We start from the raw sequence: 57,671 nt of genomic DNA, 5'->3' as shown, positions 1-57,671 counted from the left end.
AGGATCTTCGAGAGGAAGTCCTTGGCGCGCTCGGAGCGCGGCGCGGTGAAGAACGCGTCCGGGGTGTTCTGCTCGACGATCTTCCCGTCGGCCATGAACAGGACCCGGTTGGCGGCGGAGCGGGCGAAGCCCATCTCGTGGGTGACCACGACCATCGTCATGCCGTCCGCGGCGAGCTGGCGCATGACCTCCAGCACCTCGTTGACCATCTCCGGGTCCAGCGCCGAGGTGGGCTCGTCGAAGAGCATCACCTTGGGCTTCATCGCCAGCGCGCGGGCGATCGCCACGCGCTGCTGCTGGCCGCCGGAGAGCTGGGCCGGGAACTTGTCCGCCTGCGCGCCGACGCCGACCCGCTCCAGCAGCTCCCGGGCGGTCTTCTCGGCCTGCGGGCGGGGCACCTTGCGCACCTTCACCTGGCCGATGACCACGTTCTCCAGCACGGTCTTGTGCGCGAACAGGTTGAAGCTCTGGAACACCATGCCGACCTCGGCGCGCAGCCGGGCCAGTTCCTTGCCCTCGTCGGGCAGCGGCCGGCCGTCGATCGTGATCGCGCCGGAGTCGATCGTCTCCAGCCGGTTGATCGTCCGGCAGAGCGTCGACTTGCCCGAGCCGGACGGGCCGATCAGCACGACCACCTCGCCCTGGGCGATCCGGAGGTCGATGTCCTGCAGGACGTGCAGCGCGCCGTAGTGCTTGTTGACGTTGCTCAGCACGACCAGTGGGGCGGCTGCGGGGGTGGAGTCCTCGACCGGGCTCTCGGTCATCGCGCCTGCTCCCTCTGTCGTCGAATCACGCCTGTCCGAGAAGTCTCAACTCCCTTGACAGGCAATGGTGGTACGGATCCGGGGGCCGAGGCCGGCGGAGCCGCGGCCCCCGGTGGGCCGACCTTAGGAGCCATGACCGCGCGCCGTCAGCCGATCTGAGCGGAACTTGAGGATCACGAAACGGCCACACGGCGCTCGCACGCTGTTCGCGCGGGCGCCGACGGGGCATGTCACAGCGGGAATCCGCTCCGGTGCTCCCCGTTCCCCCCGGGCCCGGTGCGCGGTCGAACCTGGCGCCGGGCCGTTCGCTGGCCCATACTGCGCAGGACCGGGACCTGAACGATCGGCCCGGTGATCATCGGTGATCACGTGGGGGAAGGAGGAGGACAGGATGCGACTGCTGCTCGTCGAGGACGACGAACGCGTGGCCGCCGCGCTGGTCGCGGTGCTGGGCCGGCACGGCTTCCAGGTCCGGCACGCCCGCAGCGGGCACGAGGCGCTGGACGCCCTGGTGCCGGACGGCAACGAGCCGTACCGCGTGGTGCTGCTCGACCTCGGACTGCCCGACCGCGACGGCTTCGAGGTGTGCAGCCGGATCAGGGCCGGCAGCGGCGTGCCGGTGATCATGGTCACCGCCCGCGCCGACGTCCGCTCCCGGATCCACGGCCTCAACCTGGGCGCCGACGACTACGTCACCAAGCCGTACGACATGGGCGAGCTGCTCGCCCGCATCCACGCCGTGGCCCGCCGCGGCGCCGCCCCCGCCGCGGTGGCGGTGTCCGCGCCCGACACCGTGCCGCAGCAGCGCGGCCCGCTGGAGTCCCGCGGCATCCGGATCGACCGGGAGCGCCGCCGGGTCAGCGTGGACGGCCGCGACGTGCCGCTCACCCGCAAGGAGTTCGACCTGCTCGCACTGCTCGCGCAGAGCCCCGGCGTCGTCTACCGGCGCGAGCAGATCTTCAGCGAGGTCTGGCGCAGCGGCTGGGAGGGCAACGGGCGCACCCTGGAGGTGCACATCGGCTCGCTGCGCAACAAGCTGGCGCTGCCCGGCCTGGTCGAGGCCGTGCGCGGGGTCGGCTACCGGCTGATCCCCGACTGCCCCACGCCCGCCGCGGCCGAACCGGCCCCGAGCGCCCCCGCGGAGCACTGACCGCACGTGCGCACCCGCCTGCTCGGCATCCTGATCGCCCTCATGCTCTGCGTCCTGGCCGCCCTGGGGCTGCCGCTCGCGGCGGCGGTCGCGGCGGCCGAACAGACCAAGGTGGTCGTCGACCGGCTCGACGACGCCGCCCGCCTCGCCCAGGACCTGCCCACCTCCGGCGCCGCCGACTCCGCCCGCAAGGGCGACCCGGAACCCGCCCCGGGCGACGGCAGCCGGCAGCGCGCGATCGAGGCCGAGGTCCGCCGCTACCACGACCTGTACGGCGTGCGCCTGGGCATCTTCCAGCGCGACGGCATTCCGCTCGCCGTCGCCCCGGACGACTGGCGGGTGCCCTCCGGGGGCTGGGGCGCCCAGGCCTTCCAGGAGGCGCTGGACGGGCGGCGCAGCCACAACCCGCCGCAGGTCTGGCCGTGGACGCCGGACCGGACGATCACCGTCGCCGCCCCCGTGGTGCGCGACGGCGACGTGGTCGCGGTGGTGCTCAGCGAATCCCCGGCCGAGGCGCTGCGCACCCGGGTGGTGCACAAGTGGCTGGTGATCGGCACGGGCGAGGCCGCCGCGATGATCGTCGCCGTGCTGCTCGCCGTCCGGCTCACCGAGTGGGTGCTGCGCCCGGTGCGCACCCTGGACCGGGCCACCCACGACATCGCCACCGGCCGGATGGCCGCCCGGGTCGCCCCGGGCGGCGGACCGCCCGAACTCCAGCGGCTGGCCCGCTCGTTCAACGAGATGGCGGACCACGTGGTGCTCGCCATGGACCAGCAGAAGGCCTTCGTCGCGGACGCCTCCCACCAGCTGCGCAACCCGCTGTCGGCGCTGCTGCTGCGGGTCGAGCTGCTCGGCCTGGAACTGCCCGAGGGCCACGAGGAGGAGCTCAGCGGCGTACGGGAGGAAGGCGCCCGGCTGGCCAGGGTGCTGGACGACCTGCTCGGCCTGGCCACCGCCGAGCACGCCCGCCCCGAACCGGAGCGCACCGACCTCGCCGAGCTCACCCTGTCCCGGGTGGACGCCTGGCGGCCGGTGGCCGAGCAGCGCGGGATCGGGCTGCGCTGGGACGGCCCGGCGCTGGCGATCGGGATGGCTGACCCGATCGGCTTCGGCTCGGCCCTGGACGCCGTGGTGGACAACGCGCTCAAGTTCAGCCCGGCCGGCAGCGAGGTGCGGCTGCGGGTGGCGGTGCGGCGGGACGAGGTCGCGGTGACCGTCACCGACGCCGGGCCCGGTCTCACCGAGGACGAGCTGTCCCGGGCCGGGGACCGGTTCTGGCGCAGCACGCGGCACCAGAACGTGGACGGTTCGGGGCTCGGGCTGTCCATCGCCCGCACCCTGCTGGCGGCCGGCGGCGGCACGCTCGGCTTCGCGCCGGTCAGGCCGACCGGGCTCGCGGTGACGCTGGCGGTGCCCCGGCCGGAGAAGTAGCCGGGGCAGGCCCTGCGCCCTACGGCTTCACCGGGCGGCGGCCGCGCCCCGCGGCGTCAGCGGTCGGTGGTCGCGCCCTACGGCTTCACCGAGCGGTAGTAGCGGGCCGCGCCGGTGTGCAGCGGGAGCGGGTCGGTGTAGACGGCGGTGCGCAGGTCGACCAGCTGGGCCGCGTGCACCTGGGCGCCGATCTGGTCCCGGCTGTCGATCACCGCGCGGGTCATGCCCTCGACCAGGCGCGGGTCCGCGTCGTCCAGGGTGATCAGCAGGTTCGGCACGGCCACCGTGGCGACGGCGTCCTTGGGCTCGGCGTTCGGGTACGTCCCCTTGGGCATGGTGGCCGCCCGGTAGGCGTCGGTGCCGCCGCCCTCGGCCTTGTGCAGGGCCTCGGCGAGGTCGCTCAGCGGCACGACACGGATCGGGAAGTGGTCGGAGAGGTCGGTGAGCGCGCTGGTGGGCAGGCCGCCGGACCAGAAGAAGGCGTCCAGCCGGCCCGCGCGCAGGTCGTCGGCGGCCTCGCCGATCCCCTTCGGCACCGGGACGATGTCGTGGTCCGGGTCCAGGCCGGCCGCGCCCAGCAGCCGCTTGGTCACCAGGTTCACCCCGGACTGCGGCAGGCCGACGCCGACCCGCAGGCCCTTGAGGTCGGCGGTGCGGCGCACCGGGGAGGAGGCCGGGACGATCAGCTGCAGGTAGTCGTCGTACAGCCGGGCGATGGCCCGCAGCTTCTCCTTGCCCTGGCCCTGGTAGTCGGCGACCGCGTCGGCGGTGGCTATCGCGAAGGCGTCCCGGCCTCTGATCACCCGGGTGAGGTTGTCGATCGAGCCCTCGGAGTTGTCCAGGGCCAGCCGCACCCCGGGCATGGTCCGGGAGACGTGGGCCTGGAGCAGCTGCCCGTACCGGTCGTAGACGCCGCGCTGCACCCCGGTGGCGAAGCGGACCTCGCCGCGCGGGTACCCGGGCGAGCGGCCCGCCGACAGCCACCAGCCGCCGAACCCGGCCACCAGCAGTACCACCACCAGCACCGTGCGCCACAGCGGGCTCCGGGCCGCGGTGCGGACGGCGGCGCCGAGACGGGACGCAGTGGTGGGGGTCATGCAGGGATACTGCCAGGCGCTCAGGCCGAACGGGAGTGGAACGGGTGGTGGAAGCTCAGGGAAAAGCCCTTCGCCGCTGCCCGTACCCTGGTCTGGTGAGCGGTGAGAGCGGATTGAAGAGCTACAAGGTCGTCACGCACGGCTGTCAGATGAACGTCCACGACTCCGAGCGGCTGTCCGGCCTGCTGGAGGACGCGGGGTACGTCAAGGCCGGGCCCGAGGGCGACCCGGACCTGGTGGTGTTCAACACCTGCGCGGTGCGCGAGAACGCCGACAACAAGCTGTACGGCAACCTCGGCCAGCTCGCGCCGGTCAAGACCCGTCACAAGGGCATGCAGATCGCCGTCGGCGGCTGCCTGGCCCAGAAGGACCGCGAGAGCATCGTCAAGCGCGCCCCGTGGGTCGACGTGGTCTTCGGCACCCACAACATCGGCCACCTGCCGGCGCTGCTGGAGCGGGCCGCGGTCGAGCGCAGGGCCCAGGTCGAGATCCTGGAGTCGCTGGAGACCTTCCCCTCCACCCTGCCGACCCGCCGCGAGTCCGCGTACGCCGCCTGGGTCGCCATCTCGGTCGGCTGCAACAACACCTGCACCTTCTGCATCGTCCCCGCGCTGCGCGGCAAGGAGGAGGACCGCCGCCCCGGCGACGTCCTCGCCGAGATCGAGGCGCTGGTGGACGAGGGCGTCATCGAGGTGACCCTGCTCGGCCAGAACGTCAACGCCTACGGCTCCGACCTGGGCGACCGCGAGGCCTTCTCCAAGCTGCTGCGCGCCGCCGGGCAGATCGAGGGCCTGGAGCGGATCCGCTTCACCTCGCCGCACCCCCGCGACTTCACCGACGACGTGATCGCCGCGATGGCCGAGACCCCGAGCGTGATGCACCAGCTGCACATGCCGCTGCAGTCCGGCTCGGACCGCGTCCTCAAGGCGATGCGCCGCTCCTACCGGCAGGACCGTTTCCTCGGGATCATCCGCAAGGTCCGCGAGGCGATGCCGGACGCGGCCATCTCCACCGACATCATCGTGGGCTTCCCCGGCGAGACCGAGGAGGACTTCGAGGAGACGATGCACACCGTCCGCGAGGCCCGCTTCACCAACGCCTTCACCTTCCAGTACTCCAAGCGCCCCGGCACCCCCGCCGCGGACATGGCGGACCAGGTGCCGAAGGAGGTCGTCCAGGCCCGCTACGACCGGCTGATCGCCCTCCAGGAGGAGATCTCCTGGGAGGAGAACAAGAAGCAGGTCGGCCGCACCCTGGACGTCCTGGTCGCCGAGGGCGAGGGCAAGAAGGACGATCAGACCCGGCGGCTCTCCGGCCGCGCCCCCGACAACCGGCTGGTGCACTTCAACCCGAGGCTCCGAGGGGTGGACGACGAGCACAGCACGAAGCCGGACGAGCCGGTGCGCCCCGGCGACGTGGTGACCGTCGAGATCACCTACGCCGCCCCGCACCACCTGCTCGCCGAGGGCCCGGCGCTCGCGGTGCGCCGCACCCGCGCCGGCGACGCCTGGGAGAAGCGCCGGGCCGCGCCCGCCGCCAAGCCGGCCGGAGTGATGCTCGGCCTGCCGAAGATCGGCGCCCCGGCCGAGCTGCCGCTGGCCGCGCCGGCGGGCGGGGCCTGCTGCGGCGACTGACCCGCGGGTGTTCCGGGCGGCCCGGCGGGAGCTTCGGCTCCGGCCGGGCCGCCCGGCTTCTTGGCTAGAGTGATCCACATGCTGGTAGCCGCCGCCGTGTGCCCCTGTCCGCCGCTGCTCGTCCCCGAGGTCGCCGCCGGGGCCGCGCCCGAGCTGGACGCCCTGCGCACGGCCTGCGACGAGGCGCTGGCGGCGCTGGTCGCGGCCGGGCCGCAGCTGGTCGTGGTGGTCGGCACCGGGCCGACGGCCGAGGTCTGGACCGAGGGCGGAGCCGGCTCCTTCCGCCGCTACGGGGTGCCGCTGGTCGCCAAGCTGCCCGGCGACCGGGTCGAGGGGCCGGAGCTGGCCCCCTCGCTGACCGTCGGCGCCTGGCTGCTGGAGCGCGCCGGGGTGACCCTGCCGACGCACGCGTGCGCGGTGCCCGCCGACGCCCCCGCCGACCGGATGCTCGGCCTCGGCCAGGGCCTGGCCGGCCTGGCCGAGCGGGTCGGCCTGCTGGTGCTCGGCGACGGCAGCGCCTGCCGCTCGTTGAAGGCGCCCGGGTACCTGGACGAGCGGGCCGAGGGCTTCGACGCCGCCCTGGCCGCCGCCCTGGGCTCGGCCGACCTGCCCGCCCTGGCCGCGCTGGACCCGCTTCTGGCCGCCGAGCTCAAGGCCGACGGCCGGGCGCCCTGGCAGGTGCTGGCCGGCGCCGCGGAGGGCGCCGGCCTCACCGGGCGGCTGGGCCACCAGGAGGCGCCGTACGGGGTCGGGTACTTCGTGGCGTCCTGGTCCTAGCCGGTCGGGGCCGCCGGACCGGGGCTCCCGGCCGTCGGGGCTCCCGGTCGGGACCGCCGGACCGGCCGGGACCGGGACCGGGACCGCGGGGTCAGGACCGCGGGGGCTGCCCCTCGTCGCCCGGCTTCGGCTTCTGGGCGAAGTCGCCGACCGCGTCCTTGGCCTTCTCGGCGCCGTGCTCGATCTTGTCGCTGTACTTGCCCTTGGTCGCCTTGTCGATGGCCCCGCCGGCCTTGTCCACGGCCTTCTCGATCTGGTCGCTGTGCTTGCCCGCGAACTCGCCGGCCTTGCCCTTGAGCTCCTCGGCCTTGCCCTTGAGGTTGTCCATCAGGCCCATGACGATCTCCTTCATCCGCTGTTCCCCGCACAACGAGCGGGCCGGGCAAAGCGTTCGCAAAGCGGGCCCAACCGGGGAAACGGCCGGAAAATGTCCGGGAAACAGTCATATCGTCGCGCAGTGGCGGGCGGGCGGCAGCCCGGTCCCCGGTGGCCCGGCGGTTTTGGGAGACTGGAACGGTGAGCAGCTCCCGTACCCCGCATGTCGCCCCTCCCCGTGTGGTCTGCGTCGTCGGCGCGACCGCCGCCGGCAAGTCCGACCTGGCCGTCGCCATCGCCCGCAGCCTCGACGGCGAGGTGATCAACACCGACTCGATGCAGCTGTACCGGGGCATGGACATCGGCACCGCCAAGCTCACCACGGCCGAGCGCGGGGGAGTGCCGCACCACCTGCTGGACGTCTGGGACGTCACCGAGGCCGCCAGCGTCGCCGAGTACCAGCGGCTGGCCCGGGCCGAGATCGACCGGCTGCTCGCCGCCGGCCGCACGCCCGTCCTGGTCGGCGGCTCCGGGCTGTACGTCCGGGCGGCGATCGACGAGATGGAGTTCCCGGGCACCGACCCGGAGGTGCGGGCCCGGCTGGAGGCCGAGCTGGAGCTGGTCGGCCCGTACGCGCTGCACGGGCGGCTGGCCGAGCTGGACCCGGCGGCCGCCGAGGCGATCCTCGTCAGCAACGGCCGGCGGATCGTCCGCGCCCTGGAGGTCATCGAGATCACCGGGCAGCCGTTCACCGCCAACCTGCCGAGCAACACCGCCGTGTACGAGGCGGTGCAGATCGGCGTCGCCGTGCCGCGCCCGGAGCTGGACGAGCGGATCGCGCTGCGGGTCGACCGGATGTGGGAGGACGGACTGCTGGACGAGGTGCGGGAGCTGGAGAGGGCCGGGCTGCGCGCGGGCAGGACCGCCTCCCGGGCGCTCGGCTACCAGCAGGTGCTCGACCACTTCGCCGGGGAGTGCACCGAGGACGAGGCCCGGGCCGAGACCGTCCGGGCGACCAAGCGCTTCGCCCGGCGTCAGGAGTCCTGGTTCCGCCGCGACGACCGCATCGAATGGCTCTCCCGGCCGGCCGGAACCGACCCCGTCGAGCTGCTGGAACGATCCCTCGAACTGATCGGCCGTCAGGCGGTTCCGGCCGTACAGGACGGGTTTTTGGCCAATCCGGCGGTGCACCTGCGCGCGCAGGCGACCGTGCAGGACGAACCGGCGGTCACGGCCCGATCACGTGATGGCCACGGATCACCCGTCGACCCCGGTCAGGCCCGGAACGCCTCTCTGGACATGCCATCATCGATGCCGTAGGGGTCGGCCGGACGGGCCGACCGTGCCCGGCCGCGAGTCCGCTCGTGTCGAACTGTCAGGGGAGGCCGTGTGTCGACGGGTACCGGCCCCGAATCCGGCCAGGGCGGAAGTGTCACCGCGCCGGCCGAGGAGTTCGACGAGTCGACGATGGGTGACCTCCCCGTGCTGACCGGACTGGAGGCGCCGACCTCCTACGCGGCCGCGGTGCCCGCCCTGGACACCCGCACGCCGCCCGACGCCGCGGTGCACGAACGGGAGATCCGTCCGCTGCGCCGGCTGCGCTGGTGGCAGACGCTGCCGATCGCCCTGCTGGGCACCCTCGGCTCGCTGATGTTCGCCTTCCCGCTCGCCTTCGGCTCGGCCGGGGCGCGCGCCACCATGGTCGGGATGCTCGGGCTGCTGTTCACCGCCGCCTCGATGGGCTGGGGCGCGATGGCCGCCCGGCACGCCGGCTACAAGTGGCCGGGGCTGCCGAGGCGGGGCTCCGGGCAGCGGGCCGGCTGGAAGGCGATCGTGGTCTACACCCTGATCGCGCTGGCCGCCTGCGCGCTCGCGGTCTGGCGGGTCGCCTACCTGCGCTGAGCGCCGCCCGCCCGGAGCACCTCCGCCCCGGGCGCCTCCCGCTCCGGGGGCCTCCCACCCCGGGCGCCTCCCGCCCCGAGCGGGCGGGTCGCCGCTCAGTACCATCGGAGGGGTGAGCGCATCCTCTCCCCAGCAGGGCGGCATCCCCTTCTTCAAGGGGCACGGCACCCAGAACGACTTCGTCATCGTCCCGGACCCGGACGGCGCGCTGGAGATCGGTCCCGAGACCGTCGCCGCGCTGTGCGACCGGCGGGCCGGCCTCGGCGGGGACGGGCTGCTGCGCGTGGTGCGCGCCGCCGCCGACCCGGCGGCCGCGGCGATGGCCGACCGGGCCGAGTGGTTCATGGACTACCGCAACTCGGACGGCAGCGTCGCCGAGATGTGCGGCAACGGCCTGCGGGTCTTCGCCCGCTTCCTGGTGGAGGCCGGCCTGGCCGAGCCGGGCGAGCTGGCCGTCGCCACCCGCTCCGGGGTGCTCACCGCGAAGGTCGCCGAGGCCGCCGAGGACGGCACGCCCGGCGACGTCACCATCGACATGGGCCGGGCCCGGCTGCCCGGGCCGGACGGCATCGAGGTCGCGGTCGGCGAGCGGCGCTGGCCGGCCCTGAACGTCAACATGGGCAACCCGCACGCGGTGGCCTTCGTGGAGAGCCTGGACCACGCCGGCGACCTGTTCGCCGCGCCGCTCACCAGCCCCGCGAGCGCCTACCCGGAGGGCGTCAACGTCGAGTTCGTGGTGGACCGCGGGCCGCGGCACGTCGCGATGCGGGTGCACGAGCGCGGCTCGGGCGAGACCCGCTCCTGCGGCACCGGCGCCTGCGCGGTGGCGGTGGCGGCCATCCGCCGGGACGGCGCCGACCCGGGCGTCACCGGCGAGTCGGTCGCGTACACCGTGGACGTGCTGGGCGGGCGACTGGTCATCACCGAGCACCCGGACGGCCGGGTGGAGATGACCGGGCCGGCGGTGATCGTGGCCGAGGGGCGGCTGGACGGGCGCTGGTGGGAGTCGGTGCGCTGAGGCCTGCGGCCCGGTTTGCCCAATTCGTGTGGTGACGAATCCCCCCGATCGGGTGATACCGGTCGCGGACGGGAATCAGGGCGTCGCGGAACGTGCTCTGCTCGGTAGCATGGACCACCGGGTCGATCACCCCATGGGGAGGGGTGTCGAGATCACCCCCTCGGACGGGGCGGCGCCCGGCGACCGTTGCCGGAGGTGCCGATGACCATCGAAGCCGGGCAGTCCCTGACGGGACAGCCGACGACCGTACGGCAGGCCGGGGCCAGGCGGCCCCTCGGAGAGCTCGGCCGGGCCGCTCTCGGCCGGGCCGGGCGGGCCGCGTTACTGGCCACCGGCCGGCCGCCGGTGCCGGACGCCCTGGAGCCGCTCGTCCAGGTCCACCGCCGGCACCACCCGCAGGTCGACCTCGGCCTGCTCGCCCGGGCGTACCGGCTCGCCGAGGCCAGCCACCGCGGCCAGAAGCGCAAGAGCGGCGAGCCGTACATCACCCACCCGCTGGCCGTGACCATGATCCTGGCCCAACTCGGCGCCGGGACGACGACCCTGGTCGCCTCGCTGCTCCACGACACGGTCGAGGACACCGAGTTGACGCTGGACCAGGTGGGCGCCGGGTTCGGGCCCGAAGTCGCCTACCTGGTCGACGGGGTGACGAAGCTGGAGAAGGTCGACTTCGGTGCCGCCGCCGAGGCCGAGACCTTCCGCAAGATGCTGGTCGCCACCGGGGACGACGTCCGGGTGATGGTGATCAAGCTGGCCGACCGGCTGCACAACATGCGCACCATCCGGCACATGAAGCCGGCCAGCCAGGTGCGGATCGCCAAGGTCACCCGGGACGTGCTGATCCCGCTGGCCGAGCGGCTCGGCATCCAGGTGCTCAAGGCGGAGCTGGAGGACATCGTCTTCGCCACCCTGCACCCCGAGGAACACGCCCGCACCCGCGCCCTGATGACCGGTCACGAGGCCGAGCCGGACGCCCTGCTGGAGCCCTTCGCCCGGCAGCTGGCCCGCCAACTGGCCGAGGCCGGGGTGACCGCCGAGGTGACCGTCCGCCCCCGGCACTGCGTCTCGCTGCACCGGGTGCTGCTCCGCCGGGCCGCCGTGCCCGGGCCGGACGGCCGGCCGCAGGGGCCGCGGCCGGCCGACTTCGGGCGGCTGCTGGTGGTGGTCGAGGAGAACGCCGACTGCTACGCCGTGCTCGGCGAGCTGCACACCTGCTGGACGCCGCTGCCCGGGGAGTTCAAGGACTTCGTGGCCGCGCCCAAGTTCAACCTCTACCAGTCGCTGCACACCGCCGTGGCGCTCAGCGGCGGCGCGGTGGTCGAGGTGCTGGTCCGCACCCGGCGGATGCACGAGGTGGCCGAGACCGGGGTGGTCGCGCTCGGGGACCCGTCCCCGGCCGGCGCCGTGCAGGACGCCGACGAGCTGGACCGCACCGACCCGGCCCGCCCGGGCTGGCTCAGCCGGCTGCTGGAGTGGCAGCAGGAGACGCCCGATCCGGACGCCTTCTGGTCCGCGCTCACCGCCGACCTGGCCGGCGACCGCGAGATCACCGTGGTGACGGAGAGCGGCGAAACGCTTCAGCTGAGGGCCGGCGCCACCTGCGTGGACGCGGCCTACCTGCTCGGCGAGGAGACCGGCCACCGATGTATCGGGGTGCGGGTCAACGGGCGGCTCACCGCCCTGTCCACCGTGCTGGAGGACGGCGACCAGATCGCGGTGCTCACCGAATCCCTCCCGGCCGGCGGCGGCCAGCCCTCCGGCCCCGCCCCCGAGTGGCTGGCGCACGCCCGCACCCCGGGCGCCCGGCTGGCCATCGAGCGCTGGCTGGCCGACCACCCGGCCCGCCAGCCGGTGGTCCGCACCGGCCCGACCGGAGGCCAGCCCGCCCCGCCCGGGCGCCCGACCGCCGAGCGGCGGGCCGCCCCGGTCGCGGTGGCCGGACGGCCCGGGGCGCCGGTCCGGCTGGCGCGCTGCTGCACCCCGGTGCCGCCGGACGAGGTGGCCGGCTACCCGATCCGCGGCGGCGCGGTCGCGGTGCACCGCACCGGCTGCCCGGCGGGGGAGCGGATGCGCGCGGACGGGCGGGCCGAGCTGGAGGTCCGCTGGCGGCCGGAGGACGCCCCGGCGACCGGGCACCGGGTCACCCTGCGGGCCGAGGCGCTGAACCGGCCCCGGCTGCTCGCCGACCTCACCGCCGCGATCTCCGGAGCCGGCGCCGGCGTCGGCATCGTCTCGGCCGAGGTCGAGCCGCCGCAGGAGTCCCGGGTCCGGCACACCTACACCGTCGAACTGCCCGAGCCGGCCGCCCTGCCGCGGCTGATGCGGGCGATGCTCAAGGTCTCCGGGGTGTACGACGTGAGCCGCCCGCAGGCCCCGGACGGCGGCCGGGAGCCGGGGGAGCGGCCGCTCGGCCCGGCGGCCCGCGGGAAATGAGGATGTCCGGCCCGCGGAAATGGGGATGACCGGCCCGCGCCGGGCGTGCGACCATCATGGGGAATTCACGGCCGGTCCACGGTGTTGTCCGGGCACAGGAGCCCGGGCCTCGTCCGAGGACCCGAGGGGCAGCTCACCCCCGCCCGGACGGTAACCGGGGCGGCAGCTGGGCAGACTCCTTACGGGACCGCGGCAGCGGTCCCCGAAGGCCACCCGTACCAGCGAGCCAAAGGACAGAATGACCTCCACGTTCGACACCCGCGACCACGCCGACGCTCCGCGCCGCCTCGACGGTCTGCGGGCGGAAGCCCTCATGGACGAGGACCTCGCGGCCATCGACGAGGACCTCGGCCACCACTACGACGGCGACCAGTACGACCGCAGCGAGCGAGCCGCCCTGCGCCGTGTCGCCGGCCTCTCCACCGAACTCGAAGACGTCACCGAGGTCGAGTACCGCCAGCTCCGCCTGGAGCGCGTGGTGCTCGTCGGCGTCTGGACGGACGGCACGCTGGAGGAGGCGGAGAACTCGATGGCCGAGCTCGCCGCGCTCGCCGAGACGGCCGGCTCCCAGGTGCTGGACGGCGTCATCCAGCGCCGCGACAAGCCCGACGCGGCCACCTACATCGGCTCCGGCAAGGCGAGGGAACTGCGCGACATCGTCGCCGCCAGCGGCGCCGACACCGTCGTCTGCGACGGTGAGCTCACCCCCGGCCAGCTGATCCACCTGGAGGACGTGGTCAAGGTCAAGGTCGTCGACCGGACGGCCCTGATCCTGGACATCTTCGCCCAGCACGCCAAGTCCCGGGAGGGCAAGGCTCAGGTCTCGCTCGCGCAGATGCAGTACATGCTGCCGCGCCTGCGCGGCTGGGGCCAGTCGCTGTCCCGGCAGATGGGTGGCGGTGGCTCCGGCACCTCGGGCGGCGGCATGGCCACCCGTGGCCCCGGTGAGACCAAGATCGAGACCGACCGGCGCCGGATCCGCGAGAAGATGGCGAAGCTCCGCAAGGAGATCGCCGACATGAAGAAGGGCCGCGACACCAAGCGCCAGGAGCGCAAGCGCCACCAGGTGCCGTCCGTGGCCATCGCCGGGTACACCAACGCCGGCAAGTCGTCGCTGCTCAACCGGCTCACCGGCGCGGGCGTCCTGGTGGAGAACTCGCTGTTCGCCACCCTCGACCCGACCGTGCGCCGGGCCGAGACCCCGAGCGGGCGGCTCTACACCCTGGCGGACACCGTCGGCTTCGTCCGGCACCTGCCGCACCACCTGGTCGAGGCCTTCCGCTCGACCATGGAGGAGGTCGCCGACGCCGACCTCATCCTGCACGTGGTGGACGGCTCGCACCCCGAGCCGGAGACGCAGCTGGCCGCCGTCCGCGAGGTCATCGTCTCGGTCGACGCGCAGAACGTGCCGGAGATCGTGGTGATCAACAAGGCGGACGCCGCCGATCCGCACGTGCTCCAGCGCCTGCTGCGCCGCGAGCCGCACGCCATCGTGGTGTCGGCCCGCAGCGGCGCGGGGATCGAGGAGCTGCTGCAGCTCATCGACGACGAGCTGCCGCGTCCGGCGGTCGAGGTGCGGGCCCTGGTGCCCTACACCCAGGGCGCGCTGGTCTCCCGGGTGCACGCCGAGGGGGAGCTGCTCTCCACCGAGCACACCGGCGAGGGCACCCTGCTGCACGCCAAGGTGCAGGCCGAGCTGGCCGCCGAGCTGGAGTACTTCGCGGTGGCCCTGCAGGGCTGAGGCCGGAGCCGACGGAGGGCCCCGGGACGGTACGCCGTCCCGGGGCCCTTCCCGTGCCCCCGCAGGGGCTACCGGACGTTCTTGGCGAAGTAGTCGAAGGCCTGCTTCGCCTGGTCGTGCAGGGAGGGCCCGGCCTGGTAGCCGGCCGGGTTGCGGTTGCCGACCGCGCCGACGCTGATCAGGTTGGGCTTGCCGTCCCTGATGACGAACCAGCCGCCGCCGGAGGCGCCGGCCGTCATGGAGCAGCCGATCACGTACATCGGCGGGCGGCTCCGGTCGAAGGAGAGCCGCCCGGGCGCGGCCGGGGAGTCGCAGTGTTCGAGCTCCAGGCCGTCGAACGGCCGCTCGGCCGGGTAGCCGTAGGCGGCGGCCGCGGTGATCTGCTCGCGCGGGGCGTTGAACCAGATCGGCACCGAGCCGCCGACCGTCTCCTCCAGGGACCTGCCGGAGCCGTCCTCGCCGCGCACCCGCAGCACGCCGTAGTCGTACTGGTTGCGGGCACCGACGCCGCTCTCCTGGCGCCAGGTCGGCGAGACCAGCGCGCGCACCGCCGTCCACCGGCCGTACGGGGCGGCCTGCTGGTCCGGGTTCGGCTTGCCGTGGACCACCCGGCCGTCCCGGTTGAAGGCGGGGACGAAGACCAGGTTCTTCAGCCAGCCGCCGCCCTTGCCGTCGTGCAGGCAGTGCGCGGCGGTGTAGACGAGGTTGCTGCGGCCGGGGTTGACCGGGTCGGAGACCACGGTGGCGGAGCAGGCCGCGTCGCCCTGCGGCGTGGTCATGAAGAGCCGGCCGACCACCGCGCCGGCCTGGGCGTACGGGTGCGGCAGCGGCTGGGCCGGGACGGCGGCCGGCGGGGCGTCCTGTTCGACACCGGCCGCCGCGGGGGCTGCCAGGGAGTACTCCGGGGTGGGCCGGGGCTTGGCGGTGTCCATCCGGGCGGCCGTCCAGGAGCCGGGCGCCGCGTCGCCGGCGAAGGCGCTGTCGGCGACGTAGCGGTCCCAGTCCTCCACCTTCCAGCCGGTCAGGTCGCCCAGGCTGGTGGGCGCGGAGCGGGGCAGGGCGAGGGGCGCGGTGGCGGGCCGGGCCGGGCCGTCCGGGCCGCACCCGGCGGCGCCCAGCGCGAGCGCGGCGAGCAGCGCGGCGCCGGCCGTCGCGGCCCGGCGCCGCCGGCTGGTGGTTGTCGGCATGCTGGCTCGTCCCCCGTGCTGTGCTGGTGGTCCCGTACCGCCCCCCCGCCGGCGGCTGCTTCCCTCGTACGGCTGCTACTTCTTGGAGATCCAGTCCAGTGCCTGCCGGGCGACCGCCTCCAGGTAGGGGCCGCTCAGCGAGGTGTGCTCCTGGGTGCCGATCGAGGTGTTGCTGACCAGGGCGGTCCTGCCGTCGGGCATGGTGGCGAACCAGCCGCCGCCACTGGCGCCCTGGGTCATGGTGCAGCCGATGGTCAGCATCGTCGGGCGCTTGGCGTCGAAGGAGAGCCGGGTCGGCTTGCCGCCGTCGCACTTGTACAGCTCCTGGCCGTCGAACGGCTTGACGAGCGGGTAGCCGACGGCCGAGACCTTGAGCTGGTCGCGCGGCGCGTCGAACCAGACCGGAACGGCCGAACCGACCGTCTCCTCCAGGGACTTGCCGGTGTCGTTCTGGTTGCGCACGCGCATCACCGCGAAGTCGTACTGGTTGGCGGCGTCGCCGCTGCCGCCGCCCTCGACCATCCACTGCGGCGAGGCGGTGACCTGGTCGGCCCACCAGGTGCCCAGCGGGGCCAGCTCGGACAGCGGGGCCCGCTTGCCGCCGCTGGAGGCGCCCGAGTTGTTGTAGGCGGGCACGAAGACCAGGTCCTTGAAGAAGTTCCCGCCCTTGCCCTCGTGCACGCAGTGGCCGGCCGTCCAGACCAGGTTGCTCTTTCCCGGGTGCTGCGGGTCGGTGATCACCGTCGCCGAGCAGTTTCCGCGGCCGCCCTGGGCGGAGAAGAACACCTTTCCGGAGGGCTGCTTCGTGTACGGGCGGGGCACCGCCAGGGCCTTGACCACCGGGGGCTCGGGGTCGGTCACGCCGTCGTCGGTGGACGGCGCGGGGGTGGCGGGGGCGGGCTTGGCGGTGGGCGGGGCCGGCTCGGCGGGCTTGGAGTCGCCCATCTTGTCCGGGTCCCAGAAGTCCTTCACCACCGGGTTGTTGAAGACGTGCTTGGACGCCCACTTGTCCCAGTCCTCGAACTTCCACTTCTTCAGGTCGTCCCAGCTCCTGGGCAGTCCCTCCAGCAGGCTGGTCGGCAGCCCGGACGGGAGGGTGATGCCGCCGATCGCCCCGCCCGCGCCCGCGGCCTGGGCCGCCGCGGAGGAGGGCGGCGGCGCGGGGCTGGTCCCGCCGCCCGCCGGGCCGTCGGGCCCGCAGGCGCTCACGGCGAGCAGGGTGCCCGCGGCCAGGGCGGCGGCCAGGGCTGACCGGTGGATCGTTGGCATCTGTGCGCTTCCCCCTGTGCTCGGGCGGTGGGTGCTGGGCGGTGCCGGGTCGCCGGGTGGTCCCGGCTCGCCGGACGGTGCCGCGGCGGGCGGCCGCACACCGGGGCGCTGGGTGCCCGGCCGGTTCGCGGTGCGGCGGTCCGCCGTCCTGGAGTCTTCCATCGCCAAGGAGGACGGCGGTGCCCACCCCCCGGGTTGCGGTGCCGGCCGGAGGTCACCGATCCGTGATCCGGGCCCGGCCGGTGCACCGGCCCAGCAGGGCATCCGGCCCCGGATGTGCACAATCGCCGATTCTCACCCGGACGAGTGAGCGCTCCTTGTGATCACCCGTCATGGATAGGTAACCCTTACCTGACGCGACGGTGCGAGTGCCCGCCGATCCCCTCCACCACAGTGCGCGTCCGCACCCCCACGCGCCCCAAGGAGCAGCCTTGAGCACCGCCCTCACCGGAGCCCCGCCCGTACCGCCGCCCACCGCGGCACGGGCCTTCGGACACGACCTGCTGCTGCACCCCGACCCGGCCGTCGCCGCCGAACAGGCCGGACTGGAAGCCCTGTTGCGCTGCTGGACGCGGGAGACCGGAGCCCGGCCCGGCCCGGACGGCCGACTGCGGATCGCCGTCCTCGGCGGGGCCGCCCGGCTCACCGCCCCGGTCCGCTACTGGTCGCCCGGCGGCTGGCACCGCTTCGGCCCCGCCACCCTCGCGGCCGGCGAGGGCGGCGCCGAGGCCCCGGTGGACGCCGTCACCGCCGCCGCGCTGCTCGCCGCCGCGGCCGCCGAACGGCCCGACCCCGGGCAGGTCGCCGACCTGGCCGGCCGGGTCGCCGACTCGGTCGTGCGCACCGCCGAGATCCTCGCCCACCGCCGCACCGCCGCCGTGCCCGGCGGGCCGGAGCGCTCGCACTTCCTCGCCGCCGAACAGTCCCTGCTGCTCGGCCACCCGCTGCACCCCACGCCCAAGAGCCGCGACGGCCTCGGCCCCGCCCAGAGCGCCGCCTACTCGCCCGAACTGCACGGCTCCTTCCAACTGCACTGGTACGCGGTGGACCGCGAACTGCTCGCGGCCGGCTCCGCCGTCGCCGAGAGCGCCGAGCAGCTCACCGCAGGACTGCTCGACGGCGGCCCGGCGCTGCCGCCCGGCACCGCCGCCGTCCCGCTGCACCCCTGGCAGGCCCGCGAACTCGCCCACCGCCCGGCCGTCGCCGCACTCCTCGCCGACGGGCTGCTGCACGACCTCGGCCCGGCCGGCGAGCCCTGGTACCCCACCTCCTCGGTGCGCACCGTCTACCGGCCCGGCACCCCGTGGATGCTCAAGCTCTCGCTCGGCCTGCGGATCACCAACTCCCGCCGGGAGAACCTGCGCAAGGAACTGCACCGCGGCCTGGAGATGCACCGGCTGCTGGAGAGCGGGCTGGCCGCCGAGTGGCGGGCCGCCCACCCCGGCTTCGACATCGTCCGCGACCCTGCCTGGATCGGCGTCGACCACCCCGACCTCGGCGACCCCAACGGCCTGGACACCGTGCTGCGCGCCCAGCCCTTCGCACCCACCGACCGCGCGCTGTGCGTCGCCGGGCTGGTCGCCGAACAACCGCTCGGCGGCGGCGACACCGTGCCCTCCCGGCTCGGCGACCTCCTGCGGGCGCTGGCCCTGCGCTGCGCCCGCCCGCTGCGGACGGTGGCCGCCGAATGGTTCCTGCGCTACCTGGACGCGGTCGTGCTGCCCATCCTCTGGCTGGACGGCCGGGGCGGCATCGCCCTGGAGGCGCACCAGCAGAACAGCCTCGTGCTGCTGGACGCCGAGGGCTGGCCGTGCGGCGGCCGCTACCGCGACAACCAGGGCTACTACTACCGGGAGAGCGCCGCCGGCGCGCTCGCCGCCCGGCTGCCCGGGCTCGGCACGGACAGCGACACCTTCCTGCCGGACGAGGTGATCGACCACCACTTCGCCTACTACCTCGGCATCAACCACGTGCTCGGCCTGATCGGCGCCTTCGGCTCCCAGCGGCTCGCCGACGAAACGGTGCTGCTGGCGGCGCTGCGCCGGTTCCTGGCCGGTCCGCGGGCCGCCGCCACCGGCTCGGCGCTGCCCGCCCTGCTGCTGGACGCGCCCACGCTGCCCTGCAAGGCCAACCTGCTCACCCGGATCAACGGCATGGACGAGCTGGTCGGCCCGGTCGCCAGCCAGTCCGTGTACGTGGACATCCCCAACCCGGTGGCGGGCGCCTGATGCCGCACGAGCTGCCCGGGCGGGCACCGGTGCCCGCCCCGGCGGGTGAGTTCCGGCTCGGTCCGGTGCCCACCGCGGCGGGCGAGTTCCGGCTCGGCCCGGTCCTGCTGCCCGCCGACCTGGCGCTGCTCACCGGCTGGATGAACGACCCGGAGGTCGACGCCTTCTGGGAGCTCGCCGGGCCGCCGGAGGTCACCGAACGGCACGTCCGGGCCCAGCAGGACGGCGACGGCCGGAGCCTGCCCTGCCTCGGCCTGCTCGACGGCGAGCCGATGAGCTACTGGGAGGTCTACCGCGCCGACCTCGACCCGCTCGCCGCGCACTACCCCGCCCGGCCGTACGACACCGGCGTGCACCTGCTGCTCGGCCCCGCCGCCAGCCGCGGCCGAGGGCTGGGCGCCGTCCTCCTCGCCGCCCTCGCAGAATTGATTCTTCGCGGGAATCCGCGCTGCGAACGGGTGGTGGCCGAGCCGGACGTCCGCAACCGGCGGTCCGTCCGGGCCTTCGAACGGGCCGGATTCCGAGCCGCCGCCGAACTCGACCTGCCCGGCAAGCGCGCCGCCCTGATGGTCCGCGACCGGGCCGACGGGCCCGCCGCGCAGGCCCAACTCCCCGCCTAGGAAACCCCTGTGGACACCTCGACACCCCCCGCGTACGACCTGCTCGGCGTCGGCATCGGCCCGTTCAACCTCTCGCTCGCCGCGCTCGCCGAGCCCGTCCCCGGCCTGCGCACCCTCTTCTGCGACCAGCGCCCGGAGTTCCGCTGGCACCACGGGATGCTGGTGGACGGGGCCCGGATGCAGGTGCCGTTCCTCGCCGACCTGGTCTCCCTGGTCGACCCGACCAGCCCGTGGTCCTTCCTCAACTACCTGCGCGACCAGGACCGGCTCTTCCCGTTCTACTTCGCCGAGCGCTTCCAGCTGCCGCGCCGCGAGTACGACCACTACTGCCGCTGGGCCGCCGAACGGCTGGCCGGCTGCCGCTTCGGCACCGAGGTCACCGCCCTGCACTGGGACGCGCCCTGGTACCGCGCCGAGCTGACCGACACCGCGACCGGCCGGCGCTCCGAGGTCAGGGCCCGCAACCTCGCCCTCGGCGTCGGCACCCGGCCGGTCCTCCCCGAGGCCTTCGCCGCGCTGGCCGGACACCCGCGCGCCTTCCACTCCGCCGAGTACCTGGACCGCCGCGCCGACCTGGCCGGCGCCCGGGACATCACCGTGATCGGCAGCGGACAGTCCGGCGCCGAGGTCTTCCTCGACCTGCTCCGGCGCCACGAGGGCGACGGCGTCCGGCTGCGCTGGCTCACCCGCACCAGGGCGCTCGCCCCCATGGAGTACTCCAAGCTCGGCCTGGAGCACTTCACCCCCGACTACACCCGCTACTTCCACGGCCTGCCCGCCCCCGTCCGGGACGCGCTGGTCGCCGCCCAGTGGCAGCTGCACAAGGCCGCCAGCACCGAGACCCTCGCCGAGATCCACGACCACCTCTACGAGCGCACCATCGGCCGCCCGATCGACACCGCCCCGGTCGAGATCACGCCCGGCACCGCCGTCACCGCCGCCCGACCGGGCCCCTGCGGCGGCCTGGAACTGCACTGCCGGCACACCGACTCCGGCGCCGAGCACCTGCTGCGCACCGACGCCCTGGTGCTCGCCACCGGCTACCGGGCGGCCCGCCCGGCCGCCCTCGAACCGCTCGCCGAGCTGATCGACTGGGACGAGGCCGGGCGCTACCGGGTCGACCTGGACCACCGGGTCGCCACCCGCCCCGAACTCACCGGCGGGCTGTACGTCCAGAACGCCGAACTGCACACCCACGGCGTCGGCACCCCCGACCTCGGACTCGGCGCCCACCGGGCCGCCGTGATCCTCAACGCCGTCACCGGGCGCACCGTCCACCGGCTGCCCGACCGCACCGCCTGGACCGGCTTCGCACCGCCCGTACCCGCCCCCGACCCCGCGTCCCACCACCGGACCCCCGTCGTCCCCCGCCCCCAGGAGTTGACCCGTGCCGCAACCGTCGGCCGCTGAACCGCCGCTCCACCTGCCCCCGCACCTCACCGCCGGGCACTGGCAGCGGGCCGGCCGCGCCCTGCTGGCCAAGATGCTGGGCGAGTTCGCCTACGAGGACCTGCTCCGGCCCGTCCCCGGCGAGGCGCCCGGCGAATACCGGCTGGAGCTGCCCGAGGCCGAGTACCGCTTCACCGCCCGGCGCGGCGCCTACGACAGCTGGCAGGTCGACCCCGAGTCCGTCCGCTGCACCCGCCCGGACGGCCTGGACCCGCTGCGCTTCCTCCCGTACGCCCGGCAGACCCTCGGCATGCGCGGCGAGACCACTGGCCACCTGATCCGCGAGCTCTGCGCCACCCTGACCGCCGACGCCCGCCAGCTCGCCACCGCGCTGACCGCCGCCGAACTCGCCGACCTCGACCACGCCGCCCTGGAGGGCCGGCAGACCGGCCACCCCTGGATCGTGCCCAACAAGGGCCGGATCGGCTTCTCCGGCACCGACGCCGCCCGCTGGGCCCCGGAGGCCCGCAGCCCCCGCCCGCTGCCCTGGATCGCCGTCCACCGCCGGCTCGCCGAGTACCGCGGGGTGCCCGGCCTGGAACGGCCCGAGCAGCTGTACGCCCGCGAGCTGGACGACGTCGACGCGCTGCGCGCCGCGCTCGGCCCGGACGCCGGGGACTACCTGCTGCTGCCCGTCCACCCCTGGCAGTGGGACGAGACGATCCTGCCGCTGTTCGCCCCCTGGATCGCCTCCGGCGAGATCGTCCCGCTGCCCTCGGACGGCGACCCACGGCTGCCCCAGCAGTCCATCCGCTCCTTCTTCAACACCGCCCACCCCGAGCGCTGCACCGTCAAGCTGCCGCTGTCCGTCCTGAACACCCTGGTCTGGCGCGGCCTGCCGGTCGAGCGCACGCTGGCCGCGCCCGCCGTCACCGCCTGGCTGCTCGGGCTGCGCGACGCCGACCCGTACCTGCGCGACGAGTGCCGGGTGATCCTGCTCGGCGAGATCGCCTCCGTCACCGTCGACCACCCGCTCTACCGCGAGCTGCCCGAGGCGCCGTACCAGTACAAGGAGCTGCTCGGCGCGATCTGGCGCCAGCCGCTCGGCCCCTTCCTGGACGGCGGCGAGCGGGCCCGCACCCTGGCCGCGCTGCTGCAGACCGGCTCCGACGGGCGGGCGCTCGCCGCCGAGCTGATCGACCGCTCCGGCCTGCTCCCCGGCGACTGGACCGCCCGGCTGTTCGCCGCGACGATGCCGCCGCTGCTGCACTTCCTCTACCGCTACGGGCTGGTCTTCTCCCCGCACGGCGAGAACGCCATCGTGGTCTTCGACCCCTCCGACGTGCCGGTCCGGCTCGCGGTCAAGGACTTCGTGGACGACGTCAACCTCAGCGCGCAGAGCCTGCCCGAACTGCACGCGCTGCCCGCCGAGGTCGCCGAGGTGCTGCTGCGGGAGAGCCCGCAGGGACTCTGCCAGTTCATCCACTCCGGGCTCTTCATCGGGGTCTTCCGCTACCTCGCCCCGCTGCTGGAGGCGCAGACCGGACTGCCCGAGACCGAGTTCTGGGCGCTGCTGCGCGCCGAGGTGCTGCGCTACCAGGACCGCTTCCCCGAGCTGGGCGAGCGCTTCGAGCTGTTCGACCTGTTCCGCCCCCGGATCGACCGGCTCTGCCTCAACCGCAACCGGCTGCTGCTGGACGGCTACCAGGACCGCCCGCACCGCCCGCACGCCGCCCGGCACGGGACCGTGCCGAACGCGCTGGTCGCGGTGGACGTGCGACTGCCCGGGCAACGGGACCGGATTGTCACCCCCGCCCCGTAGGGTGGGAGGGTCATGACGAACGACTCCGAATCCCAGCCCGCGACGGCCCTCGGCGACGAGGCCGAGGAAGCCGTCGCCGTCCCGCGCTCGCGGATCCCCGAACTGCTGCACGCCGCGGTGGCGGCCGTCGGCGGCGCGGAGCGCCCCGGTCAGGTCCGGATGGCCGAGGCCGTCGCCGACGCCGTCGACCACGGCGAGCACCTGCTCGTCCAGGCCGGCACCGGCACCGGGAAGTCCCTGGCCTACCTGGTGCCCGCGCTCGCCCACGGCGACCGCGTGGTCGTCGCCACGGCCACCCTGGCGCTGCAACGCCAGCTGGTGGAACGGGACTTGCCGCGCACCGTCGAGGCGCTGCACCCCGTGCTGCGCCGCCGGCCGCTGTTCGCGATGCTCAAGGGCCGCTCCAACTACCTGTGCCTGCACCGGGCCAACGAGGGCACCCCGAGCGAAGAGGGCGAGGGCCTGTTCGACCCGGTGGACGCGCTCGGCGGGCCCACCGGGAAGCTCGGCAAGGACGTGCTGCGGCTGCGCGAATGGGCCGACGAGACGGACACCGGGGACCGCGACGACCTCAGCCCCGGCGTCTCCGACAAGGCCTGGGCCCAGCTGTCGGTCACCTCCAAGGAGTGCCTCGGCGCCACCCGCTGCCCGTACGGGCAGGAGTGCTTCGCGGAGAAGGCGCGGGAGCGGGCCAAGCTGGCGGACGTCGTGGTCACCAACCACGCGATGCTCGCGATCGACGCGATCGAGGGCGCGCCGGTGCTGCCCGAGCACGGGCTGCTGATCGTGGACGAGGCGCACGAGCTGGTCAACCGGGTCACCGGCGCGGCCACCGCCGAGCTGACCGTCGGCGCGGTCAACCGGGCGGTCAAGCGGGCCGCGCGGCTGGCCAACGAGAAGGCGGTCGACGCGCTCCAGGCCGCCGCCGAGAACTACCACGGCCTGATGGAGACCGCCCAGCCCGGCCGGGTCGAGGAACTGCCCGAGTACCTGGCGTACGCGGTCACCGCGATCCGGGACGCCTCCCGCCAGGTGATCACCTCGCTGGGCGAGACCAGGGACAAGGGGCTCAGCGACGAGGACGCCGTCCGCAAGCAGGCGATGGCCTCGGCCGAGGCGCTGCACGAGACGGCCGAGCGGCTGCTGGAGGACTCCGAGTACGACGTGGTCTGGATCGAGCGCAGCGACCGCTACGGGCTGGGCACCGCCTCGCTGCGGGTCGCCCCGCTGAGCGTCTCCGGGCTGCTGCGCGAGGGGCTGTACAAGGAGCGCTCGGTCGTCCTCACCTCGGCCACGCTCAAGCTCGGCGGGGACTTCAACGGCGTCGCCGCCTCCGTCGGCCTGCCCTCCGAGACGCGGCTGCCGGACGTCCGCACCGCCGGGGACAACCCGGAGTCCGGTCCGGCCTTCGGCGAGGACGCGGTGCCGCACTGGCGCGGGATCGACGTCGGCTCGCCGTTCAAGTACCCCAAGCAGGGCATCCTGTACGTCGCCAAGCACCTCGCCGACCCCGGGCGCGACCCCGAACGGCCGGACATGCTGGACGAGTTGGCCGAGCTGATCGGTGCGGCCGGCGGGCGGACGCTGGGGCTGTTCTCCTCGATGCGGGGCGCCCAGACGGCCGCCGAGGCGATGCGCGAGCGGCTGGACCAGCGCGTCCTGCTGCAGGGCGAGGACACCCTGGGCGAGCTGATCCGGGAGTTCGCCTCGGACGCCACCACCTGCCTGTTCGGCACGCTCTCGCTCTGGCAGGGCGTGGACGTGCCCGGCTCGGCCTGCCAGCTGGTCGTGATGGACCGGATCCCGTTCCCCCGGCCGGACGACCCGCTGATGAGCGCCCGACAGAAGGACGTCGAGCAGCGCGGCGGGAACGGCTTCATGGCCGTCGCGGCGACGCACGCGGCGCTGCTGATGGCGCAGGGCGCGGGCCGGCTGGTGCGCGCGGCCGACGACCGGGGCGTGGTCGCGGTGCTGGACCCGCGGGTGGAGACCAAGCGGTACGGGAGCTTCTTCCGGTCCTCGATGCCCGAGTTCTGGTACACCACGGACCGCAACCAGGTGCGCCGCTCGCTGGCGGCGATCGACGCCTCGGCGGCGCCGGTGCGGCCGGTGGTGAAGCGGGGCTGAGGGCCGGGGCCCTCGGGTCCCGGCGTTCCGGGCCCGGGGGCTTCCGGGCCCGGAACGCCGGAGGGGCTCCCCGCACGAGCGGTGGAGCCCCTTCCGGTGCCGTCGGCCGCGGCACAGGAGTCAGAGGCGGCGCAGGACCGCGACGACCTTGCCCAGGATGGTCGCGTTGTCGCCGTTGATCGGCTCGTACGCGGAGTTGTGCGGCATCAGCCAGATCCGGCCGTCCTCGCGCTTGAGCCGCTTGACGGTGGCCTCGCCGTCGATCATCGCGGCCACGATGTCGCCGTTCTCGGCGACCGGCTGGCGGCGCACGGTGACCCAGTCGCCGTCGCAGATGGCGGCCTCGATCATCGAGTCGCCGCGCACGGTGAGCGCGAACAGCTCGCCCTCGCCGACCAGCTGGCGGGGCAGCGGGAAGACGTCCTCGACCGTCTGCTCGGCCAGGATCGGCCCGCCGGCGGCGATCCTGCCGACCAGCGGGACGTAGGAGGTGGACGGGCGCCCGGCCGTCTCGGCGGTGTTCGGGCGGGCCACCTCGACGCCGCGGACCTCGTAGGCGCGCGGGCGGTGCGGGTCCCGGCGCAGGAAGCCCTTGCGCTCCAGGGCCATCAGCTGGTGGGCCACCGAGGAGGTGCTGGACAGGCCGACGGCCTGGCCGATCTCGCGCATGGACGGCGGGTAGCCGCGGCGCTGGACGGAATCCCGGATGACCTCGATCACCCGGCGCTGGCGCTCGGTGAGACCGGCCTCGTCGGTGCGGATCCCGGGGGGGCGGCCGGGCATCGCGCGGGCGGGGGAGGGATGGCCGTCGTCCAGGGCGGCGGAGTGTTCGATCGGCTGGTCCGGAACGCGGGCCGTTCCGGACAGGGCCGCGCCGGGGAGACGGTGGTCTTCGCTACGGTCCATGCTGATGTCCAGACCCTGTTGATTCGTGGTGCGCTGCCCCACCTTGAACTGGGAGTGTTCCTGCACCGGGATGGTGTTGCTTTCGATCGTGTTCACGGCGGCCCCTCTCGACGGCTGTCCTCTCCCCTTTTCCAGCCCAACGCGCCTCCTATCGAAAGGTTGCGCCAAACACACGTTCGAGTGAATTATTCGGGAGTTGACTGACTCGATCAAGGCTTTGTTGTACATCGAGTAAATGTTCGAGCAGAACTCGACTCCGGCAGTCTAATCGGCGCCGTCGCGGCATCGACACGCCATGGTGCTCACCTCCCCCGGACTCCTAGATGTAGTGGCTACAGTCATCATCCGTGCCCAGTACTAGTGGTCACCCCGCATGATCGGCTTGCCCAGGCCGGGGGCACATCGCATAGACTCAAGAGGTCCGAACGTTCTGCCAGGGAGGGATCCCGAGGTGCACTGCCCCTTCTGCCGGCACTCCGACAGCCGTGTTGTCGACAGCCGGACCACCGAGGACGGCAGCTGCATCCGCCGCCGTCGGCAGTGCCCGGACTGCGGCCGCCGCTTCACCACGGTGGAGACGGCCGCGCTGATGGTCATCAAGCGCAGCGGCGTCACCGAGCCGTTCTCCCGGCAGAAGGTCATCACCGGCGTCCGCAAGGCTTGCCAGGGCCGCCCGGTCACCGAGGACGCGCTGGCCCAGCTCGGGCAGCGGGTCGAGGAGTGCGTGCGCGCCAGCGGCAACGCCGAGCTGACCACCCACGACGTGGGGCTGGCCATACTCGGCCCGCTCAAGGAGCTCGACGTGGTCGCCTACCTGCGCTTCGCCTCCGTGTACCAGGCGTACGACGGACTTGAGGACTTCGAGGCCGCCATCGCGGAACTCCGCGTCGAACGGCCCCGCGCCCCCGAGGCGGACGACACCCCCGTGTCCGTCTCCGCCGCCGCGCCCTAGCGGACGCCGGCACCGGGCCCCGGGCGGGCCCCGTCGCACCACCATGGCCCCGCGGGGCCCACGCGTGCCCGAAAACGGGGCACAGAACACTACAAACCGTGCGTAAGCAGGCAAGGTCTCCGCCTGCCCGCACACCGGAAGAACGAACCAGCAGTGCCCGGACTTTTCAGGGCACTTCGGGCGTTTGCCCAGGAGGAGGAGCGAGAAGTGACAGACACCACGAGCGGTTCGGCGCGCGGGTCGAAGTCCGAGAAGGCCGCGGTCAAGGGCGCCAAGGCGCCGAAGGGCGGCCTCCCGATGGAGCGCATCTACACCACTCCTGGCGTGCACCCGTACGACGAGGTCCGCTGGGAGCGGCGTGACGTCGTCATGACCAACTGGCGCGACGGCTCGATCAACTTCGAGCAGCGCGGCGTCGAGTTCCCCGACTTCTGGTCGGTCAACGCCGTCAACATCGTCACGTCCAAGTACTTCCGCGGCGCCGTCGGCACCCCGCAGCGCGAGTGGAGCCTGAAGCAGATCATCGACCGCGTGGTGCTCACCTACCGCGCCGCCGGTGAGAAGCACGGCTACTTCGCCACCAAGGACGACGCCGAGATCTTCGAGCACGAGCTGACGCACGCCCTCCTCCACCAGGTGTTCAGCTTCAACTCGCCGGTCTGGTTCAACGTCGGCACCAAGCAGCCCCAGCAGGTCAGCGCCTGCTTCATCCTGTCCGTCGACGACTCCATGGAGTCGATCCTCGACTGGTACAAGGAAGAGGGCATGATCTTCAAGGGCGGCTCCGGCGCCGGCCTCAACCTCTCCCGGATCCGCTCCTCCAAGGAACTGCTCTCCTCCGGCGGCAACGCCTCCGGCCCGGTCTCCTTCATGCGCGGCGCCGACGCCTCGGCCGGCACCATCAAGTCCGGCGGCGCCACCCGCCGCGCGGCCAAGATGGTCGTCCTCGACGTGGACCACCCGGACGTCGAGGCCTTCATCGAGACCAAGGTGAAGGAGGAGGAGAAGATCCGCGCCCTGCGCGACGCGGGCTTCGACATGGACCTCGGCGGGGACGACATCACCTCCGTCCAGTACCAGAACGCCAACAACTCGGTCCGCGTCAACGACGAATTCATGACCGCCGTCGAGAACGGCACCGAATTCGGCCTGCGCGCCCGGATGACCGGCGAGGTCATCGAGACCGTCGACGCGAAGAAGCTGTTCCGCAAGATGGCCGAGGCCGCCTGGGCCTGCGCCGACCCCGGAATCCAGTACGACACCACCATCAACCACTGGCACACCTGCCCGGAGTCCGGCCGCATCAACGCGTCCAACCCCTGCTCCGAGTACATGCACCTGGACAACTCCAGCTGCAACCTCGCCTCGCTGAACCTGATGAAGTTCCTGCGCGACGACGACTCGTTCGACGCGGCGACCTTCGCCAAGGTCGTCGAGCTGGTCATCACCGCCATGGACATCTCCATCTGCTTCGCGGACTTCCCCACCGAGAAGATCGGCGAGACCACCCGCGCCTACCGCCAGCTCGGCATCGGCTACGCCAACCTCGGCGCCCTGCTGATGGCCACCGGCCACGCCTACGACAGCGAGGGCGGCCGCGCCCTGGCCGGCGCCATCACCTCGCTGATGACCGGCACCGCCTACCGCCGCGGCGCCGAACTCGCCGGTGTGGTCGGCCCGTACGACGGCTACGCCCGCAACGCGGCCCCGCACCAGCAGGTCATGAAGCAGCACGCCGACGCCTCGCTGGACGCCGTCTCCCACGACGACCTGGACGCCCCGGTCTGGCTGGCCGCCAACAAGACCTGGCAGGACGTGCTGCGCGTCGGTGCGCAGAACGGCTTCCGCAACGCCCAGGCCTCGGTGCTCGCCCCGACCGGCACCATCGGCCTGATGATGGACTGCGACACCACCGGCGTCGAGCCCGACCTGGCCCTGGTCAAGTTCAAGAAGCTGGTCGGCGGCGGCTCGATGCAGATCGTCAACGGCACCGTCCCGCGCGCCCTCAAGCGCCTCGGCTACCAGGACGAGCAGATCGAGGCGGTCGTCGCCCACATCGCCGAGCACGGCAACGTGGTGGACGCGCCGGGCCTGAAGGCCGAGCACTACGAGGTGTTCGACTGCGCGATGGGCGAGCGTGTCATCTCGGCCATGGGGCACGTGCGGATGATGGCCGCGATCCAGCCCTGGATCTCCGGTGCCATCTCCAAGACCGTGAACATGCCCGAGTCCGCCACCGTCGAGGAGATCGAGGAGATCTACTTCGAGGCGTGGAAGATGGGTGTCAAGGCACTCGCCATCTATCGCGATAACTGCAAGGTCGGCCAGCCGCTCTCGGCCAAGAAGAAGGACTCCGAGTCCAAGCCCGAGGCGGCTGCCCCGGCCGCCGCGGTCGAGAAGGTGGTCGAGTACCGCCCGGTCCGCAAGCGTCTGCCCAAGGGCCGCCCGGGCATCACCACCTCCTTCACGGTCGGTGGCGCCGAGGGCTACATGACCGCCAACTCCTACCCGGACGACGGTCTGGGCGAGGTCTTCCTGAAGATGTCCAAGCAGGGCTCGACCCTCGCGGGCATGATGGACGCCTTCTCCATCGCCGTCTCGGTCGGCCTCCAGTACGGCGTGCCGCTGGAGACCTACGTCTCGAAGTTCACCAACATGCGCTTCGAGCCGGCCGGCCTGACCGACGACCCGGACGTGCGGATGGCGCAGTCGATCGTCGACTACATCTTCCGCCGCCTGGCACTCGACTTCCTGCCGTTCGAGACCCGCTCGGCGCTCGGCATCCACTCCGTCGAGGAGCGCCAGCGCCACCTGGAGACGGGCTCGTACGAGCCGCTGGAGGCCGAGGAGCTCGACACCGAGTCGCTCGCCCAGTCCGCCCCGGTCGCCGCCAGGCCGGCCGTGGTCCCGGCCCCGGCCGTCGAGGCGCCCAGGACGGCCCCGAAGCAGGCCCACAACTCCACGGAGCTGATGGAGATCCAGCTCGGCCTCAACGCCGACGCCCCGCTCTGCTTCTCCTGCGGCACCAAGATGCGCCGCGCCGGCAGCTGCTACCTCTGCGAGGGCTGCGGCTCCACCAGCGGCTGCAGCTGATCACGCTCGACCCCGGTTTTCACCCGATGAGGTGAAAACCTGAGGCGGGGCGAGGACTTCACGGTCCTCGCCCCGCCTTTTTCGTGTTCCCGGGAATGCCGATGTCACGTTCGGGGGTGGTGTCCGGTCCACAGGGGGTGACGGGTTCTGTCGAGAAGGAGTGGTGCGGTGATGGGAACGGTGCTGGTGACCGGGGCGACGGGGACGCTCGGGCGGGAGGTGGTGCGGCTGCTGGTGGCGCGCGGGGTGGCGGTGCGGGGGCTGAGCCGGCGGGCGCGGGCCGGGGGCGACGGGGTCGAGTGGGTGGTGGGCGACCTGGTGAGCGGCGCCGGGATCGCGGAGGCGATGGCCGGGGTCGAGGTGGTGGTGGACTGTGCGACCACGCAGAAGACGGAGGACCTGGCCGGGGTCCGGACGCTGGTGGCGCGGGCCCGGGAGGCCGGGGTGCGGCACCTGGTGTACGTGTCGATCGTCGGGATCGACCGGGTGCCGATCGCGTACTACAACACGAAGCTCGCCTGTGAGCGGGTGGTGCGGGAGTCGGGGCTGGGCTGGACGGTGCTGCGGGCGACGCAGTTCCACGACCTGGTGCTGAGGTTCTTCGACGCCTCCGTGAGGCTGCCGGTCTTCCCGGTGCTGAGCGGGACGGCGTGCCAGCCGGTGGACGTGCGGGAGGTGGCGGCGGCGGTCGCGGACCTGGTGGGGGAGGAGCCGGCCGGCTTCGCGCCGGAGGTGGGCGGCCCGCAGGTGCGTTCGTACCGGGAGCTGGCCGAGGCCTACCTGCGGGCGGCGGGCAGGCGCCGGTTGCTGCTGACGCTGCGCGTGCCGGGTGCGGCCGGCCGCGGGTTTCGGGCGGGCGGCAACCTGACGCCGGACCGGGCGGTGGGCCGGGGGACCTTCGAGGAGGCGTTGGAACGGCGGTTCGGCCGCCGCTGAGTTCGGCGGCGGCCGACAGGGGCTGTCCTTCGGGGTGTGAACCGTGGCACGGGGTGGGCGTCGGTGGTGTCGCAGTGTGGTGTGGACGGTGTGAAAGCAGGAGATTGGCCGTCAACTGGCCACTTGAGGCCTATGTCTGAATCGATATGATCGGCCGAAAGCGTGAACCGATCAGACGCCCGGAGACGTTTCATGACGTCGCCGGGCGGTCCGGTATGCGCCCGACCCAGCTGTCGGCGGCCGCGACCGTCGCCGACCCGCCGCCCGCGCCGCCGCCCGCCGACGTTGCCGAGGACCGCACCGATGAGAGAAGCCACCAGCCCCGACGGCCGATCGCGCCGACGGCCCGCGCCGCGCACCGTCGCCCTGACCGCGGCCGCCGTGCTGCTGGCGCTGGTCGCCGCGCCGGTCGGCGTCGTCCGGGCGTTCGGCGCGCACCAGCCGCTCACCGCCCTCGCGGTGGTCGCCGTCACGGTGCTCTGGCTGATCGCCGTCGGCCTCGCCTCGACCGGTGCGGAGCGCGCCCGCGGGCTGACCGAGGAGCTGGCCGCTCAGCACGAGGAGACCCGGGCCGCGCTGGTCGCCGCGGGCACGGCCCGGCAGGCCGAGACGGCCGCCGCCGACCGCGCCGCCGCCGCGCTCGCCGAGCGGGACGCCGCCCGCGCCGAGCAGTCCCGCGCCGAGGCGGACGTCACCGCCGCCCACACCGAACTGGCCCGGCTGCGGGCCGAACTCGACGCCGAGCGGGCCGGGGCGCAGACGGAGCGGGCCCGGGCCGAGTCGGAACGCGCCGAGCTGGCCCGGATCGTCGAGGGGGTGCTGCCCGAGGTGGTGGCGAAGCTGCGGGCCGGCGCCGCGGTGGACAGCGCGCTGGCCGCCCACCGCAAGCACCCCCAGTACGCGCTGCTGCGCGCCGTCGGCGAGGAGATCGGCCGCGGCGAGCGGCTGCGGGCCGCCGCCCTGGCCGTCTGCGCGACCGCCGCCGGGCGGGTCCAGGCGCTGGCCACGAGCATGCACGCCGAACTGCGCGAGATGCAGCACCGGCACGACGAGGAGGTCCTCGGCGACCTGCTGAGCCTGGACCACTCGACCGCCCAGGCGGGCCGGATGGCCGACAGCATCGCGGTGCTCACCGGCGCCCGCTCGGGCCGCCGCTGGGCCAAGCCGATCGCGGTGGAGTCGGTGCTGCGCGGCGCGCTCGGCCGGATCGGCGCCTACCAGCGGGTGCGGCTGCACAACGCCAGCACCGCCGCGGTCGCCGGGTACGCGGCCGAGGGCGTGATGCACGCGCTGGCCGAACTGCTGGACAACGCCACCAACTTCTCCGCCCCGCCGGCCGAGGTGCACGTCTACGTCGAGGAGGTGCCGGCCGGGCTGGTGGTCACCGTCGAGGACAGCGGGCTGGGGCTGAGCGACAGCTGGCTGCGCCGGGCCGAGCGTGCCGTCTGCGCCGAGCCGCTGGACCTCACCACGCTCTCCGCCGGTACCCGGCTGGGGCTCGCGGTGGTCGGCGTGCTGGCGCGCAAGCACGGGCTGCAGATCTCCTTCCGGCCTTCGGCGCGCGGTGGCACCGGCGTGGTGATGCTGATCCCGCCGCGGCTCGTCACGCACCCGGTGCCGACGGCCGCCCCGGCGCCCGTCCAGGCGTCCGTCCCTGCGCAGACGCCGCCCGTGGAGACCGCGCGCCCCGCGCTCACCTCGGCGCGTCCCGCACCCGTCTCCCTGCCTCCGGTGCCCGCCTCCCTGCCTCCGGCGCCCTCCGCGCAGCGGACCCCGGCCGGGGCGCCGACCGCCACCGGGACGCAGACGTCCACCGCGCCCGCCCTGCCGGCCGCGCCCGCCCGGATGACCGACAGCGGCCTGCCGCAGCGCCGGCGCGGACAGACACTGGCGACCGGCGCCCCCGCGACGGCCCGGACCGCGAAGGCCGTGAGCACCGACGCGGTCGGCGCGGCCGCCCGGTTCGGCGCGTTCCGCCGGGCCGCCGCCCGTCCCGCGGGGGCCGAGCAGCCCCCCGCCGGGGCGCCGACCACGGATCCCGACACCATGCCCGACGCTTCCCCCGTCACCGAGAAGGACACCTGATGAGCAGTGCCACCGACCGCGACCTCGACTGGCTGTTGGAGAACCTGCTGGCGGCGACCCCCGGCACCCGGCACGCCCTGGTCCTCTCCGCCGACGGCCTCAAGCTCTGCCACACCGCCGGGCTGAGCACCGACCAGGCCGACCAGCTGGCCGCCATCGCCTCCGGCCTGCAGAGCCTGGCGCACGGCGCCTCCATCGAGTTCGGCGACGGCAGCGGCGGCGTGCGGCAGTCGATGACCGAGTTCCACGGCGGCATCCTGTGCATCGTGGCGGCCGGTGAGGGCGCGCACCTCGCGGTGGTCACGGACGACGACGCGGACGTCGGCGTGGTCGGCCACAACATGCACGGCCTGATCGAGCAGATCGGGGTCCACCTCAGCGCGCCCGCCCGGGAGGCGGAGGGCGAGGCCGCCGCGCGAGAGAGCGCCGGCATATGACTGCCGGGCCGGTGCTGCCGGGCCGTGACGACGACCCGGACCGCCTCTACACCATCACCCGGGGCCGCAGCCGGGCGCCGGAGAACGCCTTCGACCTGGTCACCCTGATCGTCGCCGAGCGGCAGCCGGCGCCGGGGATGCAGTCGGAGCACGCCCGGATCCTGCGGATGTGCGAGGCCCCGACCGCCGTCGTGGAGGTGGCGGCGGAGCTGGCGCTGCCCGTCTCGGTGGTGAAGATCCTGCTCGGCGACCTGCTGGAGTCCGGGGCGGTCACCGCCCGCCACCCCCGGTTCGCGCCGAACAAGGCCCGGCTGCCCGACCTCGACACGCTGAAGCAGGTGCTGCATGGCCTCCAACGGCTCTGATGCGTGGGACGCCGATGTTGACGCCGACGCGGGTGCCGCTGCCGGCGTCCGGCCCGCCGGCGCGCGCACCCCGCTGCGGGCGACGGCCGACAACGCGCTGAAGATCGTCGTGGTCGGCGGCTTCGGGGTGGGCAAGACCACCCTGGTCGGCTCGGTCAGCGAGATCCGCCCGCTGAACACCGAAGAGGTGATGACCAGGGCGGGCGAGGGCATCGACCCGGCCGGCGCCTGGGGCAAGCGCTCCACCACGGTCGCCTTCGACTTCGGCCGGATCACCCTCTCCGAGCGCCAGGTGCTGTACCTGTTCGGCGCGCCCGGCCAGGAGCGCTTCTGGTTCCTCTGGGACCGGCTGTTCAGCGGCGCCCTGGGCGCGGTCGTCCTGGTGGACACCCGGCGGCTGGAGGACTCCTGGTACGCGATCGACCGACTGGAGCACCACGGCACGCCGTTCATCGTGGCCCGCAACAACTTCGGCGAGCCCGGCCACACCCTGGAGCAGGTCCGTGAGGCGCTGGACCTGCCGGCCGGGGTACCGCTGGTGGACTGCGACGCGCGCGACCGCGAGTCCGGCAAGCAGGTGCTGATCGCCCTGGTCCACCACCTGGCCGCCCTGGCCGGGGCCGACGAGGAGGCCCTGACCGGCGGGGCCGCTCCGGCCGTTGCCGCCGGGGTCGATGCCGCCCGGGCCGTTGCCGCCGGGCGCGATGCCGCTCCGGCCGTTACCGCCCGGGCCGTTGCCGCCGGGCGCGATGCCGCTCCGGCCGTTACCGCCCGGGCCGTTGCCGCCGGGGCCGAGGAGCCCGCCCAGGCAGGGTCCCGCACCGTGATCTACGAGGAGAGCACCCCGTGACCGAGCCCGCCGCCACCCCGCCCCCGGGCTGCCCGGCGCACGCCGGCGCCACGCCGCTGTACGGGCCGCGCTTCCAGACCGACCCGTCCCAGCTCTACCGCGAGCTGCGCGCCGCGCACGGCCCGGTCGCCCCGGTCGAGCTGGCCGGCGGCGTGCCCGCCTGGCTGGTCATCGGCTACCGCGAGCTCCAGCAGGTGACCGGCCGGCCGCAGCTGTTCGGCCGTGACTCCAGCCGCTGGCACGCCTGGGAGACGCTGCCCGCCGACTGGCCGCTGAAGCCGATGATGGCGCCCGTGCCGTCGATCCTCTACGCCGAGGGCGAGGAGCACGTCCGGCGTTCGCGCGCGGTCACCGACGCGCTGGCCGGGATCGACCCGTACGAGCTGCGCAAGCACGCCGAGGAGATCGCCGACCGGCTGATCGACGAGTTCGCCGGGCGCGGCGAGGCCGATCTGGTCGCCGAGTACGCGCACCGGATGCCGCTGCTGGTGCTGTGCCGGGTGCTCGGCCTGGACGAGGAGCAGGCGCCGCAGCTGATCGCGGCGCTGCTGGCGATGCTGGACGGCGGCCCGGACGCGCCGGCCGGCGCCCAGCGGCTGTTGGAGCTGATGCTCGCGCTGGTCGAGGAGAAGGCGGAGTACCCGGGCGCCGATGTCGCCTCGCGGATGCTGGCGCACCCGGCCGGGCTGACCCACGACGAGGTGATGCGCGACCTGCGGGTGCTGCTGATCGCCGGCCACCAGCCGAGCTCGTACTGGATCTCCAACGCGCTGCGGCTGATGCTCACCGACGAGCGGTTCGCCGCCTCGCTGGCCGGCGGCCGGCGCAGCATCAGCCAGGCGTTGAACGAGGCGCTCTGGGAGGACACCCCGACCCAGATCTTCGCCGGCCGCTGGGCGGTCCGTGACACCCAGCTGGGCGGCCAGCGGATCGCCGAGGGGGACATGGTCCTGCTGGGCTTCGCCGGGGCCAACGCCGATCCGGCGGTCCGGCAGGCGGACGGCCGCCCGGCGGAGGGGAACCGGGCGCACATGAGCTACTCGTACGGCGAGCACGGCTGCCCGTTCCCGGCGCAGGAGGCGGCCGAGGTGATCGCCACCACCGCGATCGAGGTGCTGCTCGACCGGCTGCCGGACCTTCGGCTGGCGGTGGCCGAGCACGCGCTGGTGTGGCGGCCGTCGGCCTGGGTGCGGGGGCTGGTGGCGCTGCCGGTCTCGTTCACCCCGGGCCACCCGGCCTGATCATTCAACACCCGCCGTTCGAAAGAGAGTTGTCGATGACCGCTGCCCCGGCCCGAATCGTCCTCGACCCGCTGGCCCGTGACAACGCGGCCGAGGGCGCGCTGCTGCGGGCCGCCGGTCCGGCGGTGCCGGTCGAGCTGCCCGGTGGGGTCGCCGCCTGGGCGGTGACGCGGCACGCCGCCGCGCGCGACCTGCTGACCGACGCCCGGCTGGTGAAGGACGCCGCGCACTGGGCGGCGTACCAGCGCGGCGAGGTGCCGAAGACCTGGCCGCTGATCGGTCTGGCGGTGCCCGGCCCGAGCATGGTGACCACGGACGGCGCCGAGCACCGCCGGCTGCGGGCGCTGGTCGCGCAGGCCTTCACCCCGCGCCGGGTGGAGCTGATGCGTCCGCGCGTCGAGGAGATCACCCACGCGCTGCTGGACGCCCTGGCGGCGGGCGAGCCGGTGGTGGACCTGAAGACGGCCTTCGCCTTCCCGCTGCCGATGACGGTGATCTGCTCGCTGCTGGGCGTTCCCGAGTCGGACCACGGCCTGCTGCGCGACCTGTACGAGCGGTTCTTCGGGATCAAGCCGAACCCGGAGGGCATCCAGGCGACCGTCGCCGCGCTGAACGCCTTCGTCAACGGCCTGGTGGCGCAGCGTCGTTCGGCTCCCGGCGAGGACCTGGCGAGTGTGCTGCTGGCGGCCGACACCGAGGGCGGGGCGCTGACCGACGCGGAGGCTGCGGCCACCCTGCGGGTGATCATCGCGGCCGGCCACGAGACCACGGTGAACCTGATCGGCAACGCGGTGCGGGCGCTGCTGACCCACCCGGACCAGTTGGAGCTGGTGCGCTCGGGCCGGGTGTCCTGGGACGCGGTGGTGGAGGAGTCGCTCCGCTGGACGCCGCCGACCAGCAACTTCCTGTTCCGTTTCGCCGCGCAGGACATCCCGGTCGGCGAGGTGGTGATCCCGGCGGGTGAGCCGGTGCTGGTCTCGTACAACGCGATCGGGCGCGACCCGCTCCAGCACGGGGTGACGGCCGAGGTCTTCGACCTCACCCGTGATCCGGCCCGTCACCTGTCCTTCGGGCACGGCCCGCACGTCTGCCCGGGCTCCCCGCTGGCCCGGCTGGAGGCGGGGATCGCGCTGCCCGCGCTGTTCGAGCGCTTCCCGGGGCTGTCGCTCGCGGTGCCGGACGCCGAGCTGCGGCCGAGCCCCTCGCTGGTGGTGAACAGCCTGCGGGAGCTGCCGATCCGGCTGTTCTGACCTGATGCATCGTCATGTCATCTGCCCCGTCCGGATTTTCGGTCGGGGCCTTCGACTTCTGGCGGTGGCGGTCCGGGAACCGCCTGGTCGCGGGTCACGGTCGGGACACCGGCTTGTGAAGGTCGAACGTGGACCTTGGCGAGGGGCGGCGGCTGCGTTAACGTCTTCGATCAGTCCGGACGCGGCTCGCCCGTGATCCCGTCCGCGATCCCCGTCCGCGATCCCCGTTCGTGATCCCCGTCCGTGATCCCCCGTCCGTGACCCCCTGGCCCATCTCCGGTACAGCGCGATGTCGTTCAGCCCACCGTCGGCAGCACGCCCTGGCGAGGAGAACCGCATTGACCCTCAACCCGACCGCGCAGCACCCGGGTTACCGCCGTCGTCCGGTCGCCGCGGCCGCCCTGGTGGCGGCGCTGGCGCTGACTGCGGCCTGTTCCAACAGCTCCGGCGGTTCGGGCGGCGGCGGGGGCGGATCGGCCGCGTCGCTGTCCGGTGACTGCGCCGCGTACCAGCCGTACGCCGGACACGCGGGTACCACGGTGACGATGTTCGCCTCGATCCTGAGCCCGGAGTCGGACAACCTGGAGAAGTCCTGGGCCGAGTTCAGCAAGTGCACCGGGATCAAGATCAGTTACGAGGGCTCGAACGACTTCGAGTCCCAGCTGCCGGTCCGGGTTTCCGGGGGCAACGCCCCGGACTTCGCGATCATCCCGCAGCCGGGCCTGCTGGCGCAGATGGTGAAGAGCGGCAAGGTGGTGAAGCCGCCCGCCCAGACCGTCGCCAACCAGGACAAGTGGAGCCCGATCTGGAAGACCTACGGATCGGTCAACGGCACGTTCTACGCGGCCCCGATGAGCGCCAACATGAAGTCCCTGGTCTGGTACTCGCCGAAGGCCTTCAAGGCGGCCGGCTACGAGGCGCCCAAGACCTGGGCCGACCTGATGGCGCTCAGCGACCGGATCGCCAAGGCGGGCGGCGCCAAGCCGTGGTGCGGCGGCATCGCCTCCGGAACGGCCACCGGCTGGCCGGCCACCGACTGGCTGGAGGAGGTGGTGCTCGGCTCGTACGGCGGCGAGGTGTACGACCAGTGGGTCGGCCACCAGGTGAAGTTCTCCGACCCGAAGATCACCACCGCGATGAAGACGGTCGCCGACTGGATGCAGAACCCGGCCTGGGTCAACGCGGGCTTCGGTGACGTGAAGTCGATCGCCACCACCACCTTCCAGGACGCGGGCACCCCGATCCTGAGCGGCAAGTGCATGCTGCTCCAGCAGGCCTCCTTCTACGAGGCGCAGTGGCCCAAGGGCACCAAGGTCGGCCCGGACGGGGACGTCTTCGCCTTCCACCTGCCCGCGGTGAACCCGTCGATCGCCAATCCGGTCGAGGGCGGCGGCGAGTTCCTGGCGGCGTTCTCCGGCCGGCCCGAGGTGCAGGCGGTGCAGAACTACCTGTCCAGCTCCGCCTGGGCGAGCAGCCGGGTGAAGACCGCGAGCGGCTGGGTCTCGGCCAACCAGGGCGTGGACAAGGGCCTCTACACCGACCCGATCGACAAGCTGTCGGCCGAGGCGCTGACCGACCCGTCGGCGACCTTCCGCTTCGACGGCTCCGACCTGATGCCGGCCGCCGTGGGCGCCGGACAGGAGTGGAAGTCGCTGACCGCGTGGTTCGCCGAGGGGCAGTCGATCCAGAAGACCGCCGCCGACATCGACGCCGCCTGGCCGCAGTAGCCGACGCGCCGCTCCGCTGCCGGCGGGAGCAACCGACGCGTCGGTTGTGCTGCCGGCGCGAGCAACCGAGGCGCCGGTCCGCTGCCGGCGCACTGGGACCACCTGTCGAGGGCGGTGCGGGGCCACCCACCCGCACCGCCCGCCCCCTTCCCACCACGCCCGAAGGGACGCACAGCCATGTCCGTACCCGGATTCCCGTCACCCGCCGCCGAGCTGGCCGCGGACCGGTTGGCCGCCGGCGGGCTGGTCGCCGAGAGACTGGCGGCCGGCACCTGGAACGACGCGGCGGTCAAGTTCGGCAACACCTTCGGCGCCGTCGCCGGCTTCCTCGGCATCCTGCTGGTGGTCTTCCTGGTCGCCGGCCGGGCCCGGGGCCGCCTGGCCCGTCCGCTGGCGGTCGCGGTGTTCCTCGGCCCGGCGGTGCTGCTGCTGGCCGTCGGCCTGGTCGTGCCGCTGGTCCGCACGGTCTACCTCAGCCTCCAGAACGACGACGGCACCCGGTTCGTCGGCGGTGAGAACTTCGGCTGGGCCTTCACCTCCGACTCGGTGCAGAAGGTGCTGGTCAACACGCTGCTCTGGCTGGTGGTCGCGCCGTTGGCGGCGACCGGGCTGGGGCTGGTGCTGGCGCTGCTGGTGGACCGGATGCGCGGCCAGTCGGTGTACAAGTCGCTGATCTTCATGCCGATGGCGATCTCGCTGGTCGGAGCGTCGATCATCTTCAAGTTCGTCTACGAGTCGCGCGGTCCGGGCCAGCCGCAGATCGGCCTGCTCAGCCAGCTCGCCGTCGCGGTGGGCTGGGACGATCCGCCGAACTGGTTGCTCTCGCAGCCGCTGAACACCTTCCTGCTGATGGCGGTGATGGTCTGGGTGCAGACCGGCTTCGCGATGGTGGTGCTGTCGGCGGCGATCAAGGCGATCCCGGACGAGGTCGTGGAGGCGGCCAGGCTGGACGGCGCGAGCGGGGTGCGGCTGTTCTGGTACGTCACCGTGCCGATGATCCGCACCACGGTGATGGTCGTCCTGACCACCGTCATGATCATCACCCTGAAGGCCTTCGACATCGTCCGCACCATGACCGGCGGCAACTTCGGCACCCAGGTGCTGGCCAACGAGATGTACTCGCAGTCCTTCGTGCAGTTCAACTCCGGGCGGGGCAGCGCCCTCGCGGTGCTCCTCTTCCTCGCGGTGCTGCCGCTGGTGGCCTACAACATCCTGCAGCTGCGGAAGGAGCGTGAGGTCCGGTGACCGGGACGGACGGCCGGGAGGGGACGGCGAAGACGGTGCGGCCTGCGGAATCGGCCCGGCAGGTGAAGGCGGCGCGCCGGGCGAAGGGAGCACGGCCGGAGGGGGCGGTGCGACCGGCCGGTGCGGCGCGGCCGGTGCGGAAGGCCTTCAGCAGTCCGCTGGCCTCGGTCTTCGTGATCGCGATGACGGTGCTCTGGACGGTCCCGACGCTGGGTCTGCTGGTGACCTCGCTGCGGCCCAAGCAGGACGTGACCGCCAGCGGCTGGTGGAACGCCTTCCTCCACCCCGACCTCGGCCTCGGCAACTACCACTCGGTGCTGTTCGAGGGCGGATCCGGGGTCTCCACCGGCCTGATGCCCTTCCTGGTCAACTCGCTGGCGATCAGCATCCCGGCGACGGTCTTCCCGCTGGCACTGGCGGCGATGGCGGCGTACGCGCTGGCCTGGGTGCGGTTCCGGGGGAGCGACGCGGTCTTCTTCACGGTGTTCGCGCTCCAGGTGGTGCCGCTCCAGATGGCGCTGATCCCGCTGCTGCGGCTGTTCGCCGGCGGCGCGCACCTGGGCGCGCTGACGCTGATTCCGGCGGTGGACCTGAAGGGCAGCTACGCGCCGGTCTGGCTGGCGCACACCATGTTCGCGCTGCCGCTGGCGGTGTTCCTGCTGCACAACTTCATCGCCCAGCTGCCGCGCGACCTGATGGAGGCCGCGGTGGTGGACGGCGCCTCGCACTTCAAGATCTTCCGCTCCATCGTGCTGCCGCTGTGCACCCCGGCGCTGGCCTCGTTCGCGATCTTCCAGTTCCTGTGGGTCTGGAACGACCTGCTGGTGGCGCTGACCTTCGCGGGCGGCACGCCGGAGGTGGCGCCGATGACGGTGCGGCTGGCGCAGCTGTCCGGCTCGCTCGGCGGGCGCTGGGAGCTGCTGACGGCCGGGGCGTTCCTGTCGATCGTCGTGCCGCTGATCGTCTTCTTCAGTCTCCAGCGGTACTTCGTTCGCGGGCTGCTGGCCGGGTCGGTGAAGGGGTAGCGAGGGAGTCCTTGGTGGTGAGGGCGTTCTGAACGCGTTCAGAGCCGACTTTTGAACCTGTTCAGAATGGTCTACAGTCGGCAGCGGCCGGGGCGCCGAGAGCGCCCGCCGGTGGACCGCCCGACGGGTGGCCTCCGCATGCCCGCCGACCACTGAGGGGGACTCATGTCAGGTCCGTCCGTTCCTGCCGCGCCCGATTCGCCCGATTCGCTCGGTTCACCCGGCTCGCCCGGCTCGCCCGGCTCCACCGGTTCGACCGGCTCGACCGAGCTGCAGGGGACGTCCGAGCCGCAGGGGGCGTCCGAGGTGTCGGGGGCGACCGGGGTTCCGGGCCTGTCCGGGGCGACCGAGGAGGCCGGGGCGGCCGGCCCGACCGAGCCGCACAACCCTTATGACGCGTACGACCCGTACGGCCCGTACCGTGCGACGGGCCCCGGCCCGCAGGGGTCGCAGGGGTCGCAGGGGCCGCAGGGGCCGCAGGGACTGCAGGGCCGGCAAGGGCGGCCGGGCCCGGGCCGGGTTCCCGGCGCGCCCGTGCCCTCGACCGGTGCGTGGCTGCGCCGCAGCGACCCCGAACGACGGGCGGCGGCCAGGCCCGGGGTCGCCCTGGCGGCCCTGCTCACCGGCCTGCTGACGGCCTGGCTGCTCTTCGACGGCCTGGGGCTCAACCTGCTGGTACTCGGCGCCGCCGTCGCCGTCGGGGCAGGGGTCACCGCCCGGGCGGCCGGTCGCCGGATCCGGCCCTGGACGGCGGCGTGGAGCCTGCTCGCCCTCGCCCTGCTCGCCGTTCCGGCCTGCTGGGACGCCTCCTGGCCCGGGGTGCTGGCTGCCGTCGGCGCGCTCGCGCTGGCCTCGCTGGCCCTGCACGGCGGCCGCCGCTGGGCGGGCGTGCTGTTCCCGCTGCCCGGCATCCTGTGGCAGCTGGTGCCCTCGGTGGTCTGGGTCTGGGAGAGCGTGGACCGGCGGAACCTGCCCGGCCGCGGCCGGATCGTCCCGGTGCTCAAGGCGCTCGCGGTCGCCGCCGGCCTGCTGACCGTCTTCGGCCTGCTGTTCGCCAGCGCCGACGCCGCCATGGCGGACCTGCTGGGCAGCCTCAGCCCGGACCTCGACCTCGACCAACTCCCGGGGCGCGGCGTCCTGTTCGTGCTCGGGTCGGCGACCGCGCTGGGCTTCGCGCACATGGCCGCCGGCCCGCGCCGCTGGGACCGTACGGTGATCCGGCCGGGCCGGGAGCGGCGCCGGCTGGAGTGGGCGCTGCCGCTGGTCGCGCTCAACCTGATGTTCGGCGTCTTCGCCGTGATCCAGGCCGTGGTGGTGCTCGGCGGGGCGGACGCCGTGCTGAGCAACACCGGGATGAGCCGCTCCGCGTACGCCCGGCAGGGCTTCTGGCAGCTGAGCGTGATCACCGTGCTCACGCTGGTCGTGGTGGCGGTCGCCAAGCGGTGGGCGCCGCGCAGCACCGCGGCCGACCGCCGGATGGCGCGGATCCTGCTCGGGCTGCTCTGCCTGCTGGCGCTGGCCGTGGTCGCCTCGGCGCTCGGCAGGATGTGGTTCTACGTGGACGCCTCCGGGCTCACCCGGCTGCGGCTCTGGGTGCTGGTGGTCGAGGTCTGGCTGGGCGCCGTCTTCCTGCTGCTGATCGCGGCAGGGCTGACCCGCCGCACCGGCTGGCTGCCGCGCGTCGTCGTCCTCAGCGGGATGCTCACCGCCGCGGTCTACGGCCTGATGGGCCCGGACGCGATCGTCGCCGAGCAGAACGTCACCCGGTACGAACGGGCGCTGCGGACCGACCCGCACACCGCGGCGATCGACCTGCGCAACGTCCGCCGGCTCGCGGCGGACGCGGTGCCCGCCCTGGACCGGCTCCCCGAGCCGCAGCGGAGCTGTGCGCTGCAGCTGATCGGTCAGGGCGTGGGCGGAGCGTCGAAGCCCTGGTACGCGACCAACCTGGCGGCCGCCCGGGCCCGGGAGATCCTGGCGGAGCGGCCGCTGATGGACTCGACGGCGCCCGGCCGCACGGCCTGCGACTGGGCGAGGCTGGCGTACGAGGACAGGTAGGACGACCGGGGCGGGGCCCGCGGACGGCGGCAGGGCCGGTCGGGAGCGTGCTGCTCCCGGCCGGCCCTGCGTCCTGCGGCGGCTTGTTGCGCCTGCTTGTGGCTTGTGGCTTGTCGCGCGGTGTCGCGGCCGCGGGCCGCGGTGCCGCCGCATCGTGACGGCGTCGGAGCGCCGTGACGGTGTCAGTGCATCGCGACGGCGGATGAGCCGCTCGGCAGGTCGCTGGCCTTGGCCTTGATCGCGAAGACCGCGACGAGCAGGGCGACCGCCGCGAGCGCGGCACCCACGATGAAGCCGTGCGAAATGCCCTGGGTGAGCACGGTGTTGGCAGCGTCCGTGCCCGGCGGGAACTCGTGGTGCTGCTGGAGGTAGGCCAGTTGCTCCGGCGTCGCGCTCTCCATGAACTTCGGCAGCTGCGCGGTGGCCTCCGCCGTGGCGTAGTGCGCGAAGACCGTGGTCAGGATCGACAGGCCGAGCGAACCGCCGATCTGCTGCATCGAGTTGAGGAGGCCGGAGGCGGCGCCGGTCTCCTCGCCCGGCACACCGGCGACGGAGAGCAGCATCACCGGGACGAAGATCAGACCCATGCCGAAGCCGAACACCACCGTGGGGCCGAGCACCCCGTCCAGGTAGCCGCTGTCCTTGCTCATCTGGGTCAGCCAGCTGAGCCCGACGGTGACCAGCAGCGCGCCGCCCGCCATGAAGGGCTTCGGGCCGTACTTGGCCTGGAGGTTGGAGGCGATCTGCGCGGCGATGATGATCGCGACGCTGATCGGGAGGAAGGAGACGCCGGCCTTCAGCGGGCTGTAGCCGAGCGGACCCTGCACGAACAGCACGACGTAGAAGAAGATGCCGAACATGGCCGCGGCCAGGCAGAGCATCATCACCAGGCCGCCGGTGCGGTTCCGGTCGGCGAACAGGTGCATCGGGGTGATCGGCTGGTCGGTGCGGCTCTCCACCACGAGGAAGGCCGCGAGCAGGATCGCGCCGGCCGCGAAGGAGCCGAGCGTGATGCCGTCCGACCAGCCGTCCGAGGCGGCCCGGATGAATCCGTAGACCAGGCCGACCAGGCCGAGAGTCGAGGTGAGCGCGCCGGGCAGGTCGAAGCGGCCCGGGTGGCGCTCGGACTCGGCGATGTAGCGCGGCGCGGCTATCGCGATCAGGATCGCGATCGGCACGTTGACGAAGAACACCCAGCGCCAGTTCAGGTACTCGGTGAGCAGACCGCCGGCCAGCAGGCCGATCGCGGCGCCCGAACCGGCGACCGCCGAGAACACGCCGAACGCGCGGTTGCGTTCGGGTCCTTCGTCGAAGTTGGTCGCGATCAGGGCGAAGGCGGTCGGGGAACAGATCGCGCCACCGATGCCCTGGAGCGCGCGGGCGGCCAGCAGCAGAGTGCTGTCCTGCGCGAAGCCGCCGAGCAGCGAGGCCAGGCCGAACAGCAGGGTGCCGAAGATGAACACCCGGCGGCGGCCGAGGATGTCGCCCGCGCGACCGCCGAGCAGCAGCAGCCCGCCGAAGGTCAGGGTGTAGGCGTTGATGACCCACGACAGGTCGGTGGTGGAGAAGCCCAGGGCGTCCTTGATGTGCGGAAGCGCGATGTTCACGATGGTCGCGTCGAGGACCACCATGAGCTGGGTGGCCGCGATGACGGTCAGGGTGATGCCCTTGCCCCGCCCCTGGCCCGTCCGCGGTGGCGAGTTCTTGCTGAGCGTGTCGGAGATGGCCACGAATGTGCCCCCTGCTGGCTGTGTGCTCGGTGGTGCGGTTCGGCGGAGTCGCCGGTCCGGGTGTGGCCGCGCGCCCTTGCGCAGGCCTGGAAGGAACGGGATCGTTCACTAATCGGGACGATATCCTGGCCGTGATTGTGAACGCAAGCGTTCCTTAAGGATGGTGGCGATGGAGCGGTTGGTGCGGCGCCTGGTGGCGGACCGGTCCGGTCGGTCGCGGGGAGGCCCCCCGGGGGGTCCTCCGGGAGGGCCGGCGGACTCGGCCGGCCAAGCGGACCCGGCGTCGAGGGAGGGGACCGTTCGGCCCGCGGAGGCGGACACCGGGGCGGCGGTCACGGGGCAGGGCGTCGGAGCCGGCGCGGAGCCGGGCGGCAGGCCGGGCGCGGACCCGGCCTTCTGCCCGGTGCGGGCCGCCCACCAGGCACTGAGGCGGCCGGCGCGGCGCCGGGGGAAGGAACTGGAGGCGGCGATCTTCGAGGCCGCGCTCGACCAGCTCACCTCCGGCGGATACGCGCGGCTGACCATGGAAGGGGTCGCCAGTGCGGCGCGGACCGGGAAGGCCGCGCTCTACCGGCGCTGGGCGTCCAAGGACGAACTCGTTCTCGACGCCCTGGACGCCACTCTCCCACGCCCTTACGACACCCCCGACCTCGGGTCCGCACGGGACGAACTCCACCGGCTCGTCGAGGGGTTCACGAAGGCGATGACCTCCCGGGTGGGCTCCGCGCTCAATGCGCTGATGGGCGAGATCGACCACGAGCGGGCCGAGGTCTTCAAGGCCTTCGTCACCGACCGGGTCATCGAGCCGACCGCGCGGACCATCCTGGAGATCCTGCGCCGCGGCGCCGAGCGCGGCGACGTCCGGCCCGGCGCGGCCACCCCCCTGGTGGCGGACGTCATTCCGGCGGTACTGCTCTACCAGGTCAAGATCCGCGGGCTGGAGAACATGGGGCCGGGCTTCGCCGGCCGGCTGGTGGACGAGGTGCTGGAGCCGATGATCCGGGCCTGAGGCGGCCCGCGCCGGGCGCGCGGAGCGTGTGGCCCGGTGGCCCCGCCCGCCCGTCGACGGCCCCGCCCGCCCGTCGACGGCCCCCGCCCGTCCGTCCGGTGACTGCCCCGCCCGCCCGGGCGGGCGGACTCGGCGGTCGCGGACCGGGCTTAGGCTGGAGGCTGCCCCCGCTGAACGGAAGACGCCATGCCCATCGTCCCCCCGACGCACTCCGTCGAACGCTCGCTCCGCCGGGCCGGCGCCAAGATCGTCGTCGGTCTCGACGAGGTCGGGCGCGGCGCCTGGGCCGGGCCGGTCACCGTGGGCGCGGCCGTCACCGGCCTGCGCAAGGCGCCGGAGGGGCTGACCGACTCCAAGCTGCTCACCGAGCTGCGCCGCCGCGCGCTCGCCCCCGTGCTCGCCGACTGGGTCACCGCGTACGCGCTCGGGCAGGCCTCCCCGCAGGAGTGCGACGAGCTCGGCATGACGGCGGCGCTGCGGCTGGCCGCCGTCCGCGCGCTGGAGGCGCTGCCGGTCGAACCCGACGCGGTGATCCTGGACGGCAAGCACGACTACCTCGGCGGCCCCTGGCGGGTGCGCACGGTGATCAAGGGCGACCAGTCCTGCATCTGCGTGTCCGCCGCCTCGGTGCTCGCCAAGGTCCACCGCGACGGCCTGATGGCCGAACTGGGCGAGGGGTGCCCGGAGTACGGCTTCGCCGACAACGCCGGCTACCCGTCCCCGGTGCACCGCGCCGCACTGGAGGAGTTCGGCCCCACCGGGCACCACCGGCTCTCCTGGGCGTACTTGGACGCACTGCCGAAGTGGCGCCATCTCAAGCGCGTCCGGGAGGGTGCGGGCGACGGCCGTGGGTCCGCCGACGAACAGTTGACGCTCGGTTTCTGACGATCCGTCTGGAATTGCCCCGGGAGGGGGCGGCAGGAGACCGGTGCCCAATGGGTGGGGCGCCCGTGCGCGTCCGACCGGCATTTGATAGATATCCGGGTATGCCTGTCTTCCCCGAGGAGCCGGAGATTCACGAGAGCATCCCGGGCCCCGGCGTTCCCTTCCCCCGCGAGTCGGACGCACAAGCCCCCGCCACCGCACCCACCACCACCGTCGCCGCCCCGGCTCCGGTGCCCGGCCCCCGTCCGGCGCCTCCGCGCCCGGTCCCGCCGCGCGCCGCCCGTCCGGGCCCGCCGCGACTGATCCCCAAGCCCGGGCCGGCACCGCGCCGCCCGGCCCCCGCCGCACCGCAGGTGGAGGTCCAACGGATCGCCGCCACCCCGGCGCGGGCCGTGGAGCACGCCGACGAGGCGGTCGACCTGCTGTTGGAGTCCGGCCGCGATCCGGGCGACATCCTGGTGCTGACGGTCGGCGAGGCCCACCCGTGGCAGCAGCACGAGCTCTCCTTCGGTGAGGAGCGCTACTGGGCGCAGCTCGCCGAGGGCGGGGACGTGTTCTACGCGGACGCCGCGCTGACCCGTCCGGTCACCCGCGAGGTGGTCGTCCTGGTGGTCAACGGCGGACCGTCCGCCCGGGCCGCCGAGGCGTACACCAAGGCGCTCGGCCGCGCGACCGCGCTGCTGGTGGTCTGCGGCGACGCCGGTCCGGCTGCCGTGGGCGCGGCCGGAGCCGCGCCGAGCCGTCCGGTCAAGGCCTGACCACAGTCGTCCACCCCGGGCCCGGTGCCGTCGTACGGTGCCGGGCCCGGGGTCCGTCCCACGGCGCTCGGGGCCGGTGGCGTCGGCAGGTGTCGACGGCCGGCGGTCGACCGTCGACGGCCCGGTGGGGCCGGTGGCCCGTGCGGACTCAGCCCGTGCCGGTGCGGCGCGTCGGTTCGGCCGCTGCGACCCGCGCCGCTGCCCACGGGGGCTCGGACTTCGGGGAGCGTGCCGCGTCCTCGCCGCGCTCGGCCTGGTCGGCGGTCTGTTGGCGGGTGCGGTGGTTGCGCGGGGCGTCCAGCGCCGAGCGCGGCGGCAGTTCCGTCACGGTGTGCACCGGCCCGTCGGCCCACGAGCCCGCGTGCGGGTTGCGTCCGCCCCGTCCGTCCCCGAGGACCTGCCAACCCGCCGGGGTGAGCCCGATGTACGCGCCGCAGCGCAGTCCGTGGAGCGCGGACGCGTCTCTCAGTGCCCACATCCAGGCGCCGTCCTGCTCCGTCCAGCCGGGTGCGCCGTCGCGGCAGCGCAGCAGTACGGCCGTCCGGGTCGGCTCGGACCGTCTCAGGTCGTGCGGAATGATCCGGCGCAGGTGCGTCAGCAGCGCGTTGCGGTGCTGCCAGCCGTCGGTGTCGTGCGGCCAGGGGGTGAACGAGGCCGAGGCGACGAGGCGGTGGAGCGCGTCCAGGACGGCGACCACGACGGTGCCCGGCTGCGGCAGGTGATGCTGGTGCAGTTCCAGGACGAACTCGCGGGGGTCGCGCAGCAACGGGATCCCCGAGGCGGTCCAGGTCTCCAGGTCCAGCACCCGTCTGGGTTCCGGACTCCCGGAGAAGGGGTTCTGACCTCGGTCGATACCGTTGATCACGATCCTCCTTCCTGGCCCGTGGGCAGGCGGGTGCCTGGGTACGCCGAAGGGCGGGGCCAGCGGACCGGGTTTCGGGTACCTCCCAATTCTCAGGGCATCGGGGGCAGAGCGGCAATGATGAAAAGATGAACGCCACCCGATAGCCCATGGTCTGCCGGATATGTTCCACAGCGGACCGAGTGCCGGGCAGGCGCCTCCAGGCCTTGATCCACGGCGCCCTGAGGGCAGGGCGAACCGTCATCGGCATGGTGAGCACTCCTTTCCCGGATCGTTCGGCCGGTGTGATCGAAATCGCTTCGCCTGATCCTTTCTGTTAGGCCATTCGGGTGAGTGGGTGGGCTTCGTCGACGGCCTTCCGCCGTCCCGTCACGCCTGCACGGCCAGTACCAGCGGCAGCACCGCGCTCGCCCCAGCCCGGCGCAGCAGCCGGGCGGCCACGGTGACCGTCCAGCCCGAGTCGACGAGGTCGTCCACCAGGAGCACCGGTCCACCGGCGGCCGCCACCGCCTGCTCCACCTCCGGGGGCAGGACCAGCGCGCCGGCCAGCGAGTGCAGCCGCTGGGCGCTGTTGCTGCGGGCACCGTGCGGGGGCAGCCCGCCGGCGTAGTCGATCCCGCCGAGCAGCGGCAGCCGCCCGACCTCGGCGATCCGGGCGCCCAGGCTGCCGACCAGCCGCGGCCTGGTCGAGGAGGCCATCGTCACCACGCCGACGGGCCGCTCCAGCCGGGCGCCCTCCGTCGTCGCGGGCCCGGCCCAGCCGCCCGGGCCCCGGGCCCAGTCGGCGAGCACCGCCACCAGCGCGTCCACCGCCTCGCCGGGCACCGGCACGTCCGGCGCCTGCTCGGCGAGCAGGCTGCGCAGCCGGGTGCCCCAGCCGATGTCGGACAGCCGGCCCAGCGCCCGGCCGGTCTCCGCCTGCTCGCCCGCGGGGATCCGGCCCTTGAGCGGCACCCCCAGCGAGTCCATCCCGGTCGGCCACAGCCGGCGCGGCTCGAAGCTCACGCCGGGGCGGCCGAGCGCGGCCCGGGCGGCCGCCAGCGTCTCCGCGGAGACGTCCGGGGTGTGCAGCGGCCCCGCGCAGTTGTCGCACCGCCCGCACGGCACGGCCTGCTCGTCGTCCAGCTGGCGGCGCAGGAACTCCATCCGGCAGCCGGTGCCCGCCGCATAGTCGCGCATCGCCCGCTGCTCCGCGTCCCGGGAGGCGGCGACCTTGGCGTAGCGGGCGCCGTCGTACGCCCAGCTCTGCCCGGTGGCCGTCCAGCCGCCCTTGACCCGGCGGACGGCACCGTCCACGTCGAGCACCTTGAGCATGGTCTCCAGCCGGGCCCGGCGCAGATCCACCCGGGGCTCCAGGGCGGCGGTGGAGAGCGGCCGGCCGGCCTCGGCGAGGGCGTCGATGGTGCGGCGCACCTGCTCCTCCGGCGGGAAGGCCAGCGAGGCGAAGTAGCGCCAGATCGCCTCGTCCTCGCGCCCGGGCAGCAGCAGCACCTCGGCCCGGTCCACCCCGCGCCCGGCGCGGCCGACCTGCTGGTAGTAGGCGATCGGCGAGCTGGGCGAGCCGAGGTGCACCACGAAGCCGAGGTCGGGCTTGTCGAAGCCCATGCCGAGTGCGGAGGTGGCGACCAGCGCCTTGACCCGGTTGGCCAGCAGGTCGGCCTCGGCGGTGCGGCGCTCGGCGTCCTCGGTGCGGCCGGAGTAGGAGGCCACCGGGAAGCCGCGCTCGCGCAGGAAGGCCGTCACCTCCTCGGCGGCGGCCACCGTCAGGGTGTAGACGATGCCCGAGCCGGGGAGCCGTTCGAGGTGGTCGGCCAGCCAGGCGAGGCGGTGGGCCGGGTCGGGCAGGGAGAGCACGCCCAGGGTGAGGCTCTCCCGGTCGAGCGGCCCGCGCAGCACCAGGGCGTGCTCGTCGGTGGCGCCGGTGCCGAGCTGTTCGGCGACGTCCGCGGTGACCCGGGCGTTGGCGGTGGCGGTGGTGGCCAGCACCGGGACGCCGGCCGGCAGGTCGGCGAGCATGGTGCGCAGCCGGCGGTAGTCGGGGCGGAAGTCGTGCCCCCAGTCCGAGATGCAGTGGGCCTCGTCGACCACCAGCAGGCCGGTGGAGGCGGCGAGCTCGGGCAGCACCTGGTCGCGGAAGTCCGGGTTGTTCAGCCGCTCGGGGCTGACCAGCAGGATGTCGACCTTCCCCGCGGCGACCTCCTCCTGGATCGCGGCCCACTCGTCGCTGTTGGCCGAGTTGATGGTGCGGGCGTGGATGCCGGCCCGGCCGGCCGACTCGACCTGGTTGCGCATCAGGGCGAGCAGCGGCGAGACGATCACCGTCGGCCCGGAGCCGCGGGCCCGGAGCAGGGCGGTGGCGATGAAGTAGACCGCGGACTTCCCCCAGCCGGTGCGCTGGACGACCAGGGCACGGCGGCGGTCGACCACGAGGGCCTCGATGGCCGTCCACTGGTCCTCGCGCAGGGTGGCTCCGGGGCCGGCGAGCTCGCGCAGGACGGCCTCGGCCCGCGCCCGGACCTCGGCGCGGTCGGCGGTGGCGGTGGTGTGGGTGTCGGGCTGCTGCATGGCGTCCATGTAACCCCGTACCGCTGACAAGCGACGAATGCGGGGGAGGGGAAGCGGGGGAAGGCGAGGTGTATTTCATCCGCTGATCCGCTGAACGGCGGACAAAATCCACCCGTGGGAGTGAGTCTTGCCTACTTCGAATGAGCGAAGGAAAATTCGGGGGCGGAGTTATCCACAGGAAAAAACTTAGTTCCGGTGTCGTCCGCGGATTGCGTCCACTCTTGCGGCCATGAACGCGATGAACAACGAACACGTCATTCTGTCCCTCGGCCCGGCCTCCGACCACCGGTCGGTCGTCATGCGCGGCCCGGCCGACATGGCCGAGCTGCTTCCGTACTTCCTGGGCTTCTACCCGGACGACAGCATCGTCGCGGTCGGGCTCCACGGCCCCGGCCTCCACCAGGGCGGGGTGATCCGGGCGGATCTGCCGCGGTCGCCCGCGCAGTGGCCGGCCGCGGCGGAGGAGACGGCCGCCCTGCTGGTCGCCCTCTCCGAGCGGCACGGCGCCCGGCCGCTCCAGGTGCTCCTCTACCTCTGCCAGGATCCCGGCACGGCCCACGCCCCTCCGGTGGTGGACGGGCTGCGGCCGCTGGCGCAGGCCCTCCGGGCGGCCTTCGGGCGCCGGGGCGTGGCCGTCAAGGAGTCGCTGTGCGTCTCGGACGGCCGCTGGTGGTCCTTCCTCTGCCGCGGCGACGGCTGCTGCGACGCGGCGGGCAATCCGGTGCGGCGCAGCCCCGACCCGGGTCCGGCGGCCGCCGCCGCGACGGTCGCCGGCCTGGTGCCGCGCGGCAGCCGGAAGGCGATCATCGGCGGGCTGGAGCCCGTCGGTCCGCCGGAGGCCGTCGCCCAGCGCGACGCGCTCGCCCGGGCGGAGGCCGTGGACGCCCTCGCCAGGGAGCAGCGCATCGCCCTGCTCGACCAGGCCGTCGCCGAGTTCCGGGCCGGGGCCGGGGAACTCGATCCGGACCGGACGGCCCAACTGCTGCTCGCCCTGCGGGACCGCCTGGTACGGGACCGCGGCGTCGAGTACGCCCGGCCCGACGAGCTGGCCCCGGCCGAGCGGCTCTGGCGCTTCCTCGCCCGGCGGGCGGTGCCGCCCTACGAGGGCTGCGCGGTGGCCCCGCTCACCCTGCTGGCCTGGACGTCCTGGGTCGCGGGGGACACGCCGACGGCCCGGGTCGTGCTCGGCCACGTCCTGCGGCTCGCCCCGGGCTACCTGCTGGCCGAACTGCTCTACGAGTCGCTCAACGACGGCATGACGCCCCAGGGCCTGTTGGCCGCCGTCGAGGCCCAGCGGCGGCGGCGCGAGGAGCCCGAGGCCGCGGCGGCCCCGGTCGACGAACCGCGGCCCCCGGTCGGCGGAGCGCCGGGCGCCGAGGGGTCACCGCCCGCTCAGGAAGCGCCGTCCGGTGGCGCGGCGGCTCCCGGGCCCGCCGTCCCGGGGGCGGGTGCGGCTCCCGGTGAACGGCCCGGGCGGTCCGCCGGTGGCCGACGGCATCGGCGGGGCGGTCGCCGGAAGGGCTCGTCCACGGCATCGGCACCGGCCGATCCGGGGCCGGGCGCGCCCGACGGCCCCGACGGCCCCGACAGCACGGAGCCGGGCGGTGGCGCCGCCGGGGCGGTCGCCCTGCTCCCGGCGCCCGGACGGGTCGAGCAGCCCGGGCACACCCGGGCGGCCGGCGAGCGGTCCGCCCGGGGCCTGCGGCTCGGCCGGGCCGCGGCGTGCGCGCCCGCCGCGGTCCGGACCGGCCTCCACCGCTGCCGGGGCGTCCGGCGGGCGGGGAGGGGGAGCCACCGTGCGCACTGAGCCCCGCGGCACGGCGCCGGCCCGCGGGCGGCTACGCCTCGCCGCGCGCCATCCTGATCAGGCGGTCCAGCACCTTGCCGCCGCTCAGCCGAAGGCCGTCGTGCTCCCACTCGTTGGTGATCCAGGCCCGCAGGCCGCGCACCGCGCGCGCGGTCTCCAGCGAGTCGGCGGTGTCCACGTACATGTCGTCGTGGTAGACCGCCGCCACCACCGGCACGGTGTTGGCGGCCAGCCGCGCCCGGTCGTACAGGTCGGGCCAGTCGGTGCGGGCGGCGAGCAGGTCCGCGGTCTCCTTCAGCGGGCGCAGCGCCGGGTCGGTGTCGAACATCCAGGGGTAGATCATCTCCCCGGTGAACAGCACCGGCGCGTCGGACTCCAGCGCGGCCCGGGCGTCGAACTGCGGGAACTCCTTGCGGACCCGCTCGGCCGCCCAGGCGGTGCCGCCCTGGTCCACCGACCGCTGGCCGTAGATCGACTCGTGCAGCACCGCGTACAGCGGACCGCCCGCGAAGGAGAGCTGGGCCTGGGCGCCGGCCAGGAAGGTGTCGGAGAGCTCGGGCCCGGCCGCGCCCTCCACCCAGGCCTCCTCCAGCAGGTAGTGGAGCGTGCCGGAGCCGTTACCACCACCGAGCAGCAGGCCGAGCAGCTGGAACGCCTCGACGGTGAGCAGCCCGCCGTCCGGCAGGGTCGCGGGGGAGTCGGCGAGGTGGGCCGCGATCCGGCGCACCGCCTGGACGTCCTGCGGGAACCGGGCGTAGTGCTCCTCGTTCTTGCGGACCACCCGCGGGTAGGCGGCGCGGTAGACGTCGTCGGCCGAGCTGCCGAGGCCGGCCAGGCCACCGGTGATGAAGGCCTCGGTCAGGCCCTCGGGGGCGATGGAGAGGTAGGTGAGGGTGCAGAAGCCGCCGAAGCTCTGGCCGAGCACGCTCCAGCGCCGGTCGGCGCCGAGCAGCCGCTCGCGGATCAGCTCGGCGTCCCGGACGATCGAGTCCGCCCGGAAGTGGGCCAGGTAGTCCGCCTGTTCCTGCGGGCCGCCGCGCCGGGCGAGGGTCTGCCGGGTCGCGGGGGTGGACCGCCCGGTGCCGCGCTGGTCGAGCAGCAGCACCCGGTAGTCGTCCAGGGCGCGCTCCAGCCAGGAGTCCCGGCCGAGCGGGCGGGCGGCCTTGCCGCCGGGACCGCCCTGGAGGAAGACCATCCAGGGCAGGTCGTCCCGCTCGCGGCCTGTGGCCACCACCTCGCGGGCGTACACCTCGATCTGCTCGCCCTGCGGGGCGGCGTGGTCGAGCGGCAGCTGGAACACGTGGTCGGTCGTGACAATCCCGGGCAGCCGGCTGATGGTGGACATGCAACTCCTCGGTCTCTGCTGGTCACAGCGATGGCGTCGCGGTTCACGGGGTCACCGGGTGCGGGGGCCGCGACCCCCGCACCGTATCCTGGCGGCGGTCGAGCACCGGTTCGACCGCCCCGCCCGTCCGATCGGACGGCCGAGCCCGACCGGCGGACGGCCCGAGCCGGCCCCGGCAGCGGCCCGGACGATGGGCGCCGGCCCCGGAGGGCGGAGGGTGACGTGCCCGCAGCGAGGCCCCGGTGACGATCCGACGGAAGCGGTACGACCGCCGAGCCGGGCAGCCCTGACCAGCGGTGCAGCGGCGGGGCGTGACCTGGTGGCGGTGCGCGGCGTTCACCCCCGGGGGCCTGCACCCGGTTCGGGCGGGCCGATCGGGCCGATCGCCGGGCGGAGCGGACCCGGCAGCCCGGGCACCGGCAGCGCTGGGTGACCGCGTGCGGCGCCACGACCGGTCGCCGCCACGGGACCGTACGGCCCGGAGGGCGCGGGCCGCGGGGGAAGGGCGTCACCGGCAGGCCGGGGCGCCGGACCTGACGGCGTGCCGGGCACGGCGGCGAGCCCCGGAACGAAGGCGCGGTGCGCCGGTACCCACCCGGTACCGAGCACCGCATGGCACGACCCACCGCCGGGTACGGCCAGACACGGCACATCCGCCGACGGGACGGCCCCGCCGGCCCGGCACCACCAGCACGCGATCGAGCACGCTCGCGGCCCACCGGCCTGACCCGGCCACCGGACCGCCGAGGGGAGGAGAGTCCGGTGACCGCCATGAGGCCACCACAGGCCATGCCGGCCGAGAGCGTGGTCGGCGCGCCGCCCAGGCCGATGGGCCGCCCCGACCAGGCCCCGGTGGCCGGGCCCGCGGGCGCACCGGTCGGCCCGGGCCGACCCGCGGCCCCGCCGCGCCCGCAGCCGCCCGCCGTCCACCACGCGGTGATCTGCGTCAACGCCCCGGCGATGGCCGCCTCCGGCCCCGACGGCCAGCTGCGCGGCCACGGCCTGCACGGCTTCTACCGCAACGGCGTCCGGGTGCTCGCCCGGATGGAGCTGCGGCTGGGCGGCATGGAGCCGCTGCCGCTCCAGGGCACCCTGACCAGCACCGCCCAGGCCCGCTTCCTCGGCGCGGTCCGCGTCCCCGGCGACCTGGACCCGGACCCGGCGCTCACCGTCGAACGGCTGCGGCACGCCGACGGCGTGGAGACGGTGGTCGTGCGCAACACCGGTCCGCGGCCCGCCCGGCTGCCCCTGGAGATAGCCCTCGGCACCGACCTCGGCCCGGTCGCCGAGATCGCCGCCGGGCACCGCCAGCCCGACCTGCCGGGCCAGGTGCAGTCCGCCGGGCTGCGCTGGACGGGGCCGGTGCACAGCGCCGTGGTCAGCGCCCAGCCCTCCCCGCACGCCGTCCTGGCCGGCGCCGGCGTGCTGCGTTGGGACCTGGAGATCCAGCCCGGCGCCCGCTGGTCGGTCGAGCTGCACACCGAGCTGGAGAGCGCCGTCGGCGGCCCGCGCCCGCCGGGCGGCCGCGGCACCGGAGCCCCGCTGCCCTGGTCCGAGCCGGAGGTCCGCAGCGACGACGGCCGGGCGGCTCCGCTGGTCTCCCGCTCGCTGGACGCCCTCGGCGGGCTGCTGTTCGCCGACCCGGACCGCCCGACCGACCTCTACCCGGCCTCCGGCGCGCCCTGGCGCTTCGGCCTCGCCCCGGCCGACGCGCTCTGGGCCGCCCGGCTGACCCTGCCGCTCGGCACCCGGCTGGCGGCCGGCACCCTCCGGGCGCTGGCCCGCCGTCAGCAGCTCGCCCCCGCCCCGGGCCGCACCGAGGGCCTGCTGCCCGGCGCCCTGCGGCACGGCGGTCCCGAGCTGCCGCCCACCTGCACCGCCACCGAGGCCACCCTGCTGTTCGTCACCGTGCTGACCGAGGCCTGGCGCTGGGGCCTGCCCCCGGCGGAGGTCGCCGAGCTGCTCCCGGCCGCCGAGCGGGCCCTGGCCGCCCTGCGCGAGGGCCTGGTCGACGGCTTCGTCACCGACCTGAGCCGCCCGCTGGAGGAGCGCTCCGCCCACCCGGTCGCCGCCCGCGCCGAGGTCCAGGCGCAGGCCCACCGCGCCGCCCTGCACGGGGCCGAGCTGCTGGAGGCCTTCGGCAGGCCGGGCGCCGAGGACTGGCGCGGCTGGGCCGCCGCGCTGCGCGGGCGCTTCCGCGAGCGGTTCTGGATCGACGACCTGTCCGGTGGCCGTCCCGCGGCCGGGCTGGCCCCGGGCGGCCAGCCGCTGCCCGCCGTCGCCTCCTCCCTGGTGCACCTGCTGGACACCGGGCTCGCCGTCGACGGCGGCCGGTACGAGAGCCTGCTGGACCGCGAGCAGACCCGGCTGCTCGCCCAGCGCCTGGTCGCGCCGGAGCTGGACAGCGGCTGGGGCCTGCGCACGCTGAGCGCCAAGTCCCCCCGGTTCAACCCGCTGGGTCACCGCGGCGGTGCGGTGCGGGTCCACGAGACGGCCCTGGCGATCGCCGGACTGGCCGAGGCCGGTCACGAGAACGAGGCCGGCACCCTGCTGGAGGGCCTGCTCGCCGCGAGCGCCCACTTCGAGGGGCGGCTGCCGGAGATGTACGCGGGGGAGCAGCGCACCCCGGGCTGCCCGCCGGTGCCGCACCCGGCCGCCTGTCGCCCGGCAGCGGTCTCCGCGGCCGCCGCCGCGCACGCGGTGTTCGCCCTCGCCGGGGTCCGGCCCGACGTCCCGGGTGGCCGGGTGCTGGTCCGCCCGGCCAGCACCGCACCGCTCGGCGAGCTGGAGCTGACCGGCCTGCGGGTGGCGGGCGAGCCGTTCTCCGTCCGGGTGAGCCGGATCGGCGTGGCGATGGTGGAGGAGGCGTCCACGGACCTGCAACTCGTCGCCCGCTGAGCCGCCGCGGGGGCTCGTGCCCCGCGGCGGTGACACCGGGTCACCGGCGCCGCGCCTGCCCGTTCCCGGTCCCGCGCTGGACGGGTGCGAACCGCACGGGGCCCGTGCGGGGCCCCGGCCCTGCGCGGTCCCCGCACGGGCCTGTGCTTATCGTCAGAGAGACGACTATGATCGTCGCCATGTCGCGTTACGATCCGTCGGCCTTTCCCCCGTTCGCTGTCACGGTTGACCTCGTGGTGCTGACGGTGCGCGACCACTCGCTCTGTGCCCTGCTGGTCAGACGAGGCGAGCCGCCGTTCCAGGGGTACTGGGCGCTGCCCGGCGGCTTCGTCCGCCCGGACGAGGGCCTGGCCGAGGCCGCCTCCCGCGAGCTGGCCGAGGAGACCGGCCTGCGCGCGCACACCGCCCCCGGCCACGACGCTGTCGGCCCCGGCGCGGCCGGTGCCCACCTGGAGCAGCTCGCCACCTACGGCCACCCGCAGCGCGACCCCCGGATGCGCGTGGTCAGCGTCGCCTACCTGGTGCTGGCTCCCGATCTGCCCACGCCCCGGGCCGGCGGCGACGCCAGCAGCGCCCGCTGGGCCCCGGTCGGCGAACTCCTCGGCGAGAACCCGGCCGACGGCGTCCCGCTCGCCTTCGACCACGGCCTGATCCTCGCCGACGGTGTGGAACGCGCCCGCTCCAAGATCGAGTACTCCTCCCTCGCCACCGCCTTCTGCCCGACCGAGTTCACCGTCG

The 57,671-nt window shown here is 74.1% G+C and carries 41 protein-coding genes and 2 pseudogenes (2 of these 43 only partly in view); 33 read left to right on the top strand and 10 right to left on the bottom strand.

Translation table 11 applies throughout. From position 1 onward, the window contains the following. Positions 1-764: the 5' portion of an amino acid ABC transporter ATP-binding protein gene (locus tag ACGFSC_RS39085; protein WP_359907100.1), read on the bottom strand. Its footprint begins 10 nt before the window's first position; only the first 764 of its 774 coding nucleotides appear in the window; it begins with the start codon at positions 762-764; the stop codon falls past the left edge of the window. Between the two features lie 391 nt (positions 765-1,155). Here ACGFSC_RS39085 and ACGFSC_RS39080 point away from each other — a divergent pair, with 391 nt between their 5' ends. Next, positions 1,156-1,914 carry a response regulator transcription factor gene (locus ACGFSC_RS39080; protein WP_359907097.1) on the top strand — a complete coding sequence of 253 codons (759 nt, stop codon included), beginning with the start codon at positions 1,156-1,158 and terminating at the stop codon, positions 1,912-1,914. 6 nt (positions 1,915-1,920) lie between these two features. Next, a complete protein-coding gene (locus ACGFSC_RS39075) occupies positions 1,921-3,345 on the top strand; it encodes a HAMP domain-containing sensor histidine kinase (protein ID WP_359907094.1) in 1,425 nt (474 codons plus the stop codon). A 77-nt stretch (positions 3,346-3,422) separates the two neighbouring features. Here ACGFSC_RS39075 and ACGFSC_RS39070 read toward each other — a convergent pair whose 3' ends face one another. Beyond that, positions 3,423-4,442 carry a TAXI family TRAP transporter solute-binding subunit gene (locus ACGFSC_RS39070; RefSeq protein WP_359907091.1) on the bottom strand — a complete coding sequence of 340 codons (1,020 nt, stop codon included), beginning with the start codon at positions 4,440-4,442 and terminating at the stop codon, positions 3,423-3,425. A 95-nt stretch (positions 4,443-4,537) separates the two neighbouring features. Between ACGFSC_RS39070 and miaB the strand changes: the two genes are divergently transcribed. Both miaB and ACGFSC_RS39060 read left to right on the top strand, forming a co-directional pair. Then, the gene (gene miaB, locus ACGFSC_RS39065) at positions 4,538-6,076 is read left to right on the top strand and encodes a tRNA (N6-isopentenyl adenosine(37)-C2)-methylthiotransferase MiaB (RefSeq protein ID WP_359907088.1); all 1,539 of its coding nucleotides are present in this window, start codon (positions 4,538-4,540) and stop codon (positions 6,074-6,076) included. Between the two features lie 78 nt (positions 6,077-6,154). Continuing rightward, on the top strand, positions 6,155-6,853 hold the full coding sequence (locus ACGFSC_RS39060; protein WP_359907085.1) for a class III extradiol dioxygenase subunit B-like domain-containing protein: 699 nt from the start codon (positions 6,155-6,157) through the stop codon (positions 6,851-6,853). A 91-nt stretch (positions 6,854-6,944) separates the two neighbouring features. Here the strand turns inward: ACGFSC_RS39060 and ACGFSC_RS39055 are convergent, their stop codons facing one another. Next, positions 6,945-7,205, bottom strand: a complete 261-nt coding sequence (locus tag ACGFSC_RS39055; RefSeq protein WP_359907083.1) for an antitoxin — start codon at positions 7,203-7,205, stop codon at positions 6,945-6,947. A 164-nt stretch (positions 7,206-7,369) separates the two neighbouring features. Here ACGFSC_RS39055 and miaA point away from each other — a divergent pair. The 5 genes and pseudogenes from miaA to hflX all read left to right on the top strand — a co-directional run. Continuing rightward, positions 7,370-8,308 (top strand): annotated as a pseudogene (gene miaA / locus ACGFSC_RS39050) (tRNA (adenosine(37)-N6)-dimethylallyltransferase MiaA); the annotation flags it as partial. A 249-nt stretch (positions 8,309-8,557) separates the two neighbouring features. Beyond that, positions 8,558-9,070 (top strand): hypothetical protein, encoded by a 513-nt coding sequence (locus ACGFSC_RS39045; RefSeq protein WP_359907080.1) that lies wholly within the window; start codon positions 8,558-8,560, stop codon positions 9,068-9,070. Between the two features lie 112 nt (positions 9,071-9,182). Next, positions 9,183-10,088 (top strand): diaminopimelate epimerase, encoded by a 906-nt coding sequence (gene dapF, locus ACGFSC_RS39040; protein WP_359907077.1) that lies wholly within the window; start codon positions 9,183-9,185, stop codon positions 10,086-10,088. A 201-nt stretch (positions 10,089-10,289) separates the two neighbouring features. Further along, positions 10,290-12,521: an HD domain-containing protein gene (locus tag ACGFSC_RS39035; protein ID WP_359907074.1), complete on the top strand. Its 2,232-nt coding sequence runs from the start codon at positions 10,290-10,292 to the stop codon at positions 12,519-12,521. 238 nt (positions 12,522-12,759) lie between these two features. Continuing rightward, positions 12,760-14,262, top strand: coding sequence for a GTPase HflX (gene hflX, locus ACGFSC_RS39030; protein ID WP_359907072.1), 1,503 nt, complete (start codon positions 12,760-12,762; stop codon positions 14,260-14,262). Between the two features lie 68 nt (positions 14,263-14,330). Here the strand turns inward: hflX and ACGFSC_RS39025 are convergent, their stop codons facing one another. Then, positions 14,331-15,449, bottom strand: coding sequence for a hypothetical protein (locus ACGFSC_RS39025; protein ID WP_359907069.1), 1,119 nt, complete (start codon positions 15,447-15,449; stop codon positions 14,331-14,333). A gap of 75 nt (positions 15,450-15,524) precedes the next feature. Then, the gene (locus ACGFSC_RS39020) at positions 15,525-16,718 is read right to left on the bottom strand and encodes a hypothetical protein (protein WP_359907067.1); all 1,194 of its coding nucleotides are present in this window, start codon (positions 16,716-16,718) and stop codon (positions 15,525-15,527) included. A gap of 431 nt (positions 16,719-17,149) precedes the next feature. On the opposite strand from ACGFSC_RS39020, the gene ACGFSC_RS39015 reads away from it, so the two are divergent. The 5 genes from ACGFSC_RS39015 to ACGFSC_RS38995 are packed head-to-tail and all read left to right on the top strand — an operon-like array spanning position 17,150 to position 24,904. Then, positions 17,150-18,946 (top strand): IucA/IucC family protein, encoded by a 1,797-nt coding sequence (locus ACGFSC_RS39015; protein ID WP_359907064.1) that lies wholly within the window; start codon positions 17,150-17,152, stop codon positions 18,944-18,946. Next, on the top strand, positions 18,838-19,566 hold the full coding sequence (locus tag ACGFSC_RS39010) for a GNAT family N-acetyltransferase (protein ID WP_392864978.1): 729 nt from the start codon (positions 18,838-18,840) through the stop codon (positions 19,564-19,566). Before ACGFSC_RS39015 ends, ACGFSC_RS39010 begins: the two co-directional genes overlap by 109 nt. Positions 19,567-19,575: 9 nt before the next feature. Next, on the top strand, positions 19,576-20,976 hold the full coding sequence (locus ACGFSC_RS39005) for a SidA/IucD/PvdA family monooxygenase (RefSeq protein WP_359907059.1): 1,401 nt from the start codon (positions 19,576-19,578) through the stop codon (positions 20,974-20,976). Next, a complete protein-coding gene (locus ACGFSC_RS39000) occupies positions 20,954-22,777 on the top strand; it encodes an IucA/IucC family siderophore biosynthesis protein (protein ID WP_359907056.1) in 1,824 nt (607 codons plus the stop codon). The genes ACGFSC_RS39005 and ACGFSC_RS39000 overlap by 23 nt, the downstream gene beginning before the upstream one ends. A 12-nt stretch (positions 22,778-22,789) precedes the next feature. Beyond that, positions 22,790-24,904, top strand: coding sequence for an ATP-dependent DNA helicase (locus tag ACGFSC_RS38995; RefSeq protein ID WP_359907053.1), 2,115 nt, complete (start codon positions 22,790-22,792; stop codon positions 24,902-24,904). Positions 24,905-25,024: 120 nt separating this feature from the next. On the opposite strand, the gene lexA is transcribed toward ACGFSC_RS38995, so the two are convergent. Continuing rightward, entirely contained in the window at positions 25,025-25,810 is a 786-nt protein-coding gene (gene lexA / locus ACGFSC_RS38990; RefSeq protein ID WP_380350895.1) for a transcriptional repressor LexA, read from the bottom strand. 451 nt (positions 25,811-26,261) lie between these two features. On the opposite strand from lexA, the gene nrdR reads away from it, so the two are divergent. The 13 genes and pseudogenes from nrdR (at position 26,262) to ACGFSC_RS38925 (ending at position 43,074) form a co-directional block, all read left to right on the top strand. Then, complete coding sequence (gene nrdR, locus ACGFSC_RS38985; RefSeq protein ID WP_359907050.1) at positions 26,262-26,762, top strand: transcriptional regulator NrdR; 501 nt, start codon at positions 26,262-26,264, stop codon at positions 26,760-26,762. Positions 26,763-26,969: 207 nt separating this feature from the next. Next, complete coding sequence (locus ACGFSC_RS38980; protein ID WP_359907047.1) at positions 26,970-29,855, top strand: vitamin B12-dependent ribonucleotide reductase; 2,886 nt, start codon at positions 26,970-26,972, stop codon at positions 29,853-29,855. 171 nt (positions 29,856-30,026) lie between these two features. Next, complete coding sequence (locus ACGFSC_RS38975; protein WP_359907133.1) at positions 30,027-30,791, top strand: NAD(P)H-binding protein; 765 nt, start codon at positions 30,027-30,029, stop codon at positions 30,789-30,791. 303 nt (positions 30,792-31,094) lie between these two features. Further along, positions 31,095-32,876 (top strand): ATP-binding protein, encoded by a 1,782-nt coding sequence (locus ACGFSC_RS38970; RefSeq protein WP_359907044.1) that lies wholly within the window; start codon positions 31,095-31,097, stop codon positions 32,874-32,876. Then, on the top strand, positions 32,876-33,313 hold the full coding sequence (locus tag ACGFSC_RS38965; protein ID WP_359907041.1) for a roadblock/LC7 domain-containing protein: 438 nt from the start codon (positions 32,876-32,878) through the stop codon (positions 33,311-33,313). Before ACGFSC_RS38970 ends, ACGFSC_RS38965 begins: the two co-directional genes overlap by 1 nt. Then, positions 33,310-33,678: a DUF742 domain-containing protein gene (locus tag ACGFSC_RS38960; protein ID WP_359907038.1), complete on the top strand. Its 369-nt coding sequence runs from the start codon at positions 33,310-33,312 to the stop codon at positions 33,676-33,678. Before ACGFSC_RS38965 ends, ACGFSC_RS38960 begins: the two co-directional genes overlap by 4 nt. Next, positions 33,659-34,333: pseudogene (locus tag ACGFSC_RS38955) on the top strand (ATP/GTP-binding protein); the annotation flags it as partial. The gene ACGFSC_RS38960 and the pseudogene ACGFSC_RS38955, both read left to right, overlap by 20 nt. Before the next feature lie 191 nt (positions 34,334-34,524). Further along, positions 34,525-35,769, top strand: a complete 1,245-nt coding sequence (locus ACGFSC_RS38950; RefSeq protein ID WP_359907035.1) for a cytochrome P450 — start codon at positions 34,525-34,527, stop codon at positions 35,767-35,769. 35 nt (positions 35,770-35,804) lie between these two features. Beyond that, positions 35,805-37,019 (top strand): cytochrome P450, encoded by a 1,215-nt coding sequence (locus tag ACGFSC_RS38945; protein ID WP_359907032.1) that lies wholly within the window; start codon positions 35,805-35,807, stop codon positions 37,017-37,019. Positions 37,020-37,357: 338 nt separating this feature from the next. Next, a complete protein-coding gene (locus tag ACGFSC_RS38940) occupies positions 37,358-38,746 on the top strand; it encodes an ABC transporter substrate-binding protein (RefSeq protein ID WP_359907030.1) in 1,389 nt (462 codons plus the stop codon). A 177-nt stretch (positions 38,747-38,923) separates the two neighbouring features. Next, entirely contained in the window at positions 38,924-39,991 is a 1,068-nt protein-coding gene (locus ACGFSC_RS38935; protein WP_359912697.1) for a sugar ABC transporter permease, read from the top strand. Next, a complete protein-coding gene (locus tag ACGFSC_RS38930) occupies positions 39,988-41,016 on the top strand; it encodes a carbohydrate ABC transporter permease (protein WP_359912700.1) in 1,029 nt (342 codons plus the stop codon). Before ACGFSC_RS38935 ends, ACGFSC_RS38930 begins: the two co-directional genes overlap by 4 nt. Positions 41,017-41,550: 534 nt before the next feature. Beyond that, positions 41,551-43,074 (top strand): DUF4173 domain-containing protein, encoded by a 1,524-nt coding sequence (locus ACGFSC_RS38925; RefSeq protein WP_359912702.1) that lies wholly within the window; start codon positions 41,551-41,553, stop codon positions 43,072-43,074. Between the two features lie 182 nt (positions 43,075-43,256). Here the strand turns inward: ACGFSC_RS38925 and ACGFSC_RS38920 are convergent, their stop codons facing one another. Continuing rightward, positions 43,257-44,804: an MFS transporter gene (locus ACGFSC_RS38920; protein ID WP_380350856.1), complete on the bottom strand. Its 1,548-nt coding sequence runs from the start codon at positions 44,802-44,804 to the stop codon at positions 43,257-43,259. 403 nt (positions 44,805-45,207) lie between these two features. Here ACGFSC_RS38920 and ACGFSC_RS38915 point away from each other — a divergent pair, with 403 nt between their 5' ends. From ACGFSC_RS38915 to ACGFSC_RS38905, 3 genes are all read left to right on the top strand, one after another. Continuing rightward, positions 45,208-45,813, top strand: coding sequence for a TetR/AcrR family transcriptional regulator (locus tag ACGFSC_RS38915; RefSeq protein WP_359912705.1), 606 nt, complete (start codon positions 45,208-45,210; stop codon positions 45,811-45,813). Positions 45,814-45,999: 186 nt separating this feature from the next. Continuing rightward, positions 46,000-46,698: a ribonuclease HII gene (locus ACGFSC_RS38910; protein ID WP_359912708.1), complete on the top strand. Its 699-nt coding sequence runs from the start codon at positions 46,000-46,002 to the stop codon at positions 46,696-46,698. 101 nt (positions 46,699-46,799) lie between these two features. Further along, the gene (locus tag ACGFSC_RS38905; RefSeq protein WP_359912711.1) at positions 46,800-47,456 is read left to right on the top strand and encodes a hypothetical protein; all 657 of its coding nucleotides are present in this window, start codon (positions 46,800-46,802) and stop codon (positions 47,454-47,456) included. A 148-nt stretch (positions 47,457-47,604) separates the two neighbouring features. On the opposite strand, the gene ACGFSC_RS38900 is transcribed toward ACGFSC_RS38905, so the two are convergent. Together ACGFSC_RS38900 and ACGFSC_RS38895 are read right to left on the bottom strand one after the other, a co-directional pair. Further along, positions 47,605-48,261 carry a hypothetical protein gene (locus ACGFSC_RS38900; RefSeq protein WP_392864976.1) on the bottom strand — a complete coding sequence of 219 codons (657 nt, stop codon included), beginning with the start codon at positions 48,259-48,261 and terminating at the stop codon, positions 47,605-47,607. A 426-nt stretch (positions 48,262-48,687) separates the two neighbouring features. Beyond that, positions 48,688-50,883: a RecQ family ATP-dependent DNA helicase gene (locus ACGFSC_RS38895; protein WP_359912717.1), complete on the bottom strand. Its 2,196-nt coding sequence runs from the start codon at positions 50,881-50,883 to the stop codon at positions 48,688-48,690. A gap of 229 nt (positions 50,884-51,112) precedes the next feature. Between ACGFSC_RS38895 and ACGFSC_RS38890 the strand changes: the two genes are divergently transcribed. Next, positions 51,113-52,690: a DUF4192 family protein gene (locus ACGFSC_RS38890; protein WP_359912719.1), complete on the top strand. Its 1,578-nt coding sequence runs from the start codon at positions 51,113-51,115 to the stop codon at positions 52,688-52,690. A 31-nt stretch (positions 52,691-52,721) separates the two neighbouring features. Here the strand turns inward: ACGFSC_RS38890 and ACGFSC_RS38885 are convergent, their stop codons facing one another. Beyond that, positions 52,722-54,035 carry an alpha/beta fold hydrolase gene (locus tag ACGFSC_RS38885; protein ID WP_359912722.1) on the bottom strand — a complete coding sequence of 438 codons (1,314 nt, stop codon included), beginning with the start codon at positions 54,033-54,035 and terminating at the stop codon, positions 52,722-52,724. Between the two features lie 771 nt (positions 54,036-54,806). On the opposite strand from ACGFSC_RS38885, the gene ACGFSC_RS38880 reads away from it, so the two are divergent. Beyond that, positions 54,807-56,933, top strand: coding sequence for a glycogen debranching N-terminal domain-containing protein (locus ACGFSC_RS38880; RefSeq protein ID WP_359912746.1), 2,127 nt, complete (start codon positions 54,807-54,809; stop codon positions 56,931-56,933). Between the two features lie 179 nt (positions 56,934-57,112). Next, positions 57,113-57,671, top strand: partial view of an NUDIX domain-containing protein gene (locus ACGFSC_RS38875; RefSeq protein ID WP_359912725.1) — the 5' portion only. Its footprint extends 200 nt past the window's final position; 559 of the gene's 759 nt are visible here — the first part of the coding sequence; the start codon lies at positions 57,113-57,115; its stop codon lies beyond the right edge, outside the window.

Origin of the sequence: Kitasatospora sp. NPDC048715 (assembly GCF_043198905.1) — a bacterium.
Lineage (GTDB): Bacteria > Actinomycetota > Actinomycetes > Streptomycetales > Streptomycetaceae > Kitasatospora > Kitasatospora lactacystinica.
The sequence above is the reverse complement of the archived record's forward strand: the minus strand, read 5'-3'. Positions and strand labels throughout refer to the sequence as shown.

Coding starts and splice junctions, on each gene's coding strand:
- ACGFSC_RS39080 (WP_359907097.1), top strand. CDS start 1,156: ATGCGACTGCTGCTCGTCGAGGACGACGAACGCGTGGCCGCCGCGCTG.
- ACGFSC_RS39070 (WP_359907091.1), bottom strand. CDS start 4,442: ATGACCCCCACCACTGCGTCCCGTCTCGGCGCCGCCGTCCGCACCGCG.
- ACGFSC_RS39060 (WP_359907085.1), top strand. CDS start 6,155: ATGCTGGTAGCCGCCGCCGTGTGCCCCTGTCCGCCGCTGCTCGTCCCC.
- ACGFSC_RS39055 (WP_359907083.1), bottom strand. CDS start 7,205: ATGAAGGAGATCGTCATGGGCCTGATGGACAACCTCAAGGGCAAGGCC.
- ACGFSC_RS39035 (WP_359907074.1), top strand. CDS start 10,290: ATGACCATCGAAGCCGGGCAGTCCCTGACGGGACAGCCGACGACCGTA.
- hflX (WP_359907072.1), top strand. CDS start 12,760: ATGACCTCCACGTTCGACACCCGCGACCACGCCGACGCTCCGCGCCGC.
- ACGFSC_RS39025 (WP_359907069.1), bottom strand. CDS start 15,449: ATGCCGACAACCACCAGCCGGCGGCGCCGGGCCGCGACGGCCGGCGCC.
- ACGFSC_RS39020 (WP_359907067.1), bottom strand. CDS start 16,718: ATGCCAACGATCCACCGGTCAGCCCTGGCCGCCGCCCTGGCCGCGGGC.
- ACGFSC_RS38995 (WP_359907053.1), top strand. CDS start 22,790: ATGACGAACGACTCCGAATCCCAGCCCGCGACGGCCCTCGGCGACGAG.
- lexA (WP_380350895.1), bottom strand. CDS start 25,810: ATGGACCGTAGCGAAGACCACCGTCTCCCCGGCGCGGCCCTGTCCGGA.
- ACGFSC_RS38975 (WP_359907133.1), top strand. CDS start 30,027: ATGGGAACGGTGCTGGTGACCGGGGCGACGGGGACGCTCGGGCGGGAG.
- ACGFSC_RS38970 (WP_359907044.1), top strand. CDS start 31,095: ATGAGAGAAGCCACCAGCCCCGACGGCCGATCGCGCCGACGGCCCGCG.
- ACGFSC_RS38965 (WP_359907041.1), top strand. CDS start 32,876: ATGAGCAGTGCCACCGACCGCGACCTCGACTGGCTGTTGGAGAACCTG.
- ACGFSC_RS38960 (WP_359907038.1), top strand. CDS start 33,310: ATGACTGCCGGGCCGGTGCTGCCGGGCCGTGACGACGACCCGGACCGC.
- ACGFSC_RS38945 (WP_359907032.1), top strand. CDS start 35,805: ATGACCGCTGCCCCGGCCCGAATCGTCCTCGACCCGCTGGCCCGTGAC.
- ACGFSC_RS38935 (WP_359912697.1), top strand. CDS start 38,924: ATGTCCGTACCCGGATTCCCGTCACCCGCCGCCGAGCTGGCCGCGGAC.
- ACGFSC_RS38910 (WP_359912708.1), top strand. CDS start 46,000: ATGCCCATCGTCCCCCCGACGCACTCCGTCGAACGCTCGCTCCGCCGG.
- ACGFSC_RS38905 (WP_359912711.1), top strand. CDS start 46,800: ATGCCTGTCTTCCCCGAGGAGCCGGAGATTCACGAGAGCATCCCGGGC.
- ACGFSC_RS38895 (WP_359912717.1), bottom strand. CDS start 50,883: ATGCAGCAGCCCGACACCCACACCACCGCCACCGCCGACCGCGCCGAG.
- ACGFSC_RS38890 (WP_359912719.1), top strand. CDS start 51,113: ATGAACGCGATGAACAACGAACACGTCATTCTGTCCCTCGGCCCGGCC.
- ACGFSC_RS38885 (WP_359912722.1), bottom strand. CDS start 54,035: ATGTCCACCATCAGCCGGCTGCCCGGGATTGTCACGACCGACCACGTG.
- ACGFSC_RS38880 (WP_359912746.1), top strand. CDS start 54,807: ATGAGGCCACCACAGGCCATGCCGGCCGAGAGCGTGGTCGGCGCGCCG.